We start from the raw sequence: 56510 nt of genomic DNA, 5'->3' as shown, positions 1-56510 counted from the left end.
TTGCCATTGTTGAGATTGGCGGCACGGTCGGTGACATTGAATCTCTCCCATTCATGGAATCGGTCCGTCAGCTCATGGTTGAGCTCGGTCATAAACGTACCATGCTGATGCATTTAACCCTGTTGCCATACATCAAGTCTGCAGCAGAGTTAAAAACCAAGCCAACCCAGCACTCGGTTAAAGAATTACTGTCAATCGGTATTCAGCCAGATATCCTGATCTGCCGTACTGAGCACGATGTAGACGCAGATACTACCCGCAAAATTGCACTGTTCACCAACGTTGAAGCGCGTGCAGTGGTGGTATGTAAAGATGCCAAAACCATTTATCAAATTCCACGTACCTTCTATGAGCAGGATGTTGATGATTTGATCTGTGAACGTTTTGGTTTTGATGTGCCAGAAGCAGACCTGTCTGACTGGGATAACGTGGTTGAAGCCTTACTGAATCCGGAATACACCGTACGTGTAGCGATGGTTGGTAAATACGTTGAACTGCCAGATGCCTATAAATCGGTGAACGAAGCATTATTGCATGCCGGTATTCAAAACCGTGTCAAAGTACAAATTGACTATGTCAATGCAGAAGACCTGGAAAGCCAGGACGTTGCAGCCGTACTGAAAGATGCTGACGCAATTCTGGTCCCTGGCGGCTTTGGTGAGCGCGGTACTGAAGGCAAAATGGCGGCAATCCGTTATGCACGTGAAAACGGTGTTCCATTCCTGGGCATCTGTTTAGGTATGCAGCTTGCCGTGATCGAATACGCACGTAATGTTGCCGGTATTGCAGATGCGACTTCAACTGAATTTAACCGTTCAACCAAATCTCCATTAATTGGTCTGATTACCGAATGGTTAGATGAGCGTGGTGAAGTACAGCAGCGTTCAGTTGATTCTGACCTCGGCGGTACCATGCGTTTAGGTGCACAAAAATCAGAACTGGTTGAAGGCACCAAAACCTGTGAAGTGTACGGTTCAGCAGAAATTATTGAACGTCACCGCCACCGCTATGAAATGAATAACCGTTATATTCCTGTTCTTGAAGAAAAAGGCATGAAAATCTCAGGTTATTCACCAGTACAGCACTTGGTGGAAACAGTTGAAATCCCTCAACATCCTTGGTTTATTGCGGTACAATTCCACCCAGAATTTACCAGCTCGCCACGTGATGGACATCCGCTGTTTGCAAGCTTTATTGATGCTGCCAAAAAGCAGTACCAAAACAAGCACTAAGCGGTAAAAGGAATAAACCAGGAAGTTTAAATGTCACAATTAAAAGCACAAGAAGTTGTACGTTTAGGCGATATACAAATGGCAAACCACTTGCCATTTGTACTATTCGGCGGCATGAACGTACTTGAGTCCAAAGATTTGGCCTTTGAAATTGCAGAAACCTATATTGATATCTGCACACGTTTGAATATTCCTTACGTTTTTAAGGCCAGCTTTGATAAAGCCAACCGTTCAAGCCTGAACTCGTTCCGTGGCCCAGGCCTGGAAAAAGGGATTGAGTGGCTGGCAGACATCAAAAAACACTTCAATGTTCCGATTATCACCGACGTGCATGAGCCGTATCAGGCTGCGCCGGTGGCTGAAGTTGCTGACATTATTCAGCTTCCTGCCTTTTTAAGCCGTCAGACCGATTTAGTTGAAGCTATGGCCAAAACACAGGCCATCATCAACATTAAAAAAGCCCAATTCCTTGCGCCGCATGAAATGCGTCATATCCTGCATAAATGTCTGGAAGCTGGTAATGACAAACTGATTCTTTGTGAACGGGGCTCAGCCTTTGGTTACAACAATCTGGTGGTCGATATGCTGGGCTTTGACATCATGAAAGAGATGAATGTACCGGTCTTCTTCGATGTGACCCATGCGCTGCAAACGCCGGGTGGTCGTGCCGATTCAGCAGGTGGTCGCCGTGCGCAAATCACCACACTGGCGCGTGCTGGTATGGCGACTGGTCTTGCAGGTTTATTCCTGGAAGCGCATCCAGATCCGGATGTGGCCAAATGTGATGGCCCGTGTGCGCTGCGCCTGTCACAATTAGAGCCATTCTTGGCGCAATTAAAAGAATTGGATACTTTAGTTAAAGGATTCAAAAAGTTAGATACTCATTGATGCCCGCAACAGCATCTATTATTCAATCAACTGAGGAATTGTTCATGAGCCAAATCGTTGACATTCGTGCACGTGAAATTTTGGACTCTCGTGGTAACCCAACCATCGAAGCAGACGTAATCTTAGCATCTGGCGTAGTTGGCCGTGCATGTGCACCATCTGGTGCTTCAACTGGTTCTCGTGAAGCTTTAGAACTTCGTGATGGCGATAAAGCACGTTACTTAGGTAAAGGTGTGAAAACTGCCGTAAACAACGTTAACACGCTAATCCGTGATGCGCTGGTGGGTAAATCAGTATTTGAGCAAAAAGACATCGACAATACGATGATTGCTTTAGATGGTACTGAAAACAAAGAAAAATTAGGTGCAAACGCAACGCTAGCCGTATCGTTGGCTGCTGCACGCGCTGCTGCTGATGAAAAGAAAATTCCTCTTTTCCAATACATCGCAGATTTACGTGGTCAAACCATTTTGACTATGCCTGTGCCAATGATGAACATCCTGAACGGTGGTGCGCACGCAGACAACACTGTTGACATTCAAGAGTTCATGATTGAGCCAGTAGGCTTCACTTCATTCGCTGAAGCATTACGTTCAGGCGCTGAAGTATTCCATGCGTTAAAATCAGTATTAAAGAAAAAAGGTTTGAACACAGCTGTAGGTGATGAAGGTGGTTTCGCGCCGAACTTACGTTCAAACGAAGAAGCAATTACCGTAATTCTTGAAGCAATTGAACAGACTGGCTACAAGGCAGGTTCTGACATGATGCTTGCGCTTGACTGTGCATCTTCTGAATTCTACAAGAATGGTCAATACGTACTGGAAGGCGAAGGCAACAAAGCATTCACCAGCAACCAGTTTGCTGACTATTTAGCTGGCTTGGTAAACCAATATCCAATTATCTCAATTGAAGATGGTTTAGATGAATCTGACTGGGAAGGCTGGTCTTACCTGACGTCAATTCTTGGCGACAAGATCCAGTTGGTCGGTGATGACCTGTTCGTGACTAACCCTAAAATCCTGCAACGCGGTATCAACGAAAAAGTGGGTAACTCGATTCTGATTAAATACAACCAGATTGGTACCTTGACTGAAACTTTAGATGCCATCTACCTTGCAAAAGCCAATGGTTACTCAACGGTTATTTCTCACCGTTCAGGTGAAACTGAAGACTCGACCATTGCTGATCTTGCAGTAGGTACAGCAGCAGGTCAAATCAAGACTGGTTCTCTATGCCGTTCTGACCGTGTAGCGAAATATAACCAATTACTTCGTATTGAAGAATTGACGAATGCTGCATATCGCGGTAAAGCTGAGTTTAAAGGTTTAAACTAAGCGACAGATGTCAATGTTAAGTGTATTCGACTCGAAATCGAGTAAAGTACTGTTGGGCCTTGCGATCGTTCTGATCGCAGGGTTTCAATATTTATACTGGTTTGGTGAAGGTGGTTATCGTGAACATCAGGAACTGACCCAGAAAATACAACAACAAACCGAACTCAATAATGAATTAAAAGAACGTAACCGGGTTTTGGCCGCGGAAGTTTATGATTTAAAAAATGGTGTAGAAGCCATCGAAGAACATGCCCGTCTTGATCTGGGCTTAATTAAACCACATGAAACTTTTGTACAGATGAGTACCATCAGTACCCAATATAAGCCGATTTATATCAATCCGAATGCCCAGGTAGATTTACGTACCAATGAAGCACCACAGCCAGCTGCAACAACCCCTACACCATAAACTTTGGGCCGTTATTCCGGCAGCAGGTTCGGGCAGTCGCTTTTCCAAATCCGAACTCAAGCAATATCAGATGATCCAGGACCACACGGTGCTGGAGCATACGGTAGCGTGTTTAAATCAGTTGCCGCTGGCAGGTTATGTGCTGGCCATTGGTGCGCAGGATGATGTGGCCCAGCGTTTGCCGTTTGCACATCAGGATAAAGCTCATTTTTGTCTGGGTGGCGCAGAGCGGGTCAACTCGGTACTGAATGCCTTGCAGTATTTATCTGCTATTGCATCGGATGAAGACTGGGTGCTGGTGCATGATGCCGCGCGTCCCTGTGTGGCGGTTGAAAACTTATATGCGCTGGTGAATCAGGCGGTACACAGCAACCAGAGTGCCATTCTGGCCATTCCGGTCCGTGACACCCTCAAGCGCGTAGAGACGCAGCAGCAGATTCAGACCACAGTAGACCGTGCCCAGCTGTGGCAGGCGCAAACCCCGCAAATGGCGCGCTTAGGTGAGCTAAAACGCGCGATTGAACAGGCATTGGCGCAAGAGGTGAATATTACCGATGAAGCCAGTGCGCTGGAGCATGGTGGCTATCCGGTACAGGTGGTACAGGGACGCTCGGACAATATTAAAATTACCTATCCCGATGATCTGGAGCTGGCGCGTTTAATTCTGCAAGCCCAGCACGCCGCAACCACTGCATAAAAAATCTTTGCTGAAATCATGAGTCGGGTGTGTATTTCCGATTCACTCTGCGCATGGTTCATCCTATAATTGCCGATGATTTGTTATCTGGATTGAATGGGGCGCAATGATACCTTCTCAGCAGTATCGTTTTTTACGTCACTCTTTACGTGATGGAAGAAGCATTAAAAGCGATACCTCTCGCTGGACCAAACTACACCTCGATCCCTGGCTATTATGCTTCCTGATCCTGAATGCAATTTTAGGGCTGATGGTGGTGTATAGTGCCACCGCACAGGATATGGGAATGGTGATGCGTCAGGGCATCAGCTTTGGTATCGGCTTTATTGCCATGTTTATCTGTGCGCAGATTCCGCCCAAGGTCTATCAGGCCGCCAGTCCCTATTTTTATGCCCTGGCCGTGCTCATGCTGGTACTGGTGCTGCTGATTGGTGAAACCCGCATGGGGGCCAAACGCTGGATCAGTCTGCCCGGTATTGGCAGTATGCAGCCCAGTGAATTCATGAAATTTACCATGCCACTGATGATGGCCTGGTATTTTGCTCGTAAACCGTTTCCACCCAAATTCCTGCAAATCGTCGGTGCGCTGGTGCTGCTCGGCATTCCTTTTGTGCTGGTGGCGCTACAGCCGGACTTGAACATTGGCCTGATTATTCCGGGCATTTTTGTATTGTTTCTGAGCGGCATGTCCTGGCGTTTAATTGGCGGGGCATTTGCGGCGATGGCCATTGTTGCACCGCTGGCCTGGATGTTTTTATTACAGGAATATCAAAAGAAACGGATTTTAACCCTGTTTGATCCGGAATCTGATGCACTCGGCGCTGGCTGGAATATTATTCAATCTAAAATTGCCATTGGTTCGGGTGGTCTGACCGGTAAGGGCTATCTGGAAGGCACTCAGTCGCATTTGGGTTATTTGCCGGAGCATCATACTGACTTTATTATGTCGACCTATGCTGAAGAATTTGGCTTCTTTGGCGTATTTTTACTGTTCGCGCTGTTTGCTGCAATTATTATCCGCTGCCTGATTATCAGCTTGAGCTGTTTTCATAATTTCGGCCGCCTATATGCCGGTGCAGTTGGTTTGACCTTCTTCTTCTTTGTGTTTTTAAATTCTGGCATGGTCAGCGGGATTTTACCGGTAACCGGCGATCCATTACCGTTAATGAGTTATGGCGGTACGGCTGTGGTCAGTCTGTTGGCCGGGATGGGCATTGTTATGTCAGTACATACCCATCGTTAAACACGATCCTGCTGTTATAAAAAAAAGCCTCATCTGAGGCTTTTGGGTTATGAGCTTTTCACAAAGCTGGCTTCCTGGGAAGACGGGTATTTGGTCAGCAGGGTGCTACGATACTGTGCGGCCAGTGCATCATTCTTGTCGACATTTTTAGCAATGCTATACAGACGATACACCGCATTAGAGGCTTTAGACGAATTTGGATATTTGCTGGCAACAATTTCAAAATTCTTTTTGGCTTCGCTGTAGTTGGTTGGTTCAATTGCCAGATTAAACTCAGCCAGCCAGAAATAGGCATTGCTGATATACACGCTATTCGGATGGTTTTTAATAAAGTTCTGCATCGGGGCAATGGCTTTTTTGGCACCGCCTTGTTTATAGGCATCCAAAGCGATGGTATAGGCGGCTTTTTCCAGTTCTTCCGTCGAGCTTTGTGTGCTAACCACGGTGGTCGCTGCTGGTGCTGGGGCAGCGGTATTATTTACGGGGTTGCTGGTGGGTTGGCTGCTGCTGGCTGTACTGGGAGAACTATCTTGTTGATTATCCTCCTCTACAGCAGGTGCCGCTTCCGGATCAATTTTCTGATTCAGCAGTTCAAGACGCTGGTCTAAATCGGTATAACGGTTGGTCAGTTCATGCTTGAGCTGGACAATCTCGTTTTCCTGTTCTTCCATTTTGCCACGCAGGGTACGAATATCATTTTCAAGCTGCTGGTTTTTTTGCATCAATTGCCAGTTCAGGTTGGTGGTGACCGGAGCGCCACTATTGGAGGCGCCAATGGCCGCCGGGGTGCTGGCACTGCCGCTGTTCTGGCTTAAGCCGCGTGATTCAATGGGAATATTGGCCAGTGCTGGCGCAGAGCAGAGCAGGGTGAGTGCACAGAGCGTATGCTTTTTTAGCATCATTTTCATATCCATCTTTTATCTTTACTGGGAATGAGCGGGCAGGAAAGGGCTCATTCCAAATCATCATGTGCACATTAAAAACGGCCCGAACCCGAATTGCAATAAGCTTTTACAAAGTTGTCATGAATTAGGCGTCTGTCAAAATTCTCGGAATTCTGTTGCAAAATAACCAATTAAATACAAACTGTTTTTTTAATAATCAAATAGATGGCTGATTTATATAAAAGCGCAATCAGGACTTGCAAGTTCAATAAAATTGTCTATACTCTGTTTCTGCAATGGTAGCCCTGCCGGTTACTTCGCAATTTCACCCTGTGAACCCCGCCAGGACCGGAAGGTAGCAACGGTAGCAGACGTGGGATGTGCCGAAGCTTTGCTGGTAGGGTTGCCACCATTTTTATAATTCTTAGAATATCGCTTTTTTCTTTTTAATTTCCTTTCGATTTAATCCCTATATTATTTTCTTATATTTGTCGATGTTTCATCCTAGTTAGATGCTTATCTACATCTCTAGATTCAGTTTTTAATCTTCTGCTTTACGGTTAATCGCCTTCATAATCGCATCCATTTCAAAACCACGATACATTAAAAAGCGGATCTGTCTGGCTTTCAGTTTCGGGTCTTTCGTGACATCAGTACCAAACTTTTTAACTTTTAATTCGTAGGCTTGCTGCACCCAGTCGGTTTCTTTCAGTTCTTCTGAAATTAAAGCGGTATCAATTTTTTTGCTTTTCAGCTTCATTTTAATCTGATTGGGGCCTTTGCCTTTGCGCTTTTGGCTGGACAGCAGGGTTTCGGCCACACGCTGGTCACTCTGGTAATTCTCGCGTGACAGTTCATCGACCAAAACGACCACTTCTTCACGGTTTTCTGCATACAGCGCCAGTTTCTCAATCAGTTCAGCTTTGGAATATTCTTTACGGGTCAGGACTGCAAAGGCATAAGAGCGCAAACGTGAACCGCTTAAACCGGGTTTGTGTTCCTGACTGTTATTATGATCGAATAAACGTTCTTCAGGATCAAATTCAGGCGGGGCAGTTGCAGATACAGATGGTGCTGGCTGATCTTCTGCATCGCCAAATTGCTGCTTTAAGGTTTCATAGTCCAACAGTTTAGTGAATTTCGCATCTGACATAAGCATCTCGCAGAAAAGGGCCATCAGCATAATAACAAAACGCCCCGTAGGGCGTATTGTGTAATGTCTAAAGTCTCAACAGTTGAGTCTTACAGATCTAATGAAAAGTCAGGTTCCTCTTCGTCTTTTTCTTCCACCACGTTGCCTGTGGTTAATAGCTGTTCACGAATCAGTTTTTCAATGGTCTGTGCCAGTTCAGGATGTTCTTCCAGATGGCGAATGGTATTGTTTTTACCTTGGCCAATCTTTTCACCTTGATATGAATACCAAGCACCAGCTTTTTGCACAATCTCTTGCTGCACAGCCAGGTCGACCAGTTCACCTAAATGGTTCACACCTTTGCCGTACAGAATCTGGAACAGCGCTTCACGGAACGGAGGTGCCATCTTGTTCTTCACCACTTTTACTTTGGTTTCAGAACCGACAATTTCATCACCTTCTTTGACCTGACCAACACGGCGAATATCTAAACGTACTGAGGCATAGAATTTCAGTGCGTTACCACCAGTGGTGGTTTCCGGGCTACCAAACATCACACCAATCTTCATACGGATCTGGTTAATGAAGATCACCATACAGTTAGAACGTTTGGCATTACCGGTAATTTTACGTAGCGCCTGGCTCATCAGACGAGCCTGCAGGCCCATATGTGAATCACCCATTTCGCCTTCAATTTCGGCACGAGGGGTCAGGGCCGCAACAGAGTCGACGACGATCAGGTCAATTGCGCCTGAACGTACCAGCATGTCGGCAATTTCCAGTGCCTGTTCACCGTTGTCCGGTTGTGAAACCAGCAGGTTGTCAATATCTACACCCAGTTTGCGCGCATATTGAGGATCAAGAGCATGTTCGGCATCAATAAAGGCACAGGTGCCGCCGGCTTTTTGACATTCCGCAATGGCTTGCAGGGTCATTGTGGTTTTACCTGAAGATTCAGGGCCATAAATTTCAATAATACGGCCTTTTGGTAAACCACCAATACCGAGCGCGATATCCAGCGTTAATGAACCGGTAGATACTGCTTCTACAGCTTGTACGGTATTGTCACCAAGACGCATTACTGTGTTTTTACCAAACTGTTTTTCAATCTGGCTTAGGGCAGCATTTAGCGCCTTGCTTTTATTCTCATCCATCTTACAACCTCAATACGATGTCACCAAACAATATACTCAAGTGGATGTATGTACTTTAAACTCTTTCCACCCGAGTATAGTGACAGAATTTATGTTTCTCTTCTATGAAAATCAGTGGCCTTGCGACACATTCTGACGCCCAAAATTAATCATCATGATATGACCAGGACTGGTCATAGGACTGATCATTTTCTTGTTTAAATTTACTGATTTGTCGTCGGTCTTTTTTACTTGGACGATGATCAGGCCGTGCTAGATTATGCAACTTTCTTTGTGATGCAATCAATTCCCGACGAGCAATACTGACCTCAGTTTCTTCATAAAGTTGCTGGGCCACCGGTGCCGGACCGCGGACTGCCGATAAAGACAGTACTTTGACCGTTTTGCGGTCAAAGCCCTGTTGTATGGTCAGCTCCATACCAACCCGGATTTCCTTGGAAACTTTGACGCGCTCACCATTATGATGCACCTTGCCGCCTTCAATGGCCGCTTTGGCAATTGAACGGGTTTTAAAAAAGCGGGCCGCCCAGAGCCACTTGTCAATACGCATGCTTTCTACAGCTTCGTGTTGAGCAGATTTAGGCATATATTTTGTTTTCCTCAGCGTGTTGCAATAGGGGAATCAGGTCGGTCAGCGCATGCAGCATCGGATAACGGCTGTCTACACGGGCTGCTTTGCCTGATGAAGGCTGCTGAATGGTCAGCAGCTGTTGAATACCGAATTTTGCTGCACCATTGAGTACTTTTTCGGTATCATCAATAAAGTAACAGCGGGCAGGATCAAAAGGATGCTGCTGTGCCAGGTGTTGCCAGAATTCGACAAATTCTTTGGCATGTCCAACGCTTTCACTGCTGATCATGACATCAAAATAGTTGGTCAGACCGGTTTGCTCAAGTTTAAAGGCCAGGCCGGCGCAGTCGGCATTGGTGGCCAGCCAGATTGGATAGCCATTGGCTTTTAGGTAATCGAGCAGCTCGATACAGCCCGGTCTTAAAGCCACCTTATGTTTGTGCTCAATCTGCATGGCCAGTACATCGACCCCGACTTTACTGGTCCAGAAGCGCGATGAATACCAGTTGAGGGTATGGTTGTGTTCCTGATAAAACTGGAACAGGGTATCCCGGCTTTCCGCCAGACTGCATTGATGCAGCTCGGCATAGCGCACCGGTAACAGCTCATTCCAGATGAAATCATCATAGGCAAGGTCAAGCAGCGTACCATCCATGTCAAAGATGATGGTGGGTTGATCAGAATAATTCGACATATAAGGCTATCTATGTTTAAAAAAACCACAGCACCACAAGATCCACTGATTTTGCAGCTGATGCCCATTGTGACACAGGCATGTGAAATCTTGCGAGAAGAATATCAGCGTTATTGTTCCGGTGCCGATTTTGATATTGAACACAAAAGCGATGAATCGCCCGTAACCCAGGCCGATTTTCGGGTGAATGCCTTCATTACAGAACAGCTGGCCCAGCAGTTTCCAGATGTGCCGCTACTGTCAGAAGAAGGCGCAGTTTATGATCGGGCGCGGTGGGACACGTTCTGGCTGCTTGATCCACTCGATGGCACCAAAGAGTTTTTACATCAACGTCCGGAATTTACCATTAACCTGAGTCTGGTCGAAGGCATTCATACCACCTTTGCCATTCTGGCGATTCCGGGCGAGCAAACGGTGTATATCTGCCCCAAACAGGGCCTGCCGCTACGGTTTAATATCCAGCAACAGCAATGGTACGCCTATCTATATGTAGACAGTGGTCCGCAGATTCAAGTCGGTTTAAGTCAAAGTAGCCAAAATAAACCGGTCTATGAGCAGTATCTACAGGCGCTCGCTACGATTGAACAGGACTATACGGTTTTTCGTGCTGGCAGCGCCTATAAGTTCTGCATGATGCTGGAAGATAAAGTGGATTTATATCCGCGTTTTCACCCAACCAGTGAATGGGACACCAGTGCTGGCCAATGCCTGATTGAACGGATTGGCGGTGGCCTGATTGATTTTCAGGGACGGCCATTTTTATATAACCATCGTGATACGCTGTTAAATGGCAATTTTATTGCCTATAAAAATGCCGAAATGAAAGAGATTGCCTTGCGTGCTCTAGCACTTATGGCGAATGAACATTGAGCTAATTTGCCAACATGCTATAGTGGGCTTAACACCTTTGTATTTGGCTTGATCCATGGCGTTAGAGCTGCTTCCACCGAGTATGTTAAAGGCAATTGATTTGTTGCCCGATGTGCATACTCCCGTGACCTTGTTTACCCGGCATTCCATTCGTGAAAATGTGGCTGGACAGGGACTGGCGGGCTATGATTTGCAGTTAACCGGTCCGGGACGTGAACTGGCGCAAAAATGGGGGGCTTATCTCATTGACCATAGCGGACGCGCCATTCAGCATTGTATCTCTAGTCCAATCCAGCGCTGTGTCGATACTGCCGCCTTAATGATTGAAGGCGCCGACTCGGTACATATTGCACCAAATACCCATCATATTGAAATTGTCGAGCAGGGCTTGCTGGTCGAGCCAGGCAGTTTTGTGCTGGACATCAAGCAGGCTGGTCCGTATTTTCGCCAGCAGGGTGCGTTGGGCTTTATTAACAGCTTTGTCAATAATGCCTTGCCGGGCATGAAACACCCGATTCACGGCGTGGTGGATGTGCTGGAACTGATTTATAACACTCATCCTAACAGTCCGGGCGGCCTAAGTCTGGCGGTCAGTCATGACACCATTCTGGCTGCGATTATTGCGGTAATTTCAGGGCGTAATGAGGTGTCACAGGAAGACTGGCCACAAATGATGGAAGGGCTGTTTGTCTGGTTTGAAGGTGAAAATTTTCTGGAATCACAGTTGAAATGGATCTGGCGCGGCAAAGTACATACCTTGGATATCTCGCAGTTTCATCAAAAAGTTTAATATAAATTTGCGCTGGGGATGGTTTGTGAAGGTGAGCTATGGCTGGCTTTAATATATCTTACTCACACTCAAAAAAATTCACCTAAAATGACTATGTGCTACGCCTATTTCTATTGGGGTGTAAGAGTCTTGTCTGTCTAAAAAACGCCTAAATCAAAATTTTATTTTCTGCTGCATTTTTGTTCATCATTTAAAAAATAAAAATTAGCTTTCTCTGTATCTGCTCAATAAAGTACAACACATTGCTTTGGACTCTAAACTACTTTAATATATTTAATTAAGTTATTGAAAAATATGTGTTTATTTTTTTATTTTTAGTCATAAATTGACATTGGGGTAAAGTAAATAGTGAAAAGTGTGATCAAGTTTCCGCTTAGTTTGTTAAGTGTAAGTATATTGTCGTTTATGCTGACGGCATGTGGCGGTGGTGGTAGTGATGGAGAAAGTCAACAGCCGAACAATGGGACAGCACCAGATGCTCCGCTGCATGGAAGTCATTATCCTGAGCCAACGCAAGATGTGGTAAGTCCATCTGTTTTGGGTTTTTATGATTTTAATGCCCAGTCTGAATCACGTGAAGTGCGTAATGATTTAACAGGTTCTTTACAGGCGATGGTGCAGTTTGCCCAAGGCCATGTGGTTGACCCGAATGGTAACGAAGAGAAAAAAATGCCACGTTTAACCGCAGAACGGGAGGCATTGTTATTAATCACACCGATGCAGGAGATGGATCAGATTAATGCACTGCAGGTTGAGGTGTATCAGAATGAACGGCTGTTACGCCGTATCAACCTGGCTGATCCGACTCAAATTCCGGCCTCGGACCAGAGCAATCGTGATGGCCGTGCAGAAGTGCGCTACAGTAAACAGGCCTGGTCAGCGCGCTTAAACTGGGATGAAGTACGTCCGGGCTTAAAATTACGGATCATTGACAGCAAAAACCGCAGTGGTGATTTACTGGCAGAGCAGATTGATTTTGCTGCGCCTGGTGAACTGGTACTAAATAATATCCGGATTGGACTGCTCACTGCGCCCCCACATTCAACAGGGCATGCCATGCTGCTTGAACCGGAAAAGTCAGGCTCAGACTATTTCCAGACCATTCCGGCAGCGCACATGACGGTGGCTAAATATGATGATATTCAGCTGGATCGGGTGATGGTGGCCAACGGCACCATCTACGATAGTCAAAGTGCAGGCGAAGGCGGTGTTTATTCGGGGGATATGCGTGAAAACACGGCGAAATCGACCTTTAGTGTGGGAATTAACTTGGCTAACTGGGGGGTGACCAGTGCCTCGATGCTCAGTCAGCAGCAGCCTCAACTGACTCAAACTGTGGTGACTCACCATGCGCGCGGTAAATATAGCAATGGTGAACAGACCCATGGCTTGAGTGGCGGTAACGGTATGTTGACCCTGTATAACTCGGTGGGTAACGAATTTAGCCATGAAATTGGCCATCATTATGGTTTAGGCCATTATCCGGGCTCTTTTAAAGTAGATGATACCACCACCAATTATTTCTGGTCGGCACATCATGCCGATAGTGGCTGGGGCTATATAGGCTATCGCAACAAAATGCGCGGTAATTTGGCCTGGCAATCCTCCAATCTGGGCGATGGCAAAAACGGGGTGCCAAATTTCCTGAAACTGTATCCGTATGGTTGGGATGCCATGTCAGGCGGTGCCACCAATAGCAGTATTTCACGTTATACCCATTACACCGGTTATAGTACCTTTTTGCGTATCCAGCCGCATTTTACCAATCGTCATGTGTGGGATGAAAGCTCGCCATCCGGCTATAAACGCTGGAATCCGGACAGCCGCCAGATGGAAGTGGTCTATCCGAAAGTGCCGAATTCAAGCGAGGTCTGGTATAACAGCGCCGATGGCTATTATTTAAAACCGCGTTTATTTGGGGTGCCGGTGATTACCATTATTGGCGGCTATGATCCGGAAACCCAGCAAGGGGTGTTGTATCCGGCAGCACGCAGCAACTGGGGCAATGTCTATGATTTGCCGGCTGCACAGCGTGGCGCAGAGCAGGCGGCTTGCTGGTTAGATGTTCAATATACCAATCGCAGCCAGAACGTGGCTTTGGCACCTCATCGTATGCGTGGTAATGCCAATAAGCTGCATGTGAACCTGGCCATTACAGATCAGCCGCAACAGGTTAATTTGTACTGCAAAAAAGCCAATGAAGCCGAGAAATTATTATCGACACTTACGATTCCTCAATACGGCACTGCCATTTCAGCTGCTGTAAAAATTGGACGTGAGGATGGTTATACGGCGCTTAGAAAAGTGGAATTGCCGGAATTCCAGCAGCAATTGGAAGCACAGGCCAATCAGGCGGTGATCGCTTTAAAGCCAGCTGCACAATTACTATATGATTCTTATGCAGAAAATCGTCATGAATTGAGTGCACTAGCTCAGCAGCAGTTGCAGCGTTATGAACAGCAGCAACAGAACATCTACCGTTTGAATCGCTGGATGAATGTCTACCGTGCCGATCTGGAGCATGCAAAACCTGAAGCGCAAACAGCGCTGGAAGGCTTCGTGACGCAGTTGGGACTGGCCAATGAAGATCTTCTGGCTGAAGCAACGCTACTTAAAAACAGAAATAACTGTTTGAAAGTGGAAACTCTGGCGACAGGTCAGAAAAATGTCTATATCAGTGGTGCAAGCGCCTGTACCGGAGATGACACCGAGCAATGGATTTATGATGGTTTGAGCCGGATTCATAGTAAAGCCGAGATAGATTTGTGTTTAAGCAATAACAGCAATGTGGTAACACTGGCCAGCTGTAGCACCACACAGGACAGTCAGGTGTGGACAATGCATACAGAAACCGGAACCATCCGCCAGGGTGCTCAATGTTTTGATCTGGAACATGGCTATTTAAAAGACAATCGTGCCCGTTTAATCCGCTATGGCTGTACCGGTGGGGCTAACCAGCAATGGACCCAGTTAAGCGCTAATAATAGTCTGCAACTGGCTTATTTAACCCCAGAAAACTTAAGACTGATGCTGAAATAACAATTCATATTCAACATTCTAGTCTGAATTATATAAACACCTTCTAAGTAGTTTAGGAGGTGTTTTTTTATGGGGGATGTTGTGGCAATCAAAAATATAGGGGGACAGATTTATTTTCTAGTGATGGTAGGTCGTGTGATGGTTAGATGTTTTTTAGACGGTTTAGTGTGGAATTGAGATGGAATCGATCGGGACGTAAACGTATTGAGGATAAGATCGGACCAAAATAAAATCTACAGATACAAAAAAAGCCCTGAATCAGGGCTCTTTCTGCTTTGCGATTAGTTAGAAGCTAATGCTTTAACTTGCGCGTTCAAGCGGCTCTTATGACGAGCAGCTTTATTTTTATGGATGATGCCTTTATCAGCCATGCGGTCGATTACAGGTACAGCTTTTTTGTAAGCTTCTGAAGCAACAGCATAGTCACCAGCAGCGATAGCAGCTACTGTACGTTTAAGATAGGTACGAACCATAGAACGCAAGCTTGCGTTATGTTTACGTGCTTTAACGTTTTGACGAGCACGTTTTTTAGCTTGAGCAGAGTTTGCCACTCGTGCACTCCTTGAAATAGATTGGTCTGGGCGGGCCGCAATTCAACTGAAAACCACATCAGCAGAATTTCACCAGCCCGTAAACAAGTGCCATATTTTGATTAAACAATGCGTCGAAGTCAAGTCTTGACAAGCTTTGACAACATTTAAGATGCAGAAAAAAATGAAAGAAAACGTTAGATTAGTGTGAGTGCCTGAATATTGGATAAAAAATGACTCAAATCATAAAAAAAGCCATTGTCATTGGATCGACCGGTTTGGTCGGCCGGGCGCTGGTTTCTGCCTTAAATGATCATCCTGCCTGTCAGCAGGTTACGGCGGTGGTGCGTCGCCCGGATACAGCCTTTGAACAGATGGCCAAAGTACAGCCATTGGTGCTGGAAGATTTACTGATGCTGAATGATCAGGATGTCAGCGAGCATAGTCATGGCTTTAGCTGTTTGGGTACCACCCTGAAAAAAGCCGGCTCAAAAGATAACTTTTATGCGACCGACTTTACTATCAATGCCCATTTTGCCGAGCTGTTGCAGCAAACCTCTGCCCATTATCTGCTGGTCAGTGCCTTGGGGGCCAATGCCAGATCGCCATTTTTTTATAATCGGGTCAAAGGTGAACTGGAACAGTACATTCAGAACTTATCTTTAAGCAAAGTTTCACTGCTGCGCCCATCTTTATTGCTAGGCGAGCGTCAGGATGCACGTTTTCTGGAAGATCTGTCACAGCAGCTGTTTCAGCGCTGTTCATCTTTTTTGCCTAAAAATTTTAAACATCGGCCAGTGACAGCCGGGCAGGTGGCTCATACTATGGTCGAGGCTGCCTTAACTCAAACTGAAAAGTTTGAAATTTATGATAATTTACGCATACAACATACAAAATGAGGGAAACACACGTGTCTACAGTCGCTTTCGTTACTTGTGATTTGCTGGATGATAACCCGGATAAACAGCTGCAAGTGGTCACCCCATCAATGGATGGCAAATTTTTCAAAAGCTATGGCGCGCGTAAAAGTTTTGGCGGTCAGGTGGTGACGGTAAAATGCTTTGAAGATAATTCGCGTGTAAAAGAATTACTGGCGACTGAAGGCCGGGGCAAAGTGCTGGTGGTGGATGGTGGTGCGTCAATGCGCTGTGCACTTATGGGCGACCTGATTGCCGAATCTGCAGTAAAAAACAACTGGAATGGTGTGATTATTTACGGTTGTGTACGTGATGTCGATGCCATTGCTGAACTGGATTTAGGCGTACATGCGCTGGCAGCAATTCCACAAAAAAGTAACCGTAAAGGCGTGGGTGAGGTCGATATTCCGCTCAGCTTTGGTGGTGTGAATATTCAGTCGGGTGATTATATTTATGCCGATAATAATGGTATTGTGGTGGCCAAAGAAGCATTGGTGGAGCTGTAATCAACCCGATTCGGCATTCATCTTCTAGAACATAACAAGAACAGGAAGGTCATGATGTTGCATCATCAAATTAAAGTGGTACAGGCATTGGCTTCTGCTTTGACCGAAGGCGGGCGCGGAAGCAATGGCACAGCATTTCCCAAGCAACCAGAGCAGCCGCTCAAGTTGTATGAGTTTGAAGGTTCACCATTTTGTCGACGTGTACGCGAAGTCATGACCTTGCTGAATCTGGATTATGAAGTCTATCCCTGTCCTAAAGGCGGTAAAAAATACCGTCCGCAGGTCAAGGAATTGGGCGGTAAACTGCAATTTCCATTTCTGGTAGATGAAAATACCGGAGATCGTCTCTACGAATCGCAGCAGATTATTCATCATCTATTTAAACACTATGGCAAAAGCGGGAAAACCCCGCGGCGCTATGCGCATTATCCAAAAATTCCCTTTGTGGCCTTTGCGGGTACGCTGCTCAATGGCGCACGTGGGGTCTGGGTCAAGAAAAAGATTAAAAACCGTGCGGCACCGGAGCAACTGCTGGAGCTGTGGGGTTTTGAAGCCAGTCCGTATACGCGCATTGTGCGCAGTACCTTAACCGAGCTGGAATTGCCTTTTATTTTCCATAATGTGGCCAAAGAGCGCTGGCAGGATCAGGGGCTGGCCAAATTACGTTTAAAGCCAGGTAAATATGTACCTTTAAAGGGCGGTAAACGTGAGAAAGTCTTGGCACTGATGGGAGAGAATATTCAGGTGCCTTATCTGGTTGATCCGAATACCGGCGCTCATATGTTTGAATCGGATGATATTGTGCATTATTTGCAGCGCCAGTATGGTTAAAACTCTCAAGTTAAAAGCATCTTCGGATGCTTTTTTGTTTTTATGAAGATATCCGCGTTCAAACGCTGGATCTCCATGCTAAAGCCGATACACTAGGCACAGCGAATTTCAGGATATAACCATATGTTCAATAAAGTGGCGCAACTGTTTAAAAGCAAGCCCTCTCCAGAAGCAGAATTTCTGGCTGAACATCAGATTCAGTTTGATCCGCAACACGGCTATATCGTCGATGGTATTGTGCTGAATGATGCTTTATCGGAGCGGCTGGAGTATTTGTCTAATCGGCGTATGAACCGTTTTGATGACCTGAAAGAACTGTATTTTACCGCCATGCTGATCAATGAAAAAATTGATCTGGAAATTGCCACGCAAAGCTTTGTGACGCGTTTGGGCAACACAGAAGAAAACCTGTTGCAGTTTAAAAGTATCGTGAAACGCCTGAATGATTATTATCGTCAGTTTTTGCGTGAGAAAAAGTAAGCTTCAATCCATTTTTCAGCCAGATGCGGTCTCATTTTTCAGATAAAGATTAAGAAAAATTAACGTAATGGATGGAAATGCTCGTGTTAGTATAAGCCGCATGTTGATTAGACCTAAAAGCTATATACATGTTCCAACACGAAAGCTCCCAACTCAATCTGAAACAATTAAAAACGGGCGAAAAACGCTGGGTGGGCAATTTGCAGGGCTCATCCGCGGCCTTGCTGATCAAGCAGCTGAGCACCCTGCATAAACAGTTATTGATTGTGGTGGCGCGTAACAGCCAGCATCTGGGGCAGTTGGAAAGCGAATTTGAGTTTTACGGTATTCAACCGACCATTTTCCCGGATTGGGAAATTTTACCTTATGACCGTTTATCGCCGCATCAGGATATTGTCTCTGAGCGTCTGGCGATTTTATCGAATATGCCACAGCAGGGCGTGCTGCTGGTGTCGGCTGCAACCCTGGCGCAGCGTGTGGCGCCAACCTCTTGGGTCTTAGGTGAGCATTTTGATATTCAGGTTGGCCAGAAGTTTGAACTGGAACAGCAAAAGAAACGCCTGATTCAGGCTGGTTATCATCTGGTCGATACAGTCTATGACCATGGTGAATTTGCGGTGCGCGGCAGTATTATGGATATTTTTGCTTCAGGGCAAGAAGCACCAATCCGGATTGACCTGTTTGATGATGAAATTGAAAGCCTGAAGTTTTTTGATCCGGAAACCCAGCGGACTACCCAAACCATTCAGCAATTTTCAGTACTACCCGCCAAAGAGTTTCCTCTAAAAGAAGGCCGTTCGCTGTTCCGCGATCGTTATGCCGAGTTATTCCCAAGCGCAAATCCAAAGAAAAGCCCGGTGTATCAGGATGTGCTCGATGGCATTGCCTCGCCAGGGATAGAGTTCTATTTCCCATTGTTCTTTAGCGCTCAGGCAATGGCTGCCGAAAGTACCTTAATGGCGTACTTACCCGAGAATGGTATTGTCATTACAGATAAGGGACTGGAAGAAAGTTTAAACAGCTTCTGGCAGGAAGTAAACCGCCGTTATGAAGATCGCCGGCATAATATTGACCAGCCTATTTTACCGCCCGAGCAACTGTTTTTATCACCTCAGCAGGTGCTGGGACAGTTAAACCAGTTTGGCCGCATCATCGCCTCGGCAGATCATTTTGCTGAAAAAGCCGGTGTGGTAAATCTGGCCACTGAAGCACCGCCTAAATTGCCGGTCGATCCGAAACGGGAAAAACCATTTAGTCTAGTCAAAGAGTATATTAACGCGGCCAATCATCCGGTGTTGCTGGTCGCAGAAAGTGCCGGTCGCCGTGAAACCTTGAAAGATGCGCTGCGTTCCAGTCTGGGAGAAATCCCAACCGTTGAGAACTTTGCCGAATTCCAGAAATCTTTATATGCCGTTGCCATTACCAACGCCCCTTTAGATCGTGGTCTGGTGATTCAGGGCCAGCTTTCGGTCATTTCGGAAAACCAGCTCTATGAACATCGTGTGGTTCAGCGTCGGCGTAAACGTCAGCAGGAAGTCTCGGAAGAGTTTTTAATTCGCAGTCTGACCGAGCTGAGTATTGGCGCACCAGTGGTACATATTGATCACGGTGTGGGGCGTTATGCCGGACTGGTGACGCTGGAAATTGATCAGCAGGATCATGAATTCTTGCAGCTCGATTATGCCGATGGCGCCAAAGTCTATGTGCCAGTGACCAATTTGCATTTAATTAGCCGCTATAGTGGTGGCGATCCGGATTTGGCACCGCTACATAAACTTGGCACTGATGCCTGGCACAAGGCCAAGCGTAAAGCCTTGGAGCAGATTCATGATGTTGCAGCTGAGTTGCTACATATACAGGCACGCCGTCAGTCCAAGCCGGGCTATGCCTTTGAGCTGGATGAAAAACTGTATATGCAGTTTGCGTCCGGGTTTGCTTATGAAGAAACCCTGGATCAGGCCAATGCCATTGAAGCAACCTTATATGATATGCAGCAGGCAAAACCGATGGACCGTCTGGTCTGTGGGGATGTTGGCTTTGGTAAAACCGAAGTGGCCATGCGTGCCGCCTTTGTCGCCGTGCAAAATAATAAACAGGTAGCGGTCTTGGTACCGACCACCTTGCTGGCACAGCAGCATTATGAATCCTTTAAAGACCGTTTTGCCGACTGGCCGGTGCGTATTGAAGTCCTGTCGCGTTTTGGTTCATCCAAAACCCATACTAAAATCATTGAAGATTTGGCCGAAGGCAAAGTCGATATTGTGATTGGTACCCATAAAATTTTGCAGGAAAATGTCCAGTTCAAACAGCTGGGCCTGATGATTGTCGATGAAGAACACCGTTTCGGTGTGCGCGATAAAGAGCGGATTAAAGCCTTGCGCGCCGATGTCGATATGCTGACCTTAACGGCAACCCCTATTCCACGTACCCTGAATATGGCCTTTAGTGGCATGCGCGATTTATCCATCATTGCCACACCACCAGCGCGTCGTTTAGCCGTAAAAACCTTTGTGCAGGAACAGACTGGTGATTCAGTCAAAGAAGCGATTTTGCGTGAATTGCTGCGTGGCGGTCAGGTGTATTTCCTGCATAATGAAGTCGATACCATTGAACGTGCAGCAGAAAATATCCGCCAGCTGGTGCCGGAAGCACGGGTAGCAGTCGCACATGGCCAGATGCGTGAGCGTGAACTGGAGCAGGTGATGCAGCAGTTCTATCATAAAGAATATAATGTGCTGGTTTGTTCCACCATTATTGAAACCGGGATTGATGTCCCGAATGCCAATACCATTTTAATTGAACGCGCCGACAAGCTCGGCCTGGCGCAATTACACCAGCTACGCGGCCGGGTCGGACGTTCGCACCATCAGGCTTATGCCTATTTGCTGGTGCCGTCGATTAAAGGCTTAAAAGGTGATGCTGAAAAACGTCTGGATGCGATTCAGCGTGCATCGACCTTGGGAGCTGGTTTTATGCTGGCCACCGAAGACCTGGAAATTCGTGGTGCCGGTGAACTCCTCGGGGAACAGCAAAGTGGTTCGATGCAGGCCATTGGTTATAGCCTGTATATGGAAATGCTGGAAAAAGCCACCAAAGCCATTCAAAAAGGCAAAACCCCAAATTTCGATGCGCCGTTGTCGTTAACAGCGGAAATCAACCTGCACATGCCAGCCTTGATTCCGGATGAGTATCTGGGCGATGTGCATCAGCGTTTATTATTCTATAAACGTATCAGCAATACCGATACACAGGAAAAACTCGACAACATCCGTATGGAACTGATTGACCGTTTTGGTATTCCACCACAACCGGTAAAACAGCTATTTGCCGTGCATCAGCTGCGTCTGAAAGCCGAGCAGCTTGGTATTACCAAAATTGATGTGGGTGCTAATGGCGGCAATATCGAGTTTTCACCAGATACCCCGGTGCAGGCCATTAGTATTATCCAGATGATGCAAAAACATCCGACCTATTTCCGGATGGATGGCGGACAGCGTTTAAAAGTCATGGTGCTGTTGGATGAACATCAAAAACGGATTCAGTTTATTTCCGATTTGCTGGAGCAACTGCTGCGTGAGCTGCCAGCCTGAGTTAGCGCTCAGTCCTGATGCAATTCCTGCTGTTTATTTAATCGCTGACTGCGCAAAGAAGTCTTGATTATTTAAGGAAATTTATTGAAGATAGGGGATTGCTCTGGCTGGCTGCAAATAGTGTGTTATTTGTGGTGAAACGGCCGTTATAGAATATTCACGTCCTTTGGGATGTGATAGTATTAGCCATCATTCTAATTTGCGTCATTTATAAAGATATGTTTAGTTTGCATCCACAACTTGCTCAAGATACTTTTTTTGTAGGCGACTTTCCCCTGTCAACATGTCGTTTAATGAATGATATGCAATTTCCTTGGCTCATTCTTATTCCACGTGTGCCGGGCATTACCGAACTCTATGAATTAAGCCAGGCCGACCAGGAACAGTTCCTGCGTGAATCGAGCTGGTTATCTAGCCAACTGTCACGTGTATTCCGTGCCGATAAAATGAATGTCGCTGCACTGGGCAACATGGTGCCACAATTGCATTTCCATCATGTGGTGCGTTATCAAAATGATGTGGCATGGCCAAAACCGGTCTGGGGAACACCAGCAGTACCGTATAACAATGAAGTGCTGAACCATATGCGCCAAACGCTAATGTTGGCATTGCGCGGTCAGGGCGATATGCCATTTGATTGGCGAATGGACTGATATTCGTGTTTGCATCATGCAGGGATGTATGGTGTGACCAGATCCGCTAAGGAGAGTAGAGTACGGTGTCACTAGGTTATTGGATGGATCGAGATCCTACACAATTTGATTACCTGCATCGGGTCATGGGCTATGCCAGCTTATCGCTGATCCTGATTGTCTATCATTACACCTATCCAGACACCCAGTACCAAATTTATATTCCGGTTTTATTGGCATTTTTGCTGTTTATTACCCCGAAACTGTCGCGCTGGCTACAATCTAAATATAACTATCAGATTAAAAGAAATATCTTATTTATTATAGATATTATGATTGTGGCCATCTGTCTGTCGGCCGTGCATTTAAATCTGGTCCTGACCTTTGCGGCTATTTTTGCCTTGCTGTATACCGCCATTAACGTCAAAGTGTCGTTCTTTTTGGTGTCGCTGGCGGCTTTATTTGCAGCGTCGGTATTCTATCTGTGCAATATTTTCGTATTTGGCTTTGGTGAATATTTTGAATACACCACCAATGAGCTGACCATTCTGGCCTTCCTGTGCATGATCGTGTATTTCGGGATGGGCAGTGTTTATCAGACCCGCCGGATTCGTGCCTCTAACCATAAGCGTGAGCATTATTATCAGCAAATGAACCGCTATATGGAGTTTGCCAACCAGTTGAGCCGTTATGCGCCGCTTCAGCTCTGGCACTCGATCATGAAAGGCGAGTCAGAAGCCAAAATTGAATATAAACGTAAAAAACTCACCATCTTCTTTTCCGATATTCAGGGCTTTACCGAGCTGTCTGAAACCCTGATTCCAGACGATTTAGCCTACCTGCTGAATGATTATTTGAGTCATATGACTGAAATTGCCAAGCAGTATGAAGCCACCGTCGATAAGTTTATGGGGGATGCCATCCTGATTTTCTTTGGTGATCCAAGCAGTCAGGGTGTAGAAAATGATGCCAAGACCTGCGTTGAAATGGCCATTGCCATGCGCCAGCAAATGAAACTGCTGCGTGAACGCTGGATTAAAATGGGCTATCCGCCGTTACATATCCGCATGGGCATCAGTACCGGTTATTGCCACGTGGGTAACTATGGTGCGGCGCATCGGATGGCCTATACCATTGTCGGCCGTGATGCCAATCTGGCAGCGCGTTTGCAAAGCGCAGCCGAAGTTGATGAAATCCTGCTGTCAGATGATACCTATCAACTGGTGAAAAATGATTATCTGTGTGCGCCGAAAGCGCCAATTTTCCTGAAAGGTATTCAGGGTCCGGTGAAAACCTGGCAGGTCATGGAAAAATATGCGGCCAGAAAATCCGATTATCAGCGCTGGTTTGACTATGAATACAAAGGTTTTCATCTGTTGCTGAATCTGGATGAAGTGCAAAACTTTGAATATCCGGAACTGATTGGTGTGCTGGAAAAAATGATTAAACGGATTCAGACCCAGCAAAAACTGACCAACTCGCAGGGTATTGTGAAATTAAAACTGGAAGATGAAGTGATTGAAGAAGTCGAGGTTAATCGACCAGATCGGGAATTTCATTAAATTATAAAGATAGATGATCTGCTTGATCGAAGATTGTTGAGTGTTCTATCAAGTCAAAAAAAACCACGCCGGAGCGTGGTTTTTCTGTTTTAAGTCTTAGTGATTTTCAGAAGCATGGTTAATGGTGTATTTTGGAATTTCAACTTCCAGATCTTCATCAACCACCTGTACCTGACAAGATAAACGTGAATCAGGTTCTAGACCCCAAGCACGATCTAACAGATCAGCTTCGACATCATTCATTTCTTCCAGGCTGTCAAAACCGCGGCGTACCACCACGTGACAGGTGGTGCAGGCACATGACATATCACAGGCATGTTCAATTTTAATGCCATTTTTTAACAGGCTTTCGCACAGGTTGGCATTTTGTTCAACTTCAAACTCAGCACCTTCTGGGCAGAATTGCGCATGTGGAAGTACTTTAATACGTGGCATAGTCTTTACCTTAAATTAGTTTGAGTTTGACCAGTCGTCGAGCTTGGTGCCTTTAAGAGCAGCATCAATATGCTGGTTCATGCGAAGCGCAGCAAAAGCATCACTGTGTATTTTAAGCTGTTCAACAGCCTGTTCAATAGCCTGAATATCGGTTGTTTCAAGCTGGCTGTACAAATGGGTTTTCGCACTATTCAATGCGTCCAGTTGCTCTGCGCTCAATAGCTGTGCATCAACTTTTAGTGCCTGCTCCAGAGCTTCCAGTTCACGCTGTGCTTCGACCTTGGTTTCCTGTAAATGACGCAGGTGTTTGTCTTCTTCTGCGTATTTGAAACCGTCAAGCAGTAAACGTTCGGTATCTTCGCTCGATAAACCATAAGACGGTTTAATGTCGATATGCGCGGAAACGCCAGAAGTCGTTTCTTTGGCAGAAACACTAAGCAGGCCATCGGCATCAACCTGGAAGGTGACTTCAATACGCGCCTGACCGGCAGTCATTGGTGGGATACCATGCAGGACAAAACGGCCTAAACTACGGCAATGCTCAACCAGATCACGTTCACCTTGCACCACATGAATCAGCATGGCGGTTTGTCCATCCTGATAAGTGGTGAATTCCTGACGACGCGCAACTGGAATTGCAGTATTACGTGAAATTAAACGTTCGACCAGACCGCCCATGGTTTCCAGACCTAAAGACAGTGGGGTGACGTCTAACAGCAATGAGCCGTCTTTGGTATTGCCAATCAGCTGATTGGCTGTAATAGAGGCGCCAATCGCAACCACTTCATCCGGGTTGATGGTGCACAGCGGTTCTTGGTTAAACACTTCGCGAACAGCTTTTTGCACCGCATAGGAGCGGGTAGAACCGCCAACCAGTACCACGTTTTGAATATCGGTCAGTTCCAGTTTGGCATCGCGCAGCACGCGTTTGCAGACGCTAATGGTCTTGTCTAACGCCACCTGAATAATGCTTTCAAAAGTTGCACGATCCAGTGTCAGTGTTTGATCGAGTAGTTGCAGTTCTACTGATTTCGCATCCGATAGCGCTTCTTTGGCCTTACGCGCTGCAACGACAAAGTGGGCATATTCGGTGTCATTTAATGTGTCAATATTCAGCTGTTTTTTCGCCCATTTGACAATTAAACGATCCAGATCGTCACCACCTAATGCAGTGTGACCACCGGTCGCCAGTACTTCAAATACGCCTTGCGAGAAGCGTAAAATTGATACGTCAAAGGTCCCACCGCCCAAGTCATAAATCACATAGTTGCGATCGGTGCTTAAATTGCTGTCCTGATCCAGACCATAGGCCACTGCAGCAGCAGTCGGTTCATTAAGTAAGCGCAGCACATTCAGGCCAGCCAGTTGAGCTGCATCACGTGTGGCTTGACGCTGAGCTTCATCAAAATAGGCCGGAACAGTAATTACTGCGCCATTGACCGGATTTTTCAGGCTGTCTTCAGCACGGTCTTTCAGCTGTTTTAAAATTTCAGCCGAGATTTCTACCGGTGTTTTACGACCTTGTGCAGTTTCAAAAGCCGGCATTTCATTGGCTTCACCCACTAAATCGTAAGGGTGCTGAAACTTGATGTCTGCCTTGGAGCGACCCATAAATCGTTTCACTGAAACAATGGTATTTTTCGGATCGCTGGTGATAAACGGTTTGGCATCATTGCCATATTGCGTGGTATTTTCGGCATAATGAACAATTGAGGGAAGTAACACACGACCTTGTTCATCATGAAGGACTTTGGCTTGCGCCGAAAGAACAGTGGCCACCAGTGAATGTGTGGTGCCTAAATCAATTCCAATCGCAATGCGATGTTCATGCGGTGCGCTTGATTGTCCTGGTTCTGCAATTTGCAAGAGCGCCATTGTGTTACATCCTTTGCACGTTAATTTGAAAAAATAAAATTAAAAATCGTCATCTAAGTCAAAGCTGTCATCGTCGAGGAAACGATCTTCAGCCTTGTCAATATCGGTCATGACTTTCTGGAAGAAACGCAATTTACGTACTGTATCGCGTGCTTCGCCCCAGTCTTCATCTGCATAATCAATTTTAAATTCGCGAACCAGACCATCAATCCATTGCTGGACTTCGGTTTTTAGGGAAGCCAGTTCATCGGCAGAGTGGGCATCATCCAACTGCTCACGAATTTCGAGGGCAGACTGTAAAAACTCAAAATCACTGATTGACTGATCCAGATGATAGTCCTGTTTTTTTAAGCTCAGTAAATAACCTGCGCGGCTGTCAACTTGAGATAAAACTTTATACGCCTGGTTGATTTCGCTGGACTGAATCAGCGCCTGGTCTTTATCTTCGGCTTTATCGGGGTGATATTGTTGCTGTAACTTTAAAAATTCTGCTTTTAAAGTAGCCAAATCAATATCGAGTGCTACAGGCAGGTTAAACAGCTCAAAATGATTCATGGGAGAGATAATCCGCGATTGATTGCAAAAAAGGACTGCATAAATGCGATTAAAACAGTGTACAAGACACTGTTTTAATCTGCAAAAGAAGGGAAGGTCGGGAGTTAAACCGTGAAGGATTCACCACAACCACATTCACCTTTTTTATTCGGGTTATTGAATTCGAAGCCTTCATTCAAGCCGTTTTTGACATAGTCCATCTCTAAACCTTCAAGATAGACCAAACTTTTCGGGTCAACGAATACTTTTACACCGTGCTGTTCAAATACCTGATCGTATGCATTGACGTCATCAACAAACTCAAGCACATAGGCCAGACCCGAACAGCCGGAAGTTTTCACGCCAACGCGAATACCTTCACCCTTACCGCGATTCTTTAAGTAATTGCTGATATGAGTTGCAGCATTTTCAGTTAAATGGATCATGAAAACTCCGTTAATCTGTCTTTAAAACGAGAAACAATTAAGCTTTTTGCTGTTTGGTACGATAGTCTTCAACAGCCGCTTTAATCGCGTCTTCTGCAAGTACAGAGCAGTGTACTTTAACTGGTGGTAAAGCCAGTTCGTTTGCAATATCAATGTTTTTGATGGCTTGAGCTTCGTCCAAAGTTTTACCTTTTAACCACTCAGTTACTAGTGAGCTTGATGCAATTGCCGAACCACAGCCATAGGTTTTAAAGCGTGCTTCTTCAATTACACCGTCGTTATTCACTTGAATCTGTAAACGCATCACGTCGCCACATGCTGGTGCACCGACCATGCCTGTACCTACGTTGTCTGCATTTTTGTCTAAAACACCAACGTTGCGTGGGTTTTCGTAATGATCAATTACTTTTTCGCTATATGCCATTTTGCTTCTCCAAACCTCGGGGTCAGCGTTAATATTAATATGGGGTCAATATTCGTTTTATCAATGAGATGAAGCTGAATAAAGCTTCATCTCAGAGTCGAATTAGTGTTCCGCCCACTCAACTGTAGAAAGGTCGATACCTTCCTTATACATATCCCAAAGCGGAGAAAGTTCACGTAATTTCTCAACAGCAGCTTTGGTAATTGATAACACATGATCAATATCTTCTTCAGTGGTGTATTTACCAAAACTGAAGCGAATTGAACTGTGCGCAAGCTCGTCAGAAAGACCTAGCGCACGCAGTACATAAGATGGCTCAAGGGTTGCAGACGTACATGCAGAACCTGAAGACACTGCTGCATCTTTAAGCGCCATCATTAACGATTCACCTTCAACAAAGTTGAAGCTGATGTTTAAATAGTTGGCTACGTTTTGAGTCGGGTGACCGTTCAGGAACACCTGTTCAAGGTCTTGCAGGCCATTCCAGAGTTTGTCACGTAACACGCGTAAACGGGTTTGTTCAGCTTCCAGGTTTTTACCTGCCAGCTCAAATGCTTCGCCCATACCCACGATTTGATGGGTCGCCAGCGTACCAGAACGCATACCACGCTCATGACCGCCACCGTGCATTTGCGCTTTCAGACGCACACGCGGGCTACGGCGTACAAATAAGGCACCAATGCCTTTAGGGCCATAGATTTTGTGCGCAGAGAAGCTCATTAAATCAACTTTTAAGGTTGAAAGATCAATCTCGACTTTACCCGCAGCCTGTGCAGCATCAACGTGGAAGAAGATTTTGTTGGCACGGGTAATTTCACCAATTGCTGCAACGTCAGTCACGGTACCAATTTCGTTGTTCACCATCATCAGGGAAACAAGAATAGTATCTGGACGAATTGCAGCCTGAACCATTTCCGGGGTAATTAAACCGGTTTGTGGTTGTGGCTCAAGATAGGTAATTTCAAAGCCTTCAGACTCAAGCTCGCGGCAGGTATCTAAAATTGCTTTGTGTTCAATTTTAGAGGTAATGATGTGCTTGCCTTTAGATGCATAGAATTGAGCCACACCTTTTAGGGCAAGGTTGTCAGATTCAGTTGCGCCTGAAGTCCAGACAATTTCACGTGGGTCAGCTTTGATCAAGTTCGCAACTTGTTCACGTGCATATTCCACTTTTTCTTCTGCTTGCCAGCCATAGGCATGTGAACGCGATGCTGCATTACCGAAGGTGCCTTCGAAAGTTAAGCATTCCATCATACGTTCTGCAACTTGAGGGTCTACAGGAGTTGTTGCTGCATAGTCAAGATAGATCGGACGTTTCATGTCAAATACCTGTAACCGATAAAAGGGCTGAATCAAAAGATGCTGAATTTTGGCGAATTGCAACGGCTTGAACGTTGTCACGAGCTACAAGGTCAGCAAGGGTGATTTTTGCAAGATAATCGGCAATATGGTGGGAGAGTTCTTGCCATAAATCATGGGTTAAGCACATTGCACCATTCTGGCAGTTGCCTTTATGGTCACAACGGGTGGCATCAACCGTTTCATTTACAGCTTCAATGATTTCTAATACGGTGATTGTATCGGCACTGCGCGCCAGGTGATAACCACCATTGGCTCCACGAATACTGGAAACCAGGCCGTGACGCTTTAATTTCGCAAATAACTGCTCAAGGTAAGCGACAGAAATAGATTGTCGAGCTGCAATTTCTGCAAGAGTGATCGTTTGTTCAGTTGGCTGCAAAGCTAGATCAAGTAGAGCAGTCACTGCGTAGCGACCGCGAGTGGTTAAGCGCATGATTCGATACACATGGTTGGACTAGATGTGTAGATTCTATGAATCCTGACTAAAATAGTCAAGTTTTTTTATTATTCGGATATTCGATTCAATCGCAGGGAAATTAAGGATTTAAACGATCCATAAATTATACACTAATAACGCAATTAATAGCAGAGTAATTAGACTAAAAGCCAGATTAATTCGCTTTTGGTTGCGTTGCATGCGACGAATGCGGTTTTTATACTGTTTAACTTCTACTTGCAGGGTATTAATGGTCGAGCGTTGCAGGTCAATTTTCTCTAGCAGCGGGGCAATTCGGCGTTTAGAGGTTTCCAGTTCCTGCTCGTGTTCAGGATCGGCCAGCCATTGACGCCAGTCTGACAGCACCTTAGGAATACTAAATAAGGTCAGCAGATCACGGAATTCATCTTTTAAAGTCGGGTCGCCTTCAATGCGCATGGCTCGAATACTGCGGCGATTCCCCAAGACAAAAATCTTAATCAAATCCAGCAATGTGGTACGGACATCTAATTCGACGGCTTTTTCAGGTGCTTTTAGATCAAACAGGATGCCGTGTTCGCTAAACTGCACATAGAAGTCGAAATAGGGGATATAGCTGTTAATTTTGACTGCAATTTTCTGGTCTACAAATTTTTTGGCCTGAAGTGTAACAACACGATCATATTTCAAGATAAAGCTAAAGATTGTTTCCAGAACAATCATCACCATCGTCAGCAACAAATGTGATTCATTTTGTCTTTGTTGCGATTCATTCATACAATTTAGTCCCTAACCAGATCGAGTCATGCATATCCAAGCGGTGCATTACCAGGAAGTAATACATAATATTCTTGCTTTGTAGAACAGTTTAACAAAACGTTCAAGTGCTTAATTTGCTATTATAAGAGCATTTTGTTGGTTTATGATATTGAATGGTATACAAAATAAGCAGGAGAAATGCGAATGGATGAAGCAGCAGTAGAATCGCCAGAACCACAAAACGAAAATGAAAAAGCGTCTAAAAACAAAGCAAGAGTACGTTCTGGGCGTAAATCGGCGCTGGATTTTCGCAAATATACCAAACAGATCTGGCTGGCCGGCTTAGGCGCATTTTCCCGTGCTGAAGAAGAAGGCAATAAATTATTTGACTCACTGGTCAAGGTGGGGGAAGAACTGGAATCCAAAACCACCGAAATTGCCGATCAGACCGTAGAAAAAGTTTCTGAAAAGGCCAAAGAATCGGTGGCCGATACCAAAGATAAGGTCGAACGGATGATTGACCATAGTGTTCATCATTCCTTGAACCGTATAGGGCTGGTAACCGTGAAAGATATCCAGCATTTAGAGCAGCTGGTGCTGCAACTGCACAGCAAAGTCGATGCTTTAATTGAAGAAAATAAGCAATTAAAAGAACAACTCCTGAAAAAGTGAAAATCTCGACAGCTTTGGCATTTTTTGGCAGATTTTTGCAACTTATTTTGTATAAATGCGTCTGGAGAGTATTGCTTTTACCCTCAAAGCATTGCTATAAAGGCATTACGGTAACTTAAACGAAATCTTTGGACCTTAAATAAACGATATTAAGAGGACGTAATCTTCATGAATAAATCAGAATTAATTGATGCAATTGCAGAGAAAGGGGGATTGTCTAAGACTGATGCTGGTAAGGCTTTAGACGCTACAATTGCTTCAATCACTGAAGCGCTGAAAGCAGGCGACACAGTGACTTTAGTGGGCTTCGGTACTTTCAATGTGAAAGAACGTGCTGCTCGTACAGGCCGTAACCCACAAACTGGTGAAACACTTGAGATTAAAGCAAGCAAAGTACCTAGCTTCAAAGCGGGTAAAGGTTTAAAAGATTCTGTAGCTTGATCTTTTAAGCAGTATTAAACGCGCCTCCTGGCGCGTTTTTTATTAATAATCAGAGTTTCGGGTTTTAATACATTCATTCGCTGAGGGTTTTCGGTTAAAATCCTGCACAAGTAAAATATTGGAATACTTATGGAATCTTTTCGTAATGTTATTAAGGGCTGGTTGGGCAAGGTTTTGCTCGTTCTGTTTCTGATCCCTTTAGCACTTGTAGGTATTGAAGGATATTTTAGTGGCGGCAATTCTGCCGACTCGGCAAAATCAGTAAATGGGCAACAGGTTTCCAAACAGGAATTAGAAGCCTTAACCAACTCATTAAAACAACAATATCTCAGCTATACACAAGGCGATGAGACCTTGTTGAATCAGGCGTATATTGAAAATAAAGCACTCGATACTCTGATTGCACGTACTTTGCTGTTACAACAGACGGAACATTTGGGTATTTCCTTAAGCGATGCGCAAATTGAGCAGATGATTGCCCAGCAACCAAGCTTTCAGGAAAATGGCCAGTTTTCTGAAGCACTGTATGCCAATTACCTGCGTTCAGTGGGTATGAGCAGTCAGGCTTTAATCCAGAATCTGCGTCAGGATCATGCCTTGAAAATGCTTAGCGCGAGCTTTATGGATCATGCCTTGGTGAGCGAGCTGGATATCCAGCAGATTGCCAATTTACAAACCGAACAGCGTACCTTGCATTTATCCAGCATTAAACTGGATGAATATAAGAAAAATATTCAGGTTTCAGCGCAAGAAATCAGTGATTATTACAATAAACATTCGACCCTGTTTAAGCAGGTCGCCAATGTTGATGTCGACTTTATTGTTCTGACGCCAGCACATATTTCCGCGACTGAAGCTGCAATCACCGATGCAGAATTGCAACAGGCCTATGACAAGTTTGTTGAAGCCCAGCAAAAAAATGCAGCGCGTGAGGTTAAACATATTTTAATTACCACCGATGCACGTGATGATGCAGCTGCCAAAAAACTGGCGGATCAGGTGTATGCTGAAATCCAGCAGGGCACCAGTTTTGCCGCTGCTGCACAGAAATATTCAGAAGACCCGGAATCTAAAGACAAGGGTGGCTTATTTGAGGCTTATGACGTGGGTGCCTTTGGCAATGCCTTTGATCAGGCAGTCACCAGTCTGAAATCAGGTCAGATTTCTCAGCCGGTGAAAACCCAATATGGTTATCATCTAATTCAGGTTGAAACCGATGCAGTTCAGGTGCCTTCTTTTGAAGCGGAAAAAGCCCGTTTAACTGCAGAACTGAAAAAGACCAAACAGCAAAATGCCTTCTCGGATACGGTAAATAGCCTGAATGAGATGGTGGTGGGTAGTGATGCGCTGGATGTGGTATCTCAGGAAGTCAAAGGCACCAAGGTTGAATCGGTAAAAGGCTTTAGTCTGGCCTCTCAGCATCCAGTATTATCTGATCCAAGTGTGAAGGTGAAACTGTTTAATGATGATGTGAAAAACGGCGATCGTAACGCTTCAAGTAACATTCAAATGGCCAATGGTAATGTGGTTTGGGTGAAAGTACGTGAGTATCATGCTGTGGGTGTGCAAACCCTGGCTGAAGCAACACCACGTGTACGTGCCAAACTGATTGAAGAAAAAGCCTTTAATGCAGCCAAAGCCAAAATCCAGAAATCACTGGATGAGTTCAAGACGCAACCGGCTGCAGAAGTCTTGGCTCAGCAGCAAATCCGTTTTGAAGATGCTGGTGTATTTACCCGTGCTGAAGGTCGTTTAAAGCGTGAAATTGAGCGTGCTGCATTTAGCTTGATGCCACCGAAGCAAGGGATGTGGTCTGTGACCACGGCAGCTTTGCCAAATGAACTGGTGGTCGTGGCAGTATCGAATGTGAACCGTACCACTTCAAATGCTTTAACGCCTGTACAGTTACAGGAGCTTGCCAAGTTGTATCAACAGCTGCGCGCCCAGCAAGAACTGGATGACTATACCCAGTATCTGAAAGCTAAAGCAGATATTGAATAAGTCTGACTGCATAATAAAAAACCGGCGCAAACGCCGGTTTTTTTATTGTGCTTATATTTTGGTGAAAAGTTTATTCAGTACGGATAATCAGTTCATAGCCGGTATATTTACGGATATTAATTACGCCAGTATCTAAAATTAAATATTGTCCTTTAATCCCGAAAAGTTTGCCGCGAATCACCGGGGTCTTATCCAGATTATGCGATTTAATTTTTTCAGGATACTGTTCCACCGGATAAATAAACTCACGTGGACGTTCCTGCTCCATCAATTCCAATGTTTCATTAAACTCAAGATTCTGGTTAAATTCTTCACGAATGGTGCTGATTTTTGGTGCAAATTCTTCAATCAGCTGGTCACGGGTCGCAATTAAATCGACCGGTTCAGCTTCACCTTTGAGCAGTTTGCGCCAGTCAGTTTTATCGGCAATTTGTGAACCAAACATGATTTCCAGTTGCCCAGATAAACGACGAGAGCCGACTTTCATAATCGGTAAGGCCTGAGTCGCCCCTTGATCCAGCCAGCGTGTTGGCATTTGGCCAATACGGGTAATCCCGACCTTTAAGCCACTGGAGTTGGCTAGGTACACCACATGCGGCTGGAAGCAGACAGATCGTGCAAATTCTTCTTCGCGGCAAGTGCCTAAATGATAATGACAGGTTTCCGGTTTCATAATACACATGTCACAGGACGCTTTGGTTTTAAAGCATTTAAAGCAGTGACCTTGTGAATAGGATTTTGGAGTTTTGCTGCCGCAAGAAACACAGTAAATATTGCCGGTCCATTCAATTTCTATTTCTTGACCCAAGCGAAAAGGCAGTTCGATTTCTGAGCGATCCAGAATAAATTTATATTCAACATTTGCCCGGTGTGTCTGTTGATCAGTTACACTAAGGTCCTTTAGACCTGCATGCATTTTATGGCAAATGCCTTGTAGTTCCATAAAAAATACTCACTTTCATCATAAGGAATGCAGTCATGGCTGAGATGAATGTCATCACTTCTATGCTAGACGATTTAACCCAGGAGCAGCCAGTTTCTACTGCATTGTGTATTGGTCAACATCTTGAACAATACGATCATCATCAGACAATTCAATGGCAATATTTTAACGTAACTACGCTTTTAAATCTGCCTTTTACCCAGCGTTTTGATTTGGCTTTTGTACTACTCGATACTGAAGAAATGGCAGATTTGAGCAGCGCGCAGAAATCGCAGCTTTTGGTGAAACTGCGTGATTTGCTGGCCAAACGTATGGTGGTGGTGACTAAACGTCAAGATGAACCTTTATTACGTGCCTTGGGCTTTACCCAGCTGATGGATAAAAGTCAGCCGCAGCATGATCTGATGTTATGGCAATTTAATATTTTGACCTATAAGCATGTACCGGACTGGTTTAACTCCAAATTTTGGGCTAACCCGGAAAATTGGGATAAATATCGCTGGTAATGCTCAGCTTTTCTGCAGTTTTTGCAAAAACATAACAATTTCGGATGTTTCAGATGAATGAAGCATCGTATGCTGAGTGAATGTCATTAAAGGAAGAAACAAAAATCATGACAAACTTAAGCAATATTGTGGAAATTTTGGCGAAACAGGCCTTAGGTTCAAATTCTAATCAGCAGCAATCCCAACAAAGTGGTGGGCTAGGCGGTATTCTCGGTTCAGTTCTAGGTCAACTGGGAAATAATCACCAGCAGAGTGGGCAAAGCCAGCAAGGCGGTTTGGGTGGGATTTTAGGCTCTGTGCTGGGCCAATTCGGTGGTTCCAGTCAGGGGCTAGGTGGTAGTTCAAAAACTTCTCTTCTGGTTGCGGTATTGCCTTTGGTGCTGGCCTGGATTCAAAAGCAGGGTGGTTTGCAAGGTGCACTGGACAAATTAAAAGGTCAGGGCCTAAGCAGCCAGGTGGATGACTGGGTTTCGACCGGGCCGGGCGAGAATGCCAGTGTGAATCCGCAGGAAGTCCAGAATCTGTTTGATGATGAAGAAGTGGAACAGGTAGCGCAGCAAACCCATGCCCCTAAACAGGATATTTATGGCGCAATTTCACAGGTGTTGCCACAGATTATTGACTCTTTAACTCCACAGGGTGAGCAGACCAGTAAAACTGAAGCCAATAATGATATTCAGAATGTGCTGAATATGGTGTCAGGTTTCTTGAAAAGATAAGCCTGTTTATATAATGAAGCCAACCTGAGGTTGGCTTTTTAAATCCATAAATCTGGATATAAAAAACACGCCGAAGCGTGTTTTTTTTGCTTTTTAGGTAGAGGTTAGGCTTAGAAGTCGTAACGGAAACCTAGAGAAAGACCGAATGCATCTTCACCACGTGTACCACCTACGCTATTTGAGCGTCCTTGAGACCATGGAGTCAGATTTGAGTTTTCATCATTCAGTACAGTAGCCAAGTTACCATATACACGTACTGCTTTGTCTAGGCGATGTTCAAGACCCACTGCAAGAAGAGTTGCATTTGCATCATCTGCATCTACATCACGGTGGAACACTTGACCACGTAAATAAGTTTTTGGTGCAAATTTATAGTCAGCAGCTACACCAAATACTTGGGTATCTGGGTTTGCAACATCGTTATCATGCGTTAAATATTGGTATAAACCACCGAAGTTTAATTCAGGTGTGATTTTATATGCAGCTGCAACACGGAAACCATCACGTTCGCCACGGCCTGCATCTTCTTCGTAGTGTTCATACGCAGCAGCAAAATCAACCGGACCTTCTTTATAAGTTAAAGCAAGATCGTAGGCTTTGTCTTTTTTGGTGTCGCCTTTTTGTGCGATGATAACATCTTGTTCTACACCATTCGCATCTTCAACAGTCTCTACAATTGTGCTTGGGTATCCTGCACTATTACCTTCATGTAAAGAAAGAGCAGCTAAAACGTTAAAGCCACCACCAAATTTTGGTGATTTATATTCAATTGTATTGGCATTACGTTCATCAAAACGTAAGTTACCTGCACGTGTTACGTTACGGATATCACCTAATTGGTCACCAAAGAAGTTGACTGGACCGCGAGCAACTTTAAACGGGCTGTCAAAGCGACCTACACGTGCCTGACCAAAATCACCTTTTAAACCAACGAAAGTATCACGTGTAGCAAACTCTAAATCATCATTTGCTGAACCGCTAGCGAAGTTAATTTCTTGTTCGATTTGACCAAAAACAGTCATGCCGTTTTCTAATTTTTGTTCAGCTTTGAAGCCTAAACGAGAAGAGTTTGAAGATAGTCCAACTTCGTTGTAGTCTGCACCATCATCAAGATAGTCTAAAGATACGTGTGCACGACCATATACTTTTACATCAGCAGCCATAGCTAATGCTGGTGTAAATAAGGTTGCCCCAACTGCTAATGCGCAAAGCGTTTTTTTCATGTGTAGCTCCAATACAGACTATTGTTTTTAGTCCTAAACATTGTTCAGAAGTAGGATTGATCTACCCCCGTTCTCTATTGGTGCTAAGTATTCCTTACAAATGCGACAGTAATATTAAGGAAATATTTCAAAAATATTAAAAAGTACAAATCAGATCAAAAACTTACTTTTAATAGTATTGTTATAAAAAGATAAATTTAAAAATCTGGAAAAATTTTTAAAATGAATCACTTAATTGCAAGCGAATTGACACCTTAGTGTCATAAAAATAGGTTTAGCAGAAGTTCTGCTTAAAAAAATGGAGCAGTCGCTCCATTCATTTTTACATTTCACCGGGGAAAATATTTTAAAGCGCTGCTTTAATCTTTTCAGCCAGTTGCATGATTTTTTCCTGGTCACCCATCTGCGCAGCATGTTTACCGAGTTGATGTACCGAGGTAGGAATGAGGTGGAAATGAACATGCGGTACAGTTTGTCCCGCAGCAGCGCCAGACAGCTGCATCAATACAATTCCATCTAGTCCTAAGGCTTTTTCCATGGCTTTGGCAACTTTCTGCACCACCTGAATGGTGTAGGCTGCGACTTGTGGATCTAAGTCGAGCAGGGTAACCGCAGGTGATTTCGGGATGACCAGTGTATGACCATCTGCCTGAGGCATGATGTCCATAAACGCAAGAACCTGTTCATCTTCATAGACTTTAATTGCAGGCAGTTCTCCACGCAGGATTCTTGCAAAAATATTTTGATCATCGTAAGCCATGATATTTCCTTTAATCAATGCATTGAATTATTTACAGTTCAATTCTTTCTGACGTGCCTTGATTTCGTCAAGTCGTTGTTGCTCTCTTTCAGAAAATTTTGGCTTGGTGGTATAGCAGTTGTCATTGCCAAACTTGGCTTTGGCTTCAGGATCTTTAAAGCAGAAGCCTTTTGATGCATAAATTACATCATGATCATTTTTCAGCTTTTGACATTCCTGTGCTGAAGCAAAAGCAGTGGTATTTGCCCCAATGAATGTTGCAAGACTGGTCAATAATGCAACAGTGAGCTTATTCATACGAGTTTCCTCTGTAATAACATTGTGGGTAAGCATCTACTCACAATATTAGGTTTTATTCTGATTATTCAATGGCCAGATCTTACTCAATTGTAATCTTGCTCCAGGCCTCATACATTTTAACGGCGCTGGAGAAGTCGCTATCTGGTTCAGCAGTAGCATTGGCAGCCTGTATCAAACTTTGGGCCAGCCCCAGTACCGGTGCTGAAAGTTTTGCATCGCGTACCAAGTCTAAAGCAATTCCGGTATCTTTGGCCAGTAGCGGCAGAGCAAAGGTCAGTGGAAATGCGCGATTAAGAATACGTTGAGGTAGCACCATTTCCGTTACCGCGCTTTTGCCGCTTGAGGCATTAATACAATCCAGCGCTTCGTTTAAGTTTACCCCATGCGCTTTTAAGGTGGTAAATCCTTCGGCAACGGCGCATAAATTGACAGCCATCAACATGTTGTTAATGGCTTTAACAGCAAAACCAGCGCCCGGTTCACCGACATGCTTGATCAGTTGCCCAAAAGCCTGCATGGCCGGTAGGGCTTTTTCAAAAGCTTGCGCATCCCCGCCCACCATCACGGTTAAGGTGCCTTTTTCTGCGCCGATGGTTTGTCCACTGACAGGTGCATCCAGAAAATCTACCTGTTGTGCTGTGAGCTGCGCAGCCACTTTTTTGGCAGAATCTGGAACACCGCTGGTACAGTCCACCCAGATGGAGCCGGCTTTTAAACTCAAACCCTCTAACAGATGTTCTACATCCTGGCTGGTCGGCAGGCAGGAAAAAATCACATCGGCCTGTACGGCCTGTTCAAGCTCAACCGCCTGTGTAGCATATTCCGCTGCGTGTTGCTCGGCTTTGGCAAAATTACGGTTCCAGACATAGACTGTATCGAAATGCTGGGGTAAATGCGCCGCCATGCGGTATCCCATAGCGCCCAAACCAATAAATGCAACAGACTGAATCATGCGGTTTCCTTGTGTATTTTTGTCGATCTTTGCTCGAGCCACCGGGTCAGCTTGGGCCAGAATTCATTGGCACTTTTCTGGCTGGACATCAGGCCTAAGTGACCACCCGGAATAAGAGTAAACGTGACATCTGTACTACTTGTCAACTGGCTTAAAGGCTGTACAGCGGCAGCCGTCACAATCTGGTCGCTTTGCCCGGCCCCGACAAATAAAGAACAGCGAATATTTTTTAGTTCAATATGTTCATCCTTCAGGCGGATAATGCCGTTTTTCAGCGGATTTTGCAGCCAGACATTCAGTACCATGTCCTGATTAATCCCGCCCGGATAATCGATCATATTGTTCAGGAAATTCCCCAGCGTGGCATGTTCATGCAGTATTTGCGGATCATGCAGGTTGAGAAACAGCTGGCGCTGACTGTCCAGCCAGCCTTTAGGATCTAGAATTTTAAAACCTAAAGCGTTGATGATGCCGGGTGTATGAATGAAATGTGGGGGAATAGAGCCCTGATGTAAGGCCTGTTTTAATTTGTGATTACGTGAAATCAGCTGGTTGCTGCGTTTAAACAGCTGGCCGATGCGACCGGAAGCATAACTATCTACCGGGCTGCCCAGCACCATCAGGTTTTTCACGATCTGAGGTTGACGATAGGCGGTATACAGCATCACAAAGACGCCGGCCATACTCCAGCCATGCAGGGAAATCTGCTCACTATGGGAATGCTGTCGAATCTGCTCAATACAATGCGGAATCGCAGCATTAATAAAGTACATAAAATTTAAATGACGATGGGTATAGTTTAAACGTCCCCAGTCAATCAGGTAGACATCAAAACCGCTATGCTGGAAATGCTTGATTAAAGAGCGATAGGGATACAAATCATAAATCGCCATATTAATCGCCAGCGGCGCAACAAAGACCAGCGGCTCCTGATAGGCTTTATTGGGTGAAGCGTAATAACGGATTTGTGCGTGCTGGTATTCGCCAATGATCTCATACGGTGTGGTTTGGGAGAGCACCAAAGTCTTGCTGTTAAAAAGCCGGGTCGATAAGTTTTTTAACTTCTTGCGTTGATCTGCAAATTTTTTCTGTACTGGGTTCATAGCCTCTATCTGCTTGTCATGACGCTGAGTTGGATGAAGTCTAAGCGATATTTCCATATTTTACCTTGACCTTAAACACCTTGGGCGCTCAAAATGTTGGCAATTCTTATAACGGTAGTCTAAGGGCGAAAATCGAGATGAGCGAACAAGACGAGATCGAATATCAGTTAGATACTTTGGCAATTCGTACTGGTCATGACCGTACCTTCGAGGGTGAGCATAGTGAACCCATCTTTTTAACATCGTCTTTTGTTTGCGAAAGTGCTGCTGATGCAGCCGCCAAATTTTCTGGGCAAATTGAAGGGAATACCTATTCCCGTTATACCAATCCGACTGTCCATACTTTTGAAAAACGCTTAGCAGTGCTCGATGGCGCAGAACGTGCCGTGGCCACCAGTTCAGGTATGGCTGCAGTACATGCAATTACCCTGGCCTATTTAAAAGCCGGCGATCATGTGGTGTGTTCACGCGCGGTATTCGGTTCGATCATTTCATTATTTGAAAAATACGTCATGAAATTTGGCGTAGATGTAACCTTTGTTGATCTGGAAGATTTAGCGGCCTGGCAGCAGGCGATTCGCCCGAATACACGTTTACTGTTTATTGAAACCCCATCTAATCCATTGGCGCAAGTGGGTGATTTGCAAGCGATTGCTGATATTGCCCATGCAGCCAATGCCTTGTTTGCCGTTGACAATACCTTCTGTACCCCGGTTTTACAGCAGCCGATTAAATTTGGTGCGGATTTAATCATTTATTCATCAACTAAATATATTGATGGTCAGGGCCGTGCCTTGGGTGGTGCTGTTGTCGGTAATCATCAGTTATTGGAAGAAATTAATGGCGTGATTCGTACCCTGGGTAACTCGATGAGCCCGTTTAATGCCTGGGTCTTCCTTAAAGGTCTGGAAACCCTGAACCTGCGAATGAAAGCCCACTGTGCTAGTGCACAGAAGCTGGCAGAATGGCTGGATGCCCATCCAAAAGTGGAAACCGTATATTACGCCGGTTTGCCGCAGCATCCGGGGCATGAATTAGCGAAAAAGCAACAAAGCGGTTTTGGCGGTGTTGTATCGTTCGTGGTGAAAGGTGAGCGTGAAGGTGCATGGACCGTCATTGATAACACGCGTTTCTTATCCATTACCAGTAACCTTGGCGATGTAAAATCTACAATTACCCATCCTGCTACCACCTCACATGGCCGTATGTCTGCCGAAGCCAAACAGCAAGCCGGTATTTCAGAAGGTTTAATTCGTGTTTCTGTGGGTCTGGAAGATATTGATGATATTATTCGCGACCTTAGCCGTGGTTTAGACCTGATTTAATTTATAAATTCTGACATCTTTTTGCTGAATTTTCGTGTAGAGTGCTTAGCCAAAGATGTCAGTTTTGTTCGGAGATTTTTATGAACATTAATATGTTAATGCAGCAAGCGCAGCGCATGCAGAAAGAAGTAGAAAACAATATCAAGAAAGCCAAAGAAGAACTGGCACAAACTGAAGTGCATGCCGAAGCGGGCGGTGGTCTGGTCAAAGTAACCATGACCTGCCGTAACGTGGTGAAGCGTATTGAAATCAATCCTGAACTGTTACAAGACGATCCAGACATGATTGAAGACCTGATTGCTGCGGCCATGAATGATGCAGCGCGTCAGGCAGAAACCATTTCTGAAGAACGTATGAAAGCAGCGAATTCTGGTATGGGCTTACCACCAGGTTTGGCAGGCATGTTCTAAGGTAGCGCATTTGTGTTCAGCGATCGTTTTGATCAACTGGTACAAGCCTTGCGTATTTTGCCAAGTGTTGGGCCAAAATCGGCCCAGCGCATGGCCTTGCACCTGATCATGAAAAACCGTGAAGGCGCGCTGGGTCTGGCTTATGCCTTAAATGAGGCGACCACGCATATTCACGAATGTTCCATCTGCCATTCTTTAACCGAAGATGAAGTGTGCAATATCTGCGCATCTTCGGAACGTGATGAAGAATTACTCTGCGTGGTGGAATCACCAGCCGATGTCATGGCAATTGAACAAAGTGGCAGCTTCCGCGGTAAATATCATGTCTTGGGCGGGCATTTATCGCCGCTTGACGGGATTGGCCCGGAAGAAATCGGGATTCCAGCTTTAATTCACCGTTTAAGCTCGGGTCAGGTCAAAGAAGTGATTCTGGCGACCAATGCCACGGTAGAAGGTCAGGCGACGGCGCATTATCTGGTCGAAGCGACCAAGCATTTACCGGTGCAGATGACCCGGATTGCCCAGGGCGTGCCGCAAGGTGGTGAACTGGAATATATCGACAGTCACACTTTAAGTCAGGCTGTCCATAACCGTATGCGCATGAAATAAGTACTCCGGTGCTTATTTCATCAGATTTCAACTTTTTAAATTGGGTCTTAATCAAATATTGAAACTTTAACTAAGATATAAAAAATATAAACTTTTGTTTATCTTGAGCTTAAACTTTAAAAAAAATCAGCAAAATATACCGTAAGTTTTATTTTTTTATAGCTAAATTATATTTATTGGTTAAAATACCCATTGAGAAACTTTAACGACTCTCTCTGCTATGTTCCAATTTATTCAACAGCAACAAGACTTTGAAAATGTTTTAACATTAATGAGTCAAAACTCTACCTATGGACTGGATACCGAATTCATCAAGGTTGATACCTTATGGCCCAAATTGGGGGTGTTCCAGATTAATGTCGCAGGAAAAGTTTATTTGCTGGATGGAACAACGCTGAATCTTTCGGCGTTCTGGGAAAAAATCTTCCAGGCGCAGCAGAATATTTTCCATGCTTGCGGCGAAGATATCGACCTGATCTATCATTATGCCCAGCAAAAATCACTGAAAAATGTATTTGATACCCAGGTTGGGATGTCCTTTTTGGGCTATGGTTTGCAGGTCAGCTATCAGAATGCTTTAAAGCAGGTGCTGGAAGTCGATATTGACAAAGACCAGACCCGCTCGGACTGGCTGGCGCGACCATTATCACCGGAACAGTTGCAATATGCAGCCAATGATGTGCTGTATTTAATGCAACTGGCAGAAAAAGTACAGCAGGACTTGCAGCAAAAATCGTTACTGAATCTGGTGGTAGAAGATTGCCGTCATTTAACCCAGGAAATTGGGGAAGATACACCGCTAGAGCGTTTGTATCAGGATGTCGGCAATTACCGCCATTCACGCCGTCAGCTCATGCAGTTGCAGCAACTGGTGGTCTGGCGTGAACAGATGGTTAAGGCTTTAAACCAGCCACGCAGCTTTATTCTGAAAAATACCACCTTACTGGATCTGGTTGAAAAAAATCCGAAAAATAATTTCCAGCTGTCACACGTGAAGGAAATCCGTCCGAATATTTTACGTGAACATGGCAAAACTATTTTAGACCTGTTGAAATTCCTGCCCGATCCAGAGCATTGGCCGCTGCGCATGGCGCGTCCAATTCGCCATTCTTCCAAAGAAGTCGGGCAGCACATTGAGCAGGTGATTCAACGCGGCGTCAATGAAACCGGCATCCCTAAAGAAGTGCTGATGCGGAAAAAATGGCTGAATGCCCTGTATCAGCATGTGGTATTTAAAAATGATGAGCAGGATTTGCCGGGCTATTTATTGGGCTGGCGTTATGATCTGCTGACCAAGCCGCTGATTGAAGTGCTGCATCAAGATCAGCAGTATTTATCCAATCATATGAAAGTGATGGATTAAAAAAACAGCAAACTGCTGCCAGAATTATGATTTGTACACAATCACGACTGATGCGTTAATAATCACTAATGTATCCGTCTTTTTTTTGATGTATGCTTTGGCCTGAGTTAAACGAGTATTGTGCTGAATATGTTCTGTTCAATTTATAAATCGAGCAAAAAAGATGAAATGTATCTTTATGTCGCTCGTATTGAAAGCCAAGATGATCAAGCAGAAGCGGCAGATCCGCTTGAAGTGGTACCGGAAGTACTGCGTACTGCATTTGGTCGTGCAACGTTTGTTATGGATTTAGAATTGCATGAAAACCGTAAACTCGCGCGGGCCAATATTCTGCATGTCATGGATTCGATTCAAACCAAAGGCTTCTTTATTCAAATGCCGCCAGAAGGTTTAATTAATCCGAATGCGGTTGAGCCAGAAGGCTTACGCGGTGCCTAAGTTAAATTCAGGAGTTGAGTGATGGAAAATTTAATGACTTTTTTAGAATCAATTCCTGAAAATACCATTGCCGTTACGGTCTATCTATTGGGTAGCCTGATTATTTTATGGTGCTGGTATGAAATTGCCAAACGTCTGCCTCATCCACTTGGCGGCGTAAGCTGGATTGTGGTCTTTGCCATCTTGCTGACGCCTACCATTTCCGAAGGGCATAATGCAGGTATTGCACCGGCCACCTTTGGTTTGCTGTTTGGTGTATTAACCAAGGAAATGCCGCTGGTCTGGTCCAATTTATCTGCCATTCTGGTGGTGATTGGCTTAGGACTGGTGGTTGGTTATTTCTGGTCTAAATATAGCCAGCGTAAAGCAGGTCTTGCTGCCAAGAACAACAGCACAGCGCTTTAATTACAAAAATAAGTTTAAATTGAAATAAGGTTATCTCATGTCTGTAGATACACAACACTTCACTGGTACTGATCAATACATCGCCACTGACAGCTTAAAGCTGGCGGTGCAGGCGGCACGTCGTTTACAAAAGCCCCTGTTAATTAAAGGTGAACCGGGTACCGGTAAAACCTTACTGGCCGAGCAGGTCGCGCAAAGCCTGGGACTGAAACTGATTACCTGGCATATCAAATCGACCACCAAAGCCCAGCAAGGCCTGTATGAATATGATGCCGTGTCGCGTTTACGTGATAGCCAGCTGGGGGATGACCGGGTTTATGATATTAAAAACTATATTAAGCCGGGCAAACTGTGGGAAGCGTTTAGCAGTGAAGAGCGCTGTGTACTGCTGATTGACGAGATTGACAAGGCCGATATCGAGTTTCCAAACGACTTGCTGCATGAGCTGGATAAAATGTCCTTTTTCATTTATGAAACTGGCGAAACCATTAGCGCAACGCAGCGTCCGATTGTGATCATCACTTCCAATAATGAAAAAGAACTGCCCGATGCCTTCTTGCGTCGCTGTTTCTTCCATTATATTGATTTCCCTGATGAAGCCACCATGCGTGACATCATCAATGTACATTTCCCGAATATCTCCACGACTTTGGTGTCAGAAGCTCTACAGGTGTTCTTTAAATTACGCCAGATTCCAGGTCTGAAAAAACCGCCTTCAACCTCTGAGCTGATTGACTGGCTAAGCCTGTTAATGGCGGATGACATGCCGGACGATATTCTGCGTAATGCTGACAAAACCAAAGCCATTCCACCGTTGTACGGTGCGCTGATTAAAAACGAGCAGGATGTTCAGTTACTGGAACGCTTAGCCTTTATGGCCCGTCGTTAAGGGAGTAATCGCCACATGTTTGTGCGATTGTTTTATACCTTAAGAAAATACGGCATCCCGGTCACCACCCGCGAACTGATTGACCTGAACCGTGCAGTGGCAGAAGGTCTGGTCTTTGCCAATCAGGATGAGTTTTATCATCTGGCCAAAACCATTATGGTCAAGGATGAGCGCTTTTTTGACAAGTTCGACCGGGCCATGAAAGATTACTTTGATGGTATCTCGACCTTTGATCTGGATGAATTGCTGAATCAGGTCCATAAGCTGCCGAAAGACTGGTTTGATCTGGAGCTGCTGGAAAAGCATTTAACCCCGGAGCAGCGCGAAGAACTGAAAAAAGCCGGTTCACTGGAAGAACTGATGAAAATGCTGGAAGAGCGTTTACGCGAACAGCATAAAAAGCATCAGGGCGGTAACCGCATGATTGGGACCGGTGGAACCTCGCCGTTTGGTGCCTATGGTGATCATCCTGAAGGGGTGCGTATAGGCGGGCCGGGCCGTAAACGTTCAGCGGTTAAAGTCTGGGAACAGCGTCAATACCGTAATCTGGATGATGACCAGCTGCTCGGTTCACGGCAAATGCAAATGGCGCTGCGCCGTCTGCGCAAGTTTGCCCGTCAGGGCGCGGCTGAAGAGTTAGATGTCGATGGCACCATTCGTGAAACCGCCAAACAGGGTATTCTGGATGTGCAACTGGTACCCGAACGGCGTAACCGGGTTAAAGTGTTAATGCTGTTTGATGTCGGCGGCTCCATGGATGCGCACATCGCCCAGTGTGAAAAGCTGTTTAGTGCGGCCAAAACCGAATTTAAAACGTTGGAATATTTTTATTTTCATAACTGCCTGTACGACTATGTCTGGAAAGACAATGTGCGCCGTTCACACACCCGTATGAACACCTGGGATTTATTCAATACCTATGGACGCGACTATCGTGTGATTGTGGTCGGGGATGCCAGTATGGCACCTTATGAGCTGAATGCCGTTGGGGGTTCAGTGGAATATATGAATGATGAGGCCGGGCAGGTGTGGTTGCGCCGTTTACGCCAGCATTTTGATAAAACCGCCTGGCTGAACCCGGAACAAGAGCAATATTGGCACTACACCCAGACCATCGGTTTAATTCAGCAAATTTTTGAAAATCATATGTATCCCATGACGTTAAAGGGGATTGAAGATTTAACCCGTTATTTGGCGCGTTAAGCTTCATAAAATAGAAGGAATACTGCATGAACTCTCAGATGAATGGCGTTGCCTTACCCAATGAAGATGGCTTTTTTGGTGAATATGGCGGGCAGTTTATTCCACCGCATCTGAAAGCGGCGATGGATGATATTAAAGTGGCCTACGAAGAAATTCGTCAGACTCCGGAATTTCAGCAGGAACTGGCTGAGCTATTCGCACATTATGTGGGTCGTCCAAGTCCGCTATTTCATGCCAAGCGTTTATCTGAGCAGTTGGGCGGGGCACAAATCTATTTAAAACGTGAAGATTTAAATCACACTGGTGCACATAAAATTAACCATTGTTTAGGTGAAGCCTTGCTGGCCAAATATATGGGCAAAACCAAAGTCATTGCCGAAACTGGCGCTGGTCAGCATGGCGTGGCATTGGCGACCGCCTGTGCCCTGGTCGGTATTCCATGCGAAATTCACATGGGTCAGGTCGATATTGAGAAAGAACATCCCAATGTCGTAAAAATGAAAATTCTGGGTGCTAAGCTGATTTCTGTGACCCGCGGCACCGCAACCTTAAAAGATGCGGTAGACAGTGCTTTTGAAGAATACTTAAAAGATCCAAAAAATTATATTTATGCGATTGGTTCGGTGGTGGGGCCACATCCATTCCCGATGATGGTGCGTGATTTTCAGGCCATTATTGGTGATGAAATTAAAGTTCAGGCGCAGGAACGTTTTGGCGCGCAGCCGGATTATATTGTGGCTTGTGTCGGTGGTGGTTCTAATGCTGTGGGCGCTTTTACCGCGTTTCTGAATGATCCGGAAGTAAAACTGGTCGGTGTTGAGCCAGCCGGTCATGGCCTGAATACCGATATGCACTCTGCAACCCTCACTTTAGGCAAACCGGGTCAGTTACACGGTATGGCCTGTTATGTGCTGGAAGATGAGCAGGGTGAGCCACTCCCGGTACACTCGATTGCATCTGGGCTGGATTATCCGGGTGTAGGGCCACAGCACAGCTTCCTGAAAGATGCTGGTCGTGTCGAATATACCACTGCTACTGATCAGGAATGTCTGGACGCCTTTATTCAGCTGTCTCGGGTTGAAGGGATTGTGCCGGCACTGGAAAGCTCGCATGCGGTCGCATGGGCGATACGTGAAGCACCAAAAATGTCTAAAGATACCAATATTGTGGTAAACCTGTCCGGTCGCGGCGACAAAGATGCGGACTATGTGGCACACAAGCTGGGCTTGAATTAATCCTGTTTAGTCTCTTTTAAACGAGCAGTTTTAAAAAAGATCGTTTTTTAAAAGGCTAGCCATAAAAAAACTCTCTTGAAGGAGAGTTTTTTTGTTTTTTATATTGTCTGTTTAGCTGGCAATATATTGTTGTAGCTGGTCGATCAGTTTACGTTGATCATCCATTACTGCTTTTACCAAGTCGCCAATCGACACTAGTCCAACCAGTTTGCCATCTTCTACTACCGGTAAATGACGTAAATGACGATCGGTCATCAGGCTCAAACAGTCTTCTACACTGGTGCTTTGGGTCACGGTCAGTACCTTTGCGGTCATAATCTCATTGACGGTGGTGTCATAAGAAGAGCGTTCCATCAACGCAATTTTACGGGTGTAGTCACGCTCGGATAAAATCCCGACCACTTGGCCTTCATGGGTCACTACAAGCGCCCCGATGCCTTTATCGGCCATAATTGAAATTGCTTCGAGTACAGTTGCTTCTGGACTAACGGTGTATATTTCCTGGCTATGCTTATCTTTTAATACGTGTGTTACATTGGTCATTCTGTCTGGTCCTTGCCATTTTTGTTCTTGGTATGGGTTCTAACTTAACCTCAATTTTGAAAAATGCCAATAGTTTTATCATTAGAGGCCATAATCAGCAGTCATATTGTTTTCATTGAGGTTTAATGGTGCATGAATCTCTACGTTAAGCGGTCTTTAACTGGGCGTCATTAAAGAAAAAGTGTTTCATTTGCTGTGTGGTCAGCTTGAATTGCTGGCTGGAACAATGACACAGCGCCGGTGTAACTTTTAAACGGGTTAAGGTCGGTAGCAGGGAATTCTGAAAATCCTGCGGGCTAATCTGGCGCGGAGTGTAGTTTGGCCAGTGTTTCTTGGCATATTTATAGGCTTGGACACCGTTTAACCAAAAGGGAAAAATAAAATCATCCTGATCGGAGGTCATGGCCCAACCCTGATGATATAGCCCCCAAAGTACCCCGCAATACATCATTGATTTTAGAATACTGATTTTCATGTGAATATCTTGGGCAGCGGGTTTTAAAGACTTAATCTGGTTCATGTCATATAAACACTAATGTGGTGCCTGTATTGTAGGAAATTCAGATGAATAAAGCGTTTAAGCTTTGCGTTAAATCGTAAACAAATATAAAAAACAAATTTCAGGCATTAAAAAACGCCACCTAGGTGACGTCTGTTTATGCTTGCATGGTGGCCATATTCTGCCAGTACTGTGCTTTGAGTGAATCGCGTTCTACGCGGAAGCCTTGATAGTACAGTTCAGCTAAGAACATAGCGGCTTTGCCATGACCCGCGCGGGCAACCTGTTCAAGTTCAGCCACAGCATCTTGGAAGTTCATCTGTGATTGAATGGTGTTAACCGCATTTGCATATGCAATTTCAAGATCATGGTGAGAGATACTCTGAATCATATAAAACTCCTTTATTTTAATTATGATCGCAATAAAGACTGTATAGCCAGTCTAAATAATAGTTTATCGAGGTTGTGTTAAACTAATATTACACATTCGTGGAAATGTCAACTAAGAGATGGGGCAGATCCGTGATATTTCAAGTTTACATGATTAAACATTGAACACTCTATAATTTTATTATGATATGCATATAAGAAAGGTAACATAAAAAGGAGAGCCACATGACAAATACAATAGACGGTTTTAACTTTGATCTGCCTTTACGTGCGGAGCAGATTATCGAGCTGGCCCATCATCACCGTAAAAAACTCGATGAGGCGGTGTTCCATCAGGAAATTCATTTAGGTGAGTATTGTCTGGCGCAGCGTAAACGTGTGCATGACTTTACCAGTACACTCGATCCACAGCAGCGTGAAGAATTCTACCGTATTTATAATGGTGAGCTAATCAGCATTGCCGATGATGATGAACTGCATCCGGCTGATGCCGAAAAAGGGGTCAGTATCTTTGCCATCTTCATTGTGCTGGCCATTGTCGCGGGTATTATCCTGTATACCGTATTCCGCGCGCTGATGACTTAAGCAGCAGTGGCTCAATTTTACTCGCCAGTTCGGGTAAAATTGGGTCATCTATCTTGTGCAAATACCGCTAGCATCCTACACTACGGCTATTCGAGGTAGGCTATGCATGACGCAATACAAAAAATTTCTCAATTATTCATTCAATTAAAATCACGACTCACGTTAGAGCAAATTTATAATGGGGTAGTGGTCAGCATTATTGTCATTATTCTCCTGTTATCTTCCATTGCACTTTATCGCCCGGTCGGGTCCGTACAATTTCAGAATATTGAGTATCTGTCACAGCAGTCGATGTATCCTGAAACTCAGGAGATGGCTGTGCGCTTAATGCAGCAGCCACAGGTGCGTTATGGGCAATATCTTAAATTGATGCAGGCCCATCAGATGGAACTGGGTCAGGCAAAACAACTTCCTCCTCTGGATGTGGAGGCATATTAATCGCCGGAATATCTTCAACCTGAGGAAGCGATTGACTGCCGGTGGTCTGTAAATTGTGTTGTAAAACTTGTTCTAAAGCCGCTTTGTCTAAACTTTCACTGACTACAATCACGGTCAGATGTTCCGGATGCAGATGCCGGCGTACCGCAGCTTGCACATCTTCGGCGCTAATTTTACTGAGCTGCACTGAATATTCACTCAGGCTCTGTGCCGATTGTCCATAAAATCCCAAACTGCCGAGCTGGGCATTAATACTGGCATTGCTGCTGTAATGGTTAGGATAGGCTCTTAACAAGCCGTTTTTGGTTTCTTCCAGCTGTTTCGGATCAATCGGTTCGCGGACAAAATCGACCAGTGCCTTATGCGCGACACGAATACTGTCCATTAGCTGATCTTGCCGGGTTGAGTAGCTGATGCGAAATACACCCGGTGCCTGACTAAAGCTCATGCTGCTAGATGCGCCATAGGTATAGCCACGTTTTACCCGCAGTTCTTTCATCAAAACAGAATGAAAACCACTACCGCCGAGCATACGATTGGCCACTTCTAGAGCCAGCCGGTCTGGATCATGACGTGTGGTACCAATATGACCGAGCACAATATGCGCCTGACTGGACTGATAGGGCATGTGTACAATCTGAAAGCCATTTGCTGTGATAGGTGTGGGGAGTGGTGCAGCCGCCTGACCTTGCGCTAAGTTGCCGGCAATGCGTTCTGCCAGATTTAAAGCTGCTTTGGCCTGCATTTTTCCGGTAATAGCAATATTCATATTCTGCGCCACCAGAAACTGCTCACGGAACTGTTGCAGATGTTTGGGCTGAATCCGCTGAATACTGCCATTGGTGCCGTTAATTGGCTGGGCATAAGGATGTTGCCCATATAAGCTGCGATACAGTTGAATCTCCATCATCCGGCTGGGATTTTCTTTCAGCTGTTTTTGCCCCAGCTGGTTATTGCTGACCACCATGCCAATACTCTGTTTTTCAAAGGTGGCATGTTTGAGCAGTTCCATCATCATGGCTAAAGCCGGTTCCAGTTTTTCCGGGTCAGACAGCACCCGTAATTTGACAATAAACATATCTCGATAGGCTCGCGCACTAAACTGCGCACCGACCTGTTCAAACACGGCAGCCACTTGTTGTGCGTTATATTTGGGCGTGCCTTCATCTAAGAGCTGGGCGGCCATATTGGCCACGCCGTATAAGCCGCTTTCAATTTCCCGATCACGCGCGGCACCGGCATTAAAGGTCAGCTGTATATCCAGAATTGGCAAGTCCTGTGTTTCCACAAACAGGGTTCTGACCTGATAACGGTTGTTCAGGTCATGCACATAAGGCGCGCGATAATCCAATTTCTGCTGATTAATATTTCTGAGACTTTGCAGCAGCGGCAGAGATTGTAAGGTATTTGGATTTTCATCCACTTCGGTGGTGGTATTGACATTGGCCTGCGCAGAACTGATCGCAAATAAGCTGGCCACCAGAACGCAGGAACGGAAATAGGGCATGTCGGTATCCTTTAGGGTGACTTGCTGTGTGGACGCAAATATAAGGTGGTCAAATTGTCACGCACAAAATAGACATTGGCGACGCGTTGAATGTCTTGCGGGCGTACGGTTTCAAAATGCTGGGGCAGCTCATCCATCAGGCGATAACTCAATCCATTCACCTCCAGATTACCCATCATCTTGGCCTGTCCCGCTAGATCATCCTGACTATAAAGCAAATTCGACACAAACTTGGCTGTCACGCGTTTTACTTCCGGTTCATGCACCAGCTCGGTTTTCAGGCGTTCAATTTCAGCCTGAATCGCCTGTTCGGCTTGGGCCAGATCCACGCCATCCACCGGTAAAGCTGAAATGGTAAACAGGCTGTCGCCACGATTATATGGATCATAGCTGACGCTTAAGGCGCTTAAGAGTTTTTGCTCACGAATCAGACGCTGCTGCAGGCGCGAAGAAATGCCGCTGTCTAATAAATGCTGAATAATGGTGAGCGCATAGGCATCTTGCGGATTGGTCGCAGTCGTTAGCGAACGGACATTCCAGGCCATATACAAATTCGGCACCTGAACCGGAAAATTCAGTTCCATGTGCCGATAGCCCAGACGTTCAAATTCGCGGACATCATTGCGGGCTGGCAGGCTGCGCGCTGGAATATCGGCAAAGTATTTTTGTACCTGGAGCAAGGCCGCTTCAGCATTAACATCGCCGACAATAATTAAAATGGCATTATTCGGGCTATACCACTGCTTGTACCACTGACGTAAATCCTCCAGCTGGATATTTTGCAGATCTTTCATATGCCCAATAATTGGCTGGCGATAATGACTGGTCGGGTAGGCAATCCATTTAAACCGTTCAAAAGCCAAAGCACGCGGATTGTCATCGGTACGCTGGCGCCGTTCTTCCATCACCACTTTGATTTCGGTGGCAAAATCCTGCTGGCGCAGCAATAAATTACGCATCCGGTCGGCTTCAAGCTCTAGCGCCATCGGAAAATAGGTTTTTGGATACAGCTGATAATAATTGGTGTAATTGGTAAAGGTCGAGGCATTGACCCGGCCGCCGTAAATCCGGCTGAGTCGGGTAAACTCATCATTCGGCACTTTATGTGTGCCTTTGAACATCATGTGTTCCAGTGCATGGGAAATACCGAGTAAATTTCCCGACTCATCACTGCTACCAACTTTGTACCAGATTTGAGTCATCACCATTGGCGAACGATGATCTTCACGAATAATGACTTTTAAACCGTTTTTTAACGTGGTTTCAACGGTACTGCGTGCCAGCTCGCTTTGAGTATTGGCCGCCAAAGCGCTCGATGAGAAACCGATCAGAAGTAGGGTAAGGGCGAAACGTTGTTGTTTTAAATGATGAACCACAGCAGGCAAAATTTTATTGTTCAGTATCACAAAGATGATCCGCAATGCATCTGTATTTGCTTTCATTCTTCAGAAACGGGGCAGTGAAAGCAAGGGAATCCTGTAACTTTTTGCAGCCTGCGACACATGATTGGCAATGACAAGTCAAAGCGGGCAGTTTATGTTAGAATCCAACTTTTTAACGCACTGCTTTTCAAGGATTCGGCATGCAACAGCAATCTAATGGGCAAAATAAATTTTTGATTGATGCTGATATCGGGGATGACGATGTCACTTTACCAAGTTTACCTGCGGTAAATGTACCTATCGTTGAAACACCTAAAGTAGAACAAGCACCTGTTTCTGCGCCTGTAGCCACAGAAGCAGCTGAAGAGAAATCAAAAGGCGGTTTCTTCAGCCGTATGAAAGAAGGGTTAACCAAAACCCGTAAAAACTTTGCCGATGGGATGGTCAACATCTTAATTGGTGGCAAAGAAATTGATGATGAACTTTTAGAAGAAGTTGAAGAGCAATTGCTGGTGGCCGATATTGGTGTTGATGCCACCAAAACCATTATTGCCAACCTGACTGAACGTACTGCGCGTGGCGATCTGATTTATTCACACTCGCTGTATAAAGCCTTGCAGGAAGAGCTGGTGGCTTTACTGGCGCCGCGTGTTAAACCGTTACATATTGATTCGAATAAAAATCCGTATGTCATTCTGGTGGTGGGCGTGAATGGTGTGGGTAAAACCACCACCATTGGTAAGCTGGCCAAACGTTTACAAGGTGAAGGCAAGAAAGTCATGCTGGCCGCTGGTGATACCTTCCGTGCAGCAGCGACTGAACAGTTACAAATCTGGGGCGAGCGTAATGATGTTGCTGTGGTCGCACAAGGTCATGGTGCAGACAGTGCTTCGGTTATTTTTGATGCCTTTGAAAGTGCGCGTGCCAAAGGTATGGATGTCTTGATTGCTGATACTGCAGGACGTTTGCATAACAAAGGTCATTTGATGCAGGAACTGACCAAAGTTAAACGCGTGATGCAAAAAATTGATGCCACTGCACCGCATGAAGTGATGCTGGTGGTAGATGCCGGTACCGGTCAGAACGCGATTAACCAGGTAGAAATGTTTGATGAAGCGGTTGGATTAACTGGTTTAACTATTACCAAACTGGATGGTACCGCCAAAGGTGGTGTGCTGTTTAATATTGCCAGCCGTACCCATGTGCCTATCCGCTTTATTGGGGTAGGTGAAAAAATTGATGACCTGCGTCCATTCTCAGCCAAGTCCTTTGTGGCAGCGCTGTTTGAAACAGACAAATAAGCAGCTCAAAAAACTCCGCGATTTGCGGAGTTTTTTATATATCCTTTAAACTGAAATTAAGCCCAAAGGCTGATATAAACCTAGAGCAGGGATGATGCTCATCCGCTTTGACGTGCTTTAAAATCTAACTTGTTTTCATAAAATCTACGATAAGCGCGGTTATTGTTCCATAAATGCAACACATTGTTATAAAACTCGGGCTATTTTTCAACCCAGGCAGCCATTAAGATAAATCCATCTGTTATAAACACAAGACCATACCAAGGAAAAAGATATGTCATTTAAAGATCATTTACTTAAACGCCGTACCATTTACTCAATTGGTAAAAATGTGGCGCTAGACGAAGCGAAAATTGAAGAAATTATTAAAGAAGCCGTTCGTTTAAGTCCATCTTCTTTTAACTCGCAAACTTCACGTGTGGTGATTCTGTTTGGTGAGTCACATGCCAAATTCTGGGAAATTGTACGTGAAACCTTGCGTAAAATGGTGCCGGCTGAAAACTTTGCATCAACTGACAGCAAAATTAGCAGCTTTGCCGCAGGTTTTGGTACTGCATTATTTTATGAAGACCAAGATGTCGTGAAAGCACTGCAAGAACAGTTTGCGCTATATGCAGATAACTTCCCGGTATGGTCAGAGCATTCAACAGGGATTGCCCAGTTTGCAACCTGGATTGCGCTGGCAGAAAATAACATTGGTGCATCGCTACAGCATTACAATCCAATTATTGATGAAGAAGTTGCGGCGACTTTTGATGTACCAGCCAACTGGAAATTAAGAGCGCAACTGGTGTTCGGTTCAATTGAAGCACCAGCGGGTGATAAAGAGTTTATGAATGATGCAGATCGTTTTAAAACTTTTCACTAAGTTGCATAGCTAAACCAAAGAAAGGGCGCATTCAGCGCTCTTTTTTATGGCAAAACGACACTAAAAAGAGAGAAATTGGGCTTTCCCCATTTTTGTCATAAAACTGTCATTTCAGCGCTGCATAGTGCAACTAAAATTGAACAATCGACTAGAGTGAACAGCATGGCTTTACGTTTATCCTTCGCAGCACTGGCTTTAAGTTTAAGTAGTACAGCTTTTTCCGCAGTGACCATTACGGCACCGGAAGAAATTAAGGTTGAAGGTTTAAATGGTCAGGAAGTGAAAAGCCGTCTGTTTAGCAGTAATCATAACTATAGCGTGCAGCCTGGCGAGAATGTGCTGAGCGTACGTTATGTACAGTTTTTTGAAGAGCATCCGGGCATTGGTTCACACGATATTGTACGTTCGGGCATCGTGCATATTAAAACTCCGGTTTTACAAGATAAAGCCACATACCGTTTAGGGCTGGTGAATCCACCAAAAACGCATGATGATGCCAAGGAGTTTGCCAAGCAGCCGGTATTCGGTTTATTTGATGCGAAAAATCAGCTGCTGGTGCAGCAGGCTGGAGCCAAAGATTTAAACCGTGGCATTTTACAAAACTTATTTAGTACTTCTTCAACAGAATCTGCGCAGGCCGCACCTGTATCGGTGACACAACCAGCAGCGGTGTATAGTCCGCAAGCAGTCGTGACAACCAAACCCGTTGCAACTGTTAGCAATGTTGCCGGTGCAGATCAGCAACTGATTCAGCTGTGGCAACAAGCGTCTAAAACAGAACGACAAAAATTTATGTCGTGGCTGGCAGAACAGGCCAATTAAAAACCGCAATAAAATGAAAAGATTATAAAACCAGCTTCGGCTGGTTTTTTATTTATAGATTTAAAGTCTAAGTGGACTACTTTATTTTTATAATTACTTAGCTAAACTTAGTAATACAGATGAAATATGCAGCAATCTGGTTTAAAAATAACCAGACAGGTACTTTTTTCTTAAAACTTTATAAAATGTGCTTGCAAAGCTTTTAAATTTCTCTAGAATGCACCCCATACCGACGAGATACACGGTGATGAACGAGGCGGATAGCTGAGTTGTCGAGTGTTTTGAGTCCAGCTTCTGGCACTGACGAGGTGTTGGAAAGATCATTAAGAGATTATGAAGAACAACTTGTGTGGATTTTTACTGGTTGATTAATCGAATATATTTTCATTAATTGATTGGTTTAAATTACTCGAAGTTTATTTGAGCGAATTTAAGTCAGAAAT

At 45.0% G+C, this 56510-nt stretch carries 59 protein-coding genes and 1 other RNA gene (1 of these 60 running past the window's edge); 35 read left to right on the top strand and 25 right to left on the bottom strand.

Annotation, left to right across the window (positions count from 1 at the left end; translation table 11 throughout):
• From FTU67_RS11395 to rodA, 6 genes are all read left to right on the top strand, one after another.
• Positions 1 to 1232 carry the 3' portion of a CTP synthase gene (locus FTU67_RS11395; protein ID WP_005178510.1) on the top strand. 406 nt of this gene lie to the left of the window's left edge, so only the last 1232 of its 1638 coding nucleotides appear in the window; the start codon falls outside the window, past its left edge; it ends in the stop codon at positions 1230 to 1232.
• Between the two features lie 30 nt (positions 1233 to 1262).
• On the top strand, positions 1263 to 2120 hold the full coding sequence (gene kdsA / locus FTU67_RS11390) for a 3-deoxy-8-phosphooctulonate synthase (RefSeq protein ID WP_005178509.1): 858 nt from the start codon (positions 1263 to 1265) through the stop codon (positions 2118 to 2120).
• 44 nt (positions 2121 to 2164) lie between these two features.
• Positions 2165 to 3454 (top strand): phosphopyruvate hydratase, encoded by a 1290-nt coding sequence (gene eno / locus FTU67_RS11385; RefSeq protein WP_016659026.1) that lies wholly within the window; start codon positions 2165 to 2167, stop codon positions 3452 to 3454.
• A 7-nt stretch (positions 3455 to 3461) separates the two neighbouring features.
• Positions 3462 to 3863, top strand: a complete 402-nt coding sequence (locus FTU67_RS11380; RefSeq protein ID WP_075167982.1) for a septum formation initiator family protein — start codon at positions 3462 to 3464, stop codon at positions 3861 to 3863.
• Positions 3823 to 4560: a 2-C-methyl-D-erythritol 4-phosphate cytidylyltransferase gene (gene ispD / locus FTU67_RS11375; protein WP_168405778.1), complete on the top strand. Its 738-nt coding sequence runs from the start codon at positions 3823 to 3825 to the stop codon at positions 4558 to 4560. The genes FTU67_RS11380 and ispD overlap by 41 nt, the downstream gene beginning before the upstream one ends.
• A 106-nt stretch (positions 4561 to 4666) precedes the next feature.
• Positions 4667 to 5803, top strand: a complete 1137-nt coding sequence (gene rodA / locus FTU67_RS11370) for a rod shape-determining protein RodA (RefSeq protein WP_005178500.1) — start codon at positions 4667 to 4669, stop codon at positions 5801 to 5803.
• A gap of 47 nt (positions 5804 to 5850) precedes the next feature.
• Here the strand turns inward: rodA and FTU67_RS11365 are convergent, their stop codons facing one another.
• Entirely contained in the window at positions 5851 to 6705 is an 855-nt protein-coding gene (locus FTU67_RS11365; protein WP_180061747.1) for a YbgF trimerization domain-containing protein, read from the bottom strand.
• A 288-nt stretch (positions 6706 to 6993) separates the two neighbouring features.
• Between FTU67_RS11365 and ffs the strand changes: the two genes are divergently transcribed.
• An RNA gene (ffs, locus tag FTU67_RS11360) (signal recognition particle sRNA small type) lies at positions 6994 to 7090 on the top strand.
• 138 nt (positions 7091 to 7228) lie between these two features.
• Here ffs and FTU67_RS11355 read toward each other — a convergent pair.
• The 4 genes from FTU67_RS11355 to FTU67_RS11340 form a co-directional block, all read right to left on the bottom strand.
• Positions 7229 to 7840 carry a regulatory protein RecX gene (locus FTU67_RS11355; protein WP_127801453.1) on the bottom strand — a complete coding sequence of 204 codons (612 nt, stop codon included), beginning with the start codon at positions 7838 to 7840 and terminating at the stop codon, positions 7229 to 7231.
• Positions 7841 to 7929: 89 nt separating this feature from the next.
• Positions 7930 to 8973, bottom strand: coding sequence for a recombinase RecA (recA, locus tag FTU67_RS11350; RefSeq protein ID WP_005178495.1), 1044 nt, complete (start codon positions 8971 to 8973; stop codon positions 7930 to 7932).
• 145 nt (positions 8974 to 9118) lie between these two features.
• On the bottom strand, positions 9119 to 9559 hold the full coding sequence (locus FTU67_RS11345; protein WP_016659022.1) for an RNA-binding S4 domain-containing protein: 441 nt from the start codon (positions 9557 to 9559) through the stop codon (positions 9119 to 9121).
• Positions 9552 to 10238 (bottom strand): HAD-IA family hydrolase, encoded by a 687-nt coding sequence (locus tag FTU67_RS11340; RefSeq protein WP_180061746.1) that lies wholly within the window; start codon positions 10236 to 10238, stop codon positions 9552 to 9554. The genes FTU67_RS11345 and FTU67_RS11340 overlap by 8 nt, the downstream gene beginning before the upstream one ends.
• A gap of 12 nt (positions 10239 to 10250) precedes the next feature.
• On the opposite strand from FTU67_RS11340, the gene FTU67_RS11335 reads away from it, so the two are divergent.
• From FTU67_RS11335 to FTU67_RS11325, 3 genes are all read left to right on the top strand, one after another.
• On the top strand, positions 10251 to 11108 hold the full coding sequence (locus FTU67_RS11335; RefSeq protein ID WP_005178490.1) for a 3'(2'),5'-bisphosphate nucleotidase CysQ: 858 nt from the start codon (positions 10251 to 10253) through the stop codon (positions 11106 to 11108).
• 55 nt (positions 11109 to 11163) lie between these two features.
• Positions 11164 to 11898, top strand: a complete 735-nt coding sequence (locus FTU67_RS11330; protein WP_005178488.1) for a histidine phosphatase family protein — start codon at positions 11164 to 11166, stop codon at positions 11896 to 11898.
• A 360-nt stretch (positions 11899 to 12258) separates the two neighbouring features.
• Positions 12259 to 14937 carry a M66 family metalloprotease gene (locus tag FTU67_RS11325; protein WP_373685126.1) on the top strand — a complete coding sequence of 893 codons (2679 nt, stop codon included), beginning with the start codon at positions 12259 to 12261 and terminating at the stop codon, positions 14935 to 14937.
• Between the two features lie 281 nt (positions 14938 to 15218).
• Here the strand turns inward: FTU67_RS11325 and rpsT are convergent, their stop codons facing one another.
• Complete coding sequence (gene rpsT, locus FTU67_RS11320) at positions 15219 to 15488, bottom strand: 30S ribosomal protein S20 (RefSeq protein WP_005178484.1); 270 nt, start codon at positions 15486 to 15488, stop codon at positions 15219 to 15221.
• Positions 15489 to 15700: 212 nt separating this feature from the next.
• On the opposite strand from rpsT, the gene FTU67_RS11315 reads away from it, so the two are divergent.
• The 7 genes from FTU67_RS11315 (at position 15701) to FTU67_RS11285 (ending at position 23985) form a co-directional block, all read left to right on the top strand.
• Positions 15701 to 16366 carry an NAD(P)H-binding protein gene (locus FTU67_RS11315; protein WP_005178483.1) on the top strand — a complete coding sequence of 222 codons (666 nt, stop codon included), beginning with the start codon at positions 15701 to 15703 and terminating at the stop codon, positions 16364 to 16366.
• Positions 16367 to 16377: 11 nt separating this feature from the next.
• Positions 16378 to 16890: a ribonuclease E activity regulator RraA gene (gene rraA / locus FTU67_RS11310; protein ID WP_005178481.1), complete on the top strand. Its 513-nt coding sequence runs from the start codon at positions 16378 to 16380 to the stop codon at positions 16888 to 16890.
• Between the two features lie 54 nt (positions 16891 to 16944).
• On the top strand, positions 16945 to 17721 hold the full coding sequence (locus FTU67_RS11305; protein WP_168383755.1) for a glutathione S-transferase N-terminal domain-containing protein: 777 nt from the start codon (positions 16945 to 16947) through the stop codon (positions 17719 to 17721).
• A 123-nt stretch (positions 17722 to 17844) separates the two neighbouring features.
• Entirely contained in the window at positions 17845 to 18201 is a 357-nt protein-coding gene (locus tag FTU67_RS11300) for a hypothetical protein (protein ID WP_005178476.1), read from the top strand.
• 128 nt (positions 18202 to 18329) lie between these two features.
• A complete protein-coding gene (mfd, locus tag FTU67_RS11295; protein WP_180036792.1) occupies positions 18330 to 21791 on the top strand; it encodes a transcription-repair coupling factor in 3462 nt (1153 codons plus the stop codon).
• Positions 21792 to 22009: 218 nt separating this feature from the next.
• Positions 22010 to 22444, top strand: coding sequence for an HIT domain-containing protein (locus FTU67_RS11290; protein WP_005178471.1), 435 nt, complete (start codon positions 22010 to 22012; stop codon positions 22442 to 22444).
• A gap of 83 nt (positions 22445 to 22527) precedes the next feature.
• Entirely contained in the window at positions 22528 to 23985 is a 1458-nt protein-coding gene (locus FTU67_RS11285; RefSeq protein WP_171525163.1) for an adenylate/guanylate cyclase domain-containing protein, read from the top strand.
• A gap of 96 nt (positions 23986 to 24081) precedes the next feature.
• Here FTU67_RS11285 and fdx read toward each other — a convergent pair whose 3' ends face one another.
• The 8 genes from fdx to FTU67_RS11245 all read right to left on the bottom strand — a co-directional run bounded on the left by fdx (position 24082) and on the right by FTU67_RS11245 (position 30253).
• Positions 24082 to 24420, bottom strand: a complete 339-nt coding sequence (gene fdx / locus FTU67_RS11280) for an ISC system 2Fe-2S type ferredoxin (RefSeq protein WP_005178469.1) — start codon at positions 24418 to 24420, stop codon at positions 24082 to 24084.
• 15 nt (positions 24421 to 24435) lie between these two features.
• Positions 24436 to 26295 carry a Fe-S protein assembly chaperone HscA gene (hscA, locus tag FTU67_RS11275; protein ID WP_160243068.1) on the bottom strand — a complete coding sequence of 620 codons (1860 nt, stop codon included), beginning with the start codon at positions 26293 to 26295 and terminating at the stop codon, positions 24436 to 24438.
• Positions 26296 to 26334: 39 nt separating this feature from the next.
• Positions 26335 to 26850 carry a Fe-S protein assembly co-chaperone HscB gene (gene hscB / locus FTU67_RS11270; protein ID WP_005178465.1) on the bottom strand — a complete coding sequence of 172 codons (516 nt, stop codon included), beginning with the start codon at positions 26848 to 26850 and terminating at the stop codon, positions 26335 to 26337.
• 104 nt (positions 26851 to 26954) lie between these two features.
• On the bottom strand, positions 26955 to 27275 hold the full coding sequence (gene iscA, locus FTU67_RS11265; protein WP_005178462.1) for an iron-sulfur cluster assembly protein IscA: 321 nt from the start codon (positions 27273 to 27275) through the stop codon (positions 26955 to 26957).
• Between the two features lie 37 nt (positions 27276 to 27312).
• Positions 27313 to 27699 carry a Fe-S cluster assembly scaffold IscU gene (iscU, locus tag FTU67_RS11260; protein ID WP_005178460.1) on the bottom strand — a complete coding sequence of 129 codons (387 nt, stop codon included), beginning with the start codon at positions 27697 to 27699 and terminating at the stop codon, positions 27313 to 27315.
• 102 nt (positions 27700 to 27801) lie between these two features.
• Positions 27802 to 29019: an IscS subfamily cysteine desulfurase gene (locus FTU67_RS11255; protein WP_180061744.1), complete on the bottom strand. Its 1218-nt coding sequence runs from the start codon at positions 29017 to 29019 to the stop codon at positions 27802 to 27804.
• A gap of 1 nt (position 29020) precedes the next feature.
• The gene (locus FTU67_RS11250) at positions 29021 to 29494 is read right to left on the bottom strand and encodes an Rrf2 family transcriptional regulator (RefSeq protein ID WP_005178455.1); all 474 of its coding nucleotides are present in this window, start codon (positions 29492 to 29494) and stop codon (positions 29021 to 29023) included.
• Positions 29495 to 29605: 111 nt separating this feature from the next.
• Positions 29606 to 30253 carry a hypothetical protein gene (locus tag FTU67_RS11245; RefSeq protein ID WP_180061743.1) on the bottom strand — a complete coding sequence of 216 codons (648 nt, stop codon included), beginning with the start codon at positions 30251 to 30253 and terminating at the stop codon, positions 29606 to 29608.
• Between the two features lie 186 nt (positions 30254 to 30439).
• Here FTU67_RS11245 and FTU67_RS11240 point away from each other — a divergent pair, with 186 nt between their 5' ends.
• The 3 genes from FTU67_RS11240 (at position 30440) to FTU67_RS11230 (ending at position 33349) form a co-directional block, all read left to right on the top strand.
• Positions 30440 to 30907, top strand: a complete 468-nt coding sequence (locus tag FTU67_RS11240; RefSeq protein ID WP_180061742.1) for a phasin family protein — start codon at positions 30440 to 30442, stop codon at positions 30905 to 30907.
• A gap of 168 nt (positions 30908 to 31075) precedes the next feature.
• Entirely contained in the window at positions 31076 to 31348 is a 273-nt protein-coding gene (locus FTU67_RS11235) for an HU family DNA-binding protein (RefSeq protein WP_005178445.1), read from the top strand.
• Positions 31349 to 31477: 129 nt separating this feature from the next.
• The gene (locus FTU67_RS11230; protein ID WP_180061741.1) at positions 31478 to 33349 is read left to right on the top strand and encodes a SurA N-terminal domain-containing protein; all 1872 of its coding nucleotides are present in this window, start codon (positions 31478 to 31480) and stop codon (positions 33347 to 33349) included.
• Between the two features lie 70 nt (positions 33350 to 33419).
• On the opposite strand, the gene FTU67_RS11225 is transcribed toward FTU67_RS11230, so the two are convergent.
• Positions 33420 to 34292, bottom strand: a complete 873-nt coding sequence (locus FTU67_RS11225; RefSeq protein WP_075174536.1) for a DUF2797 domain-containing protein — start codon at positions 34290 to 34292, stop codon at positions 33420 to 33422.
• A 35-nt stretch (positions 34293 to 34327) separates the two neighbouring features.
• On the opposite strand from FTU67_RS11225, the gene FTU67_RS11220 reads away from it, so the two are divergent.
• Positions 34328 to 34798 carry a DUF6231 family protein gene (locus FTU67_RS11220; RefSeq protein ID WP_005178437.1) on the top strand — a complete coding sequence of 157 codons (471 nt, stop codon included), beginning with the start codon at positions 34328 to 34330 and terminating at the stop codon, positions 34796 to 34798.
• 107 nt (positions 34799 to 34905) lie between these two features.
• Positions 34906 to 35517, top strand: coding sequence for a YidB family protein (locus FTU67_RS11215; protein ID WP_104498959.1), 612 nt, complete (start codon positions 34906 to 34908; stop codon positions 35515 to 35517).
• 110 nt (positions 35518 to 35627) lie between these two features.
• On the opposite strand, the gene FTU67_RS11210 is transcribed toward FTU67_RS11215, so the two are convergent.
• From FTU67_RS11210 to FTU67_RS11190, 5 genes are all read right to left on the bottom strand, one after another.
• Complete coding sequence (locus FTU67_RS11210) at positions 35628 to 36740, bottom strand: porin (protein ID WP_180061740.1); 1113 nt, start codon at positions 36738 to 36740, stop codon at positions 35628 to 35630.
• Between the two features lie 346 nt (positions 36741 to 37086).
• Entirely contained in the window at positions 37087 to 37500 is a 414-nt protein-coding gene (locus FTU67_RS11205) for an HIT family protein (RefSeq protein WP_075167966.1), read from the bottom strand.
• A 27-nt stretch (positions 37501 to 37527) separates the two neighbouring features.
• Positions 37528 to 37797: a YARHG domain-containing protein gene (locus FTU67_RS11200; protein WP_045795400.1), complete on the bottom strand. Its 270-nt coding sequence runs from the start codon at positions 37795 to 37797 to the stop codon at positions 37528 to 37530.
• Between the two features lie 82 nt (positions 37798 to 37879).
• Positions 37880 to 38752, bottom strand: coding sequence for an NAD(P)-dependent oxidoreductase (locus FTU67_RS11195; RefSeq protein ID WP_168390004.1), 873 nt, complete (start codon positions 38750 to 38752; stop codon positions 37880 to 37882).
• A complete protein-coding gene (locus tag FTU67_RS11190) occupies positions 38749 to 39855 on the bottom strand; it encodes an alpha/beta fold hydrolase (RefSeq protein ID WP_180061739.1) in 1107 nt (368 codons plus the stop codon). The genes FTU67_RS11195 and FTU67_RS11190 overlap by 4 nt, the downstream gene beginning before the upstream one ends.
• Positions 39856 to 39992: 137 nt before the next feature.
• Here FTU67_RS11190 and FTU67_RS11185 point away from each other — a divergent pair, with 137 nt between their 5' ends.
• The 9 genes from FTU67_RS11185 to trpB all read left to right on the top strand — a co-directional run bounded on the left by FTU67_RS11185 (position 39993) and on the right by trpB (position 47732).
• Entirely contained in the window at positions 39993 to 41180 is a 1188-nt protein-coding gene (locus FTU67_RS11185; RefSeq protein ID WP_005178426.1) for an O-succinylhomoserine sulfhydrylase, read from the top strand.
• Between the two features lie 80 nt (positions 41181 to 41260).
• Positions 41261 to 41590 carry a YbaB/EbfC family nucleoid-associated protein gene (locus tag FTU67_RS11180; RefSeq protein ID WP_005178423.1) on the top strand — a complete coding sequence of 110 codons (330 nt, stop codon included), beginning with the start codon at positions 41261 to 41263 and terminating at the stop codon, positions 41588 to 41590.
• A 12-nt stretch (positions 41591 to 41602) separates the two neighbouring features.
• Positions 41603 to 42199 carry a recombination mediator RecR gene (recR, locus tag FTU67_RS11175; protein WP_005178420.1) on the top strand — a complete coding sequence of 199 codons (597 nt, stop codon included), beginning with the start codon at positions 41603 to 41605 and terminating at the stop codon, positions 42197 to 42199.
• A 220-nt stretch (positions 42200 to 42419) separates the two neighbouring features.
• Positions 42420 to 43562, top strand: a complete 1143-nt coding sequence (locus FTU67_RS11170; RefSeq protein WP_104494848.1) for an HRDC domain-containing protein — start codon at positions 42420 to 42422, stop codon at positions 43560 to 43562.
• 129 nt (positions 43563 to 43691) lie between these two features.
• Positions 43692 to 44000 (top strand): YcgL domain-containing protein, encoded by a 309-nt coding sequence (locus FTU67_RS11165; protein WP_005178417.1) that lies wholly within the window; start codon positions 43692 to 43694, stop codon positions 43998 to 44000.
• A gap of 21 nt (positions 44001 to 44021) precedes the next feature.
• Complete coding sequence (locus FTU67_RS11160) at positions 44022 to 44405, top strand: hypothetical protein (RefSeq protein ID WP_045795396.1); 384 nt, start codon at positions 44022 to 44024, stop codon at positions 44403 to 44405.
• Between the two features lie 37 nt (positions 44406 to 44442).
• Positions 44443 to 45294 carry a MoxR family ATPase gene (locus tag FTU67_RS11155; protein WP_180061738.1) on the top strand — a complete coding sequence of 284 codons (852 nt, stop codon included), beginning with the start codon at positions 44443 to 44445 and terminating at the stop codon, positions 45292 to 45294.
• Positions 45295 to 45309: 15 nt separating this feature from the next.
• Complete coding sequence (locus FTU67_RS11150; protein ID WP_104505803.1) at positions 45310 to 46497, top strand: VWA domain-containing protein; 1188 nt, start codon at positions 45310 to 45312, stop codon at positions 46495 to 46497.
• 26 nt (positions 46498 to 46523) lie between these two features.
• Positions 46524 to 47732 (top strand): tryptophan synthase subunit beta, encoded by a 1209-nt coding sequence (gene trpB, locus FTU67_RS11145; protein WP_075167962.1) that lies wholly within the window; start codon positions 46524 to 46526, stop codon positions 47730 to 47732.
• Positions 47733 to 47843: 111 nt separating this feature from the next.
• Here the strand turns inward: trpB and FTU67_RS11140 are convergent, their stop codons facing one another.
• The 3 genes from FTU67_RS11140 to FTU67_RS11130 form a co-directional block, all read right to left on the bottom strand.
• Positions 47844 to 48275, bottom strand: coding sequence for a CBS domain-containing protein (locus FTU67_RS11140; protein ID WP_005178410.1), 432 nt, complete (start codon positions 48273 to 48275; stop codon positions 47844 to 47846).
• Positions 48276 to 48420: 145 nt separating this feature from the next.
• Entirely contained in the window at positions 48421 to 48795 is a 375-nt protein-coding gene (locus FTU67_RS11135; protein WP_005178408.1) for a DUF2750 domain-containing protein, read from the bottom strand.
• Between the two features lie 136 nt (positions 48796 to 48931).
• Positions 48932 to 49165 (bottom strand): hypothetical protein, encoded by a 234-nt coding sequence (locus FTU67_RS11130; RefSeq protein WP_005178404.1) that lies wholly within the window; start codon positions 49163 to 49165, stop codon positions 48932 to 48934.
• Between the two features lie 224 nt (positions 49166 to 49389).
• Between FTU67_RS11130 and FTU67_RS11125 the strand changes: the two genes are divergently transcribed.
• A complete protein-coding gene (locus FTU67_RS11125; protein WP_005178401.1) occupies positions 49390 to 49749 on the top strand; it encodes a hypothetical protein in 360 nt (119 codons plus the stop codon).
• A gap of 361 nt (positions 49750 to 50110) precedes the next feature.
• On the opposite strand, the gene FTU67_RS11120 is transcribed toward FTU67_RS11125, so the two are convergent.
• Both FTU67_RS11120 and FTU67_RS11115 read right to left on the bottom strand, forming a co-directional pair.
• Positions 50111 to 51694: a pitrilysin family protein gene (locus FTU67_RS11120; protein WP_180036799.1), complete on the bottom strand. Its 1584-nt coding sequence runs from the start codon at positions 51692 to 51694 to the stop codon at positions 50111 to 50113.
• Positions 51695 to 51705: 11 nt separating this feature from the next.
• Entirely contained in the window at positions 51706 to 53100 is a 1395-nt protein-coding gene (locus FTU67_RS11115; RefSeq protein ID WP_016658996.1) for a pitrilysin family protein, read from the bottom strand.
• 176 nt (positions 53101 to 53276) lie between these two features.
• On the opposite strand from FTU67_RS11115, the gene ftsY reads away from it, so the two are divergent.
• The 3 genes from ftsY (at position 53277) to FTU67_RS11100 (ending at position 56067) form a co-directional block, all read left to right on the top strand.
• Positions 53277 to 54377, top strand: a complete 1101-nt coding sequence (gene ftsY / locus FTU67_RS11110; protein WP_016658995.1) for a signal recognition particle-docking protein FtsY — start codon at positions 53277 to 53279, stop codon at positions 54375 to 54377.
• A gap of 274 nt (positions 54378 to 54651) precedes the next feature.
• Complete coding sequence (locus FTU67_RS11105; RefSeq protein WP_016658994.1) at positions 54652 to 55245, top strand: nitroreductase family protein; 594 nt, start codon at positions 54652 to 54654, stop codon at positions 55243 to 55245.
• 162 nt (positions 55246 to 55407) lie between these two features.
• Positions 55408 to 56067 carry a DUF2057 domain-containing protein gene (locus FTU67_RS11100; protein ID WP_005178385.1) on the top strand — a complete coding sequence of 220 codons (660 nt, stop codon included), beginning with the start codon at positions 55408 to 55410 and terminating at the stop codon, positions 56065 to 56067.
• The last annotated feature ends 443 nt before the right edge of the window (positions 56068 to 56510 follow it).

This window comes from Acinetobacter sp. YH12132 (assembly GCF_013418645.1).
Lineage (GTDB): Bacteria > Pseudomonadota > Gammaproteobacteria > Pseudomonadales > Moraxellaceae > Acinetobacter > Acinetobacter indicus.
Note: the sequence above shows the minus strand (reverse complement) of the source record. Positions and strands in the feature narration are given on the sequence as shown.

What these genes read in the sequence shown, in the direction of transcription:
- kdsA (WP_005178509.1), top strand. Translation starts at nt 1,263, where the DNA reads ATGTCACAATTAAAAGCACAAGAAGTTGTACGTTTAGGCGATATACAA.
- eno (WP_016659026.1), top strand. Translation starts at nt 2,165, where the DNA reads ATGAGCCAAATCGTTGACATTCGTGCACGTGAAATTTTGGACTCTCGT.
- FTU67_RS11380 (WP_075167982.1), top strand. Translation starts at nt 3,462, where the DNA reads ATGTCAATGTTAAGTGTATTCGACTCGAAATCGAGTAAAGTACTGTTG.
- ispD (WP_168405778.1), top strand. Translation starts at nt 3,823, where the DNA reads ATGAAGCACCACAGCCAGCTGCAACAACCCCTACACCATAAACTTTGG.
- rodA (WP_005178500.1), top strand. Translation starts at nt 4,667, where the DNA reads ATGATACCTTCTCAGCAGTATCGTTTTTTACGTCACTCTTTACGTGAT.
- FTU67_RS11365 (WP_180061747.1), bottom strand. Translation starts at nt 6,705, where the DNA reads ATGATGCTAAAAAAGCATACGCTCTGTGCACTCACCCTGCTCTGCTCT.
- FTU67_RS11355 (WP_127801453.1), bottom strand. Translation starts at nt 7,840, where the DNA reads ATGTCAGATGCGAAATTCACTAAACTGTTGGACTATGAAACCTTAAAG.
- recA (WP_005178495.1), bottom strand. Translation starts at nt 8,973, where the DNA reads ATGGATGAGAATAAAAGCAAGGCGCTAAATGCTGCCCTAAGCCAGATT.
- FTU67_RS11345 (WP_016659022.1), bottom strand. Translation starts at nt 9,559, where the DNA reads ATGCCTAAATCTGCTCAACACGAAGCTGTAGAAAGCATGCGTATTGAC.
- FTU67_RS11340 (WP_180061746.1), bottom strand. Translation starts at nt 10,238, where the DNA reads ATGTCGAATTATTCTGATCAACCCACCATCATCTTTGACATGGATGGT.
- FTU67_RS11335 (WP_005178490.1), top strand. Translation starts at nt 10,251, where the DNA reads ATGTTTAAAAAAACCACAGCACCACAAGATCCACTGATTTTGCAGCTG.
- FTU67_RS11330 (WP_005178488.1), top strand. Translation starts at nt 11,164, where the DNA reads ATGGCGTTAGAGCTGCTTCCACCGAGTATGTTAAAGGCAATTGATTTG.
- FTU67_RS11315 (WP_005178483.1), top strand. Translation starts at nt 15,701, where the DNA reads ATGACTCAAATCATAAAAAAAGCCATTGTCATTGGATCGACCGGTTTG.
- FTU67_RS11305 (WP_168383755.1), top strand. Translation starts at nt 16,945, where the DNA reads ATGTTGCATCATCAAATTAAAGTGGTACAGGCATTGGCTTCTGCTTTG.
- FTU67_RS11300 (WP_005178476.1), top strand. Translation starts at nt 17,845, where the DNA reads ATGTTCAATAAAGTGGCGCAACTGTTTAAAAGCAAGCCCTCTCCAGAA.
- mfd (WP_180036792.1), top strand. Translation starts at nt 18,330, where the DNA reads ATGTTCCAACACGAAAGCTCCCAACTCAATCTGAAACAATTAAAAACG.
- FTU67_RS11290 (WP_005178471.1), top strand. Translation starts at nt 22,010, where the DNA reads ATGTTTAGTTTGCATCCACAACTTGCTCAAGATACTTTTTTTGTAGGC.
- FTU67_RS11285 (WP_171525163.1), top strand. Translation starts at nt 22,528, where the DNA reads ATGGATCGAGATCCTACACAATTTGATTACCTGCATCGGGTCATGGGC.
- fdx (WP_005178469.1), bottom strand. Translation starts at nt 24,420, where the DNA reads ATGCCACGTATTAAAGTACTTCCACATGCGCAATTCTGCCCAGAAGGT.
- hscA (WP_160243068.1), bottom strand. Translation starts at nt 26,295, where the DNA reads ATGGCGCTCTTGCAAATTGCAGAACCAGGACAATCAAGCGCACCGCAT.
- hscB (WP_005178465.1), bottom strand. Translation starts at nt 26,850, where the DNA reads ATGAATCATTTTGAGCTGTTTAACCTGCCTGTAGCACTCGATATTGAT.
- iscA (WP_005178462.1), bottom strand. Translation starts at nt 27,275, where the DNA reads ATGATCCATTTAACTGAAAATGCTGCAACTCATATCAGCAATTACTTA.
- iscU (WP_005178460.1), bottom strand. Translation starts at nt 27,699, where the DNA reads ATGGCATATAGCGAAAAAGTAATTGATCATTACGAAAACCCACGCAAC.
- FTU67_RS11255 (WP_180061744.1), bottom strand. Translation starts at nt 29,019, where the DNA reads ATGAAACGTCCGATCTATCTTGACTATGCAGCAACAACTCCTGTAGAC.
- FTU67_RS11250 (WP_005178455.1), bottom strand. Translation starts at nt 29,494, where the DNA reads ATGCGCTTAACCACTCGCGGTCGCTACGCAGTGACTGCTCTACTTGAT.
- FTU67_RS11245 (WP_180061743.1), bottom strand. Translation starts at nt 30,253, where the DNA reads ATGAATGAATCGCAACAAAGACAAAATGAATCACATTTGTTGCTGACG.
- FTU67_RS11240 (WP_180061742.1), top strand. Translation starts at nt 30,440, where the DNA reads ATGGATGAAGCAGCAGTAGAATCGCCAGAACCACAAAACGAAAATGAA.
- FTU67_RS11235 (WP_005178445.1), top strand. Translation starts at nt 31,076, where the DNA reads ATGAATAAATCAGAATTAATTGATGCAATTGCAGAGAAAGGGGGATTG.
- FTU67_RS11230 (WP_180061741.1), top strand. Translation starts at nt 31,478, where the DNA reads ATGGAATCTTTTCGTAATGTTATTAAGGGCTGGTTGGGCAAGGTTTTG.
- FTU67_RS11225 (WP_075174536.1), bottom strand. Translation starts at nt 34,292, where the DNA reads ATGGAACTACAAGGCATTTGCCATAAAATGCATGCAGGTCTAAAGGAC.
- FTU67_RS11220 (WP_005178437.1), top strand. Translation starts at nt 34,328, where the DNA reads ATGGCTGAGATGAATGTCATCACTTCTATGCTAGACGATTTAACCCAG.
- FTU67_RS11215 (WP_104498959.1), top strand. Translation starts at nt 34,906, where the DNA reads ATGACAAACTTAAGCAATATTGTGGAAATTTTGGCGAAACAGGCCTTA.
- FTU67_RS11210 (WP_180061740.1), bottom strand. Translation starts at nt 36,740, where the DNA reads ATGAAAAAAACGCTTTGCGCATTAGCAGTTGGGGCAACCTTATTTACA.
- FTU67_RS11205 (WP_075167966.1), bottom strand. Translation starts at nt 37,500, where the DNA reads ATGGCTTACGATGATCAAAATATTTTTGCAAGAATCCTGCGTGGAGAA.
- FTU67_RS11200 (WP_045795400.1), bottom strand. Translation starts at nt 37,797, where the DNA reads ATGAATAAGCTCACTGTTGCATTATTGACCAGTCTTGCAACATTCATT.
- FTU67_RS11195 (WP_168390004.1), bottom strand. Translation starts at nt 38,752, where the DNA reads ATGATTCAGTCTGTTGCATTTATTGGTTTGGGCGCTATGGGATACCGC.
- FTU67_RS11190 (WP_180061739.1), bottom strand. Translation starts at nt 39,855, where the DNA reads ATGAACCCAGTACAGAAAAAATTTGCAGATCAACGCAAGAAGTTAAAA.
- FTU67_RS11185 (WP_005178426.1), top strand. Translation starts at nt 39,993, where the DNA reads ATGAGCGAACAAGACGAGATCGAATATCAGTTAGATACTTTGGCAATT.
- FTU67_RS11180 (WP_005178423.1), top strand. Translation starts at nt 41,261, where the DNA reads ATGAACATTAATATGTTAATGCAGCAAGCGCAGCGCATGCAGAAAGAA.
- FTU67_RS11170 (WP_104494848.1), top strand. Translation starts at nt 42,420, where the DNA reads ATGTTCCAATTTATTCAACAGCAACAAGACTTTGAAAATGTTTTAACA.
- FTU67_RS11165 (WP_005178417.1), top strand. Translation starts at nt 43,692, where the DNA reads ATGTTCTGTTCAATTTATAAATCGAGCAAAAAAGATGAAATGTATCTT.
- FTU67_RS11160 (WP_045795396.1), top strand. Translation starts at nt 44,022, where the DNA reads ATGGAAAATTTAATGACTTTTTTAGAATCAATTCCTGAAAATACCATT.
- FTU67_RS11155 (WP_180061738.1), top strand. Translation starts at nt 44,443, where the DNA reads ATGTCTGTAGATACACAACACTTCACTGGTACTGATCAATACATCGCC.
- FTU67_RS11150 (WP_104505803.1), top strand. Translation starts at nt 45,310, where the DNA reads ATGTTTGTGCGATTGTTTTATACCTTAAGAAAATACGGCATCCCGGTC.
- trpB (WP_075167962.1), top strand. Translation starts at nt 46,524, where the DNA reads ATGAACTCTCAGATGAATGGCGTTGCCTTACCCAATGAAGATGGCTTT.
- FTU67_RS11140 (WP_005178410.1), bottom strand. Translation starts at nt 48,275, where the DNA reads ATGACCAATGTAACACACGTATTAAAAGATAAGCATAGCCAGGAAATA.
- FTU67_RS11135 (WP_005178408.1), bottom strand. Translation starts at nt 48,795, where the DNA reads ATGAACCAGATTAAGTCTTTAAAACCCGCTGCCCAAGATATTCACATG.
- FTU67_RS11130 (WP_005178404.1), bottom strand. Translation starts at nt 49,165, where the DNA reads ATGATTCAGAGTATCTCTCACCATGATCTTGAAATTGCATATGCAAAT.
- FTU67_RS11125 (WP_005178401.1), top strand. Translation starts at nt 49,390, where the DNA reads ATGACAAATACAATAGACGGTTTTAACTTTGATCTGCCTTTACGTGCG.
- FTU67_RS11120 (WP_180036799.1), bottom strand. Translation starts at nt 51,694, where the DNA reads ATGCCCTATTTCCGTTCCTGCGTTCTGGTGGCCAGCTTATTTGCGATC.
- ftsY (WP_016658995.1), top strand. Translation starts at nt 53,277, where the DNA reads ATGCAACAGCAATCTAATGGGCAAAATAAATTTTTGATTGATGCTGAT.
- FTU67_RS11105 (WP_016658994.1), top strand. Translation starts at nt 54,652, where the DNA reads ATGTCATTTAAAGATCATTTACTTAAACGCCGTACCATTTACTCAATT.
- FTU67_RS11100 (WP_005178385.1), top strand. Translation starts at nt 55,408, where the DNA reads ATGGCTTTACGTTTATCCTTCGCAGCACTGGCTTTAAGTTTAAGTAGT.